The 57,671-nt window shown below is 50.0% G+C and carries 45 protein-coding genes and 1 rRNA gene (1 of these 46 running past the window's edge); 30 read left to right on the top strand and 16 right to left on the bottom strand.

All coding sequences use genetic code 11. From position 1 onward, the window contains the following. The 8 genes from AC3WRW_RS09600 to argH all read left to right on the top strand — a co-directional run. Positions 1-762 carry the 3' portion of a YitT family protein gene (locus tag AC3WRW_RS09600; RefSeq protein WP_492546110.1) on the top strand. It extends 132 nt beyond the left edge of the window, so only the last 762 of its 894 coding nucleotides appear in the window; its start codon lies beyond the left edge, outside the window; its stop codon occupies positions 760-762. A 619-nt stretch (positions 763-1,381) separates the two neighbouring features. Next, positions 1,382-2,431, top strand: a complete 1,050-nt coding sequence (gene argC / locus AC3WRW_RS09595; protein WP_492546109.1) for an N-acetyl-gamma-glutamyl-phosphate reductase — start codon at positions 1,382-1,384, stop codon at positions 2,429-2,431. A 26-nt stretch (positions 2,432-2,457) separates the two neighbouring features. Further along, complete coding sequence (gene argJ / locus AC3WRW_RS09590; protein WP_492546108.1) at positions 2,458-3,684, top strand: bifunctional glutamate N-acetyltransferase/amino-acid acetyltransferase ArgJ; 1,227 nt, start codon at positions 2,458-2,460, stop codon at positions 3,682-3,684. Between the two features lie 44 nt (positions 3,685-3,728). Next, positions 3,729-4,499, top strand: coding sequence for an acetylglutamate kinase (gene argB, locus AC3WRW_RS09585; RefSeq protein WP_492546194.1), 771 nt, complete (start codon positions 3,729-3,731; stop codon positions 4,497-4,499). Positions 4,500-4,520: 21 nt separating this feature from the next. Continuing rightward, the gene (gene argD, locus AC3WRW_RS09580) at positions 4,521-5,717 is read left to right on the top strand and encodes an acetylornithine transaminase (RefSeq protein WP_492546107.1); all 1,197 of its coding nucleotides are present in this window, start codon (positions 4,521-4,523) and stop codon (positions 5,715-5,717) included. A gap of 28 nt (positions 5,718-5,745) precedes the next feature. Further along, the gene (argF, locus tag AC3WRW_RS09575) at positions 5,746-6,705 is read left to right on the top strand and encodes an ornithine carbamoyltransferase (RefSeq protein WP_492546106.1); all 960 of its coding nucleotides are present in this window, start codon (positions 5,746-5,748) and stop codon (positions 6,703-6,705) included. Between the two features lie 34 nt (positions 6,706-6,739). Further along, a complete protein-coding gene (locus tag AC3WRW_RS09570; protein WP_492546105.1) occupies positions 6,740-7,978 on the top strand; it encodes an argininosuccinate synthase in 1,239 nt (412 codons plus the stop codon). 74 nt (positions 7,979-8,052) lie between these two features. Further along, on the top strand, positions 8,053-9,468 hold the full coding sequence (gene argH, locus AC3WRW_RS09565) for an argininosuccinate lyase (protein WP_492546104.1): 1,416 nt from the start codon (positions 8,053-8,055) through the stop codon (positions 9,466-9,468). 61 nt (positions 9,469-9,529) lie between these two features. Here the strand turns inward: argH and AC3WRW_RS09560 are convergent, their stop codons facing one another. From AC3WRW_RS09560 to AC3WRW_RS09530, 7 genes are all read right to left on the bottom strand, one after another. Further along, a complete protein-coding gene (locus tag AC3WRW_RS09560) occupies positions 9,530-10,417 on the bottom strand; it encodes a DUF4097 family beta strand repeat-containing protein (RefSeq protein WP_492546103.1) in 888 nt (295 codons plus the stop codon). Positions 10,418-10,420: 3 nt separating this feature from the next. Continuing rightward, positions 10,421-11,209 (bottom strand): HAAS signaling domain-containing protein, encoded by a 789-nt coding sequence (locus tag AC3WRW_RS09555; protein WP_492546102.1) that lies wholly within the window; start codon positions 11,207-11,209, stop codon positions 10,421-10,423. Between the two features lie 100 nt (positions 11,210-11,309). Further along, the gene (locus AC3WRW_RS09550) at positions 11,310-12,749 is read right to left on the bottom strand and encodes a VanW family protein (RefSeq protein WP_492546101.1); all 1,440 of its coding nucleotides are present in this window, start codon (positions 12,747-12,749) and stop codon (positions 11,310-11,312) included. Between the two features lie 136 nt (positions 12,750-12,885). Beyond that, positions 12,886-13,719, bottom strand: coding sequence for a carbohydrate ABC transporter permease (locus AC3WRW_RS09545; RefSeq protein WP_492546100.1), 834 nt, complete (start codon positions 13,717-13,719; stop codon positions 12,886-12,888). A 17-nt stretch (positions 13,720-13,736) separates the two neighbouring features. After that, entirely contained in the window at positions 13,737-14,636 is a 900-nt protein-coding gene (locus tag AC3WRW_RS09540) for a carbohydrate ABC transporter permease (protein WP_171683307.1), read from the bottom strand. Positions 14,637-14,713: 77 nt separating this feature from the next. Continuing rightward, on the bottom strand, positions 14,714-16,027 hold the full coding sequence (locus AC3WRW_RS09535; RefSeq protein WP_492546099.1) for an ABC transporter substrate-binding protein: 1,314 nt from the start codon (positions 16,025-16,027) through the stop codon (positions 14,714-14,716). A gap of 30 nt (positions 16,028-16,057) precedes the next feature. Next, positions 16,058-18,160 (bottom strand): amylo-alpha-1,6-glucosidase, encoded by a 2,103-nt coding sequence (locus AC3WRW_RS09530; RefSeq protein WP_492546098.1) that lies wholly within the window; start codon positions 18,158-18,160, stop codon positions 16,058-16,060. A gap of 363 nt (positions 18,161-18,523) precedes the next feature. On the opposite strand from AC3WRW_RS09530, the gene AC3WRW_RS09525 reads away from it, so the two are divergent. From AC3WRW_RS09525 to AC3WRW_RS09500, 6 genes are all read left to right on the top strand, one after another. Next, positions 18,524-19,561 carry a LacI family DNA-binding transcriptional regulator gene (locus AC3WRW_RS09525; RefSeq protein WP_492546097.1) on the top strand — a complete coding sequence of 346 codons (1,038 nt, stop codon included), beginning with the start codon at positions 18,524-18,526 and terminating at the stop codon, positions 19,559-19,561. 202 nt (positions 19,562-19,763) lie between these two features. Beyond that, positions 19,764-20,450: a cell division ATP-binding protein FtsE gene (gene ftsE / locus AC3WRW_RS09520; protein ID WP_492546096.1), complete on the top strand. Its 687-nt coding sequence runs from the start codon at positions 19,764-19,766 to the stop codon at positions 20,448-20,450. After that, positions 20,440-21,357, top strand: a complete 918-nt coding sequence (ftsX, locus tag AC3WRW_RS09515; protein WP_492546095.1) for a permease-like cell division protein FtsX — start codon at positions 20,440-20,442, stop codon at positions 21,355-21,357. The genes ftsE and ftsX overlap by 11 nt, the downstream gene beginning before the upstream one ends. A gap of 271 nt (positions 21,358-21,628) precedes the next feature. Further along, on the top strand, positions 21,629-22,819 hold the full coding sequence (locus AC3WRW_RS09510) for a murein hydrolase activator EnvC family protein (protein ID WP_492546094.1): 1,191 nt from the start codon (positions 21,629-21,631) through the stop codon (positions 22,817-22,819). Positions 22,820-22,894: 75 nt separating this feature from the next. Next, positions 22,895-24,358 (top strand): S41 family peptidase, encoded by a 1,464-nt coding sequence (locus AC3WRW_RS09505; protein ID WP_492546193.1) that lies wholly within the window; start codon positions 22,895-22,897, stop codon positions 24,356-24,358. Positions 24,359-24,486: 128 nt separating this feature from the next. Further along, on the top strand, positions 24,487-25,770 hold the full coding sequence (locus tag AC3WRW_RS09500) for a PDZ domain-containing protein (protein WP_492546093.1): 1,284 nt from the start codon (positions 24,487-24,489) through the stop codon (positions 25,768-25,770). 53 nt (positions 25,771-25,823) lie between these two features. On the opposite strand, the gene AC3WRW_RS09495 is transcribed toward AC3WRW_RS09500, so the two are convergent. Both AC3WRW_RS09495 and AC3WRW_RS09490 read right to left on the bottom strand, forming a co-directional pair. Further along, on the bottom strand, positions 25,824-26,645 hold the full coding sequence (locus AC3WRW_RS09495; RefSeq protein ID WP_492546092.1) for a flagellar motor protein MotB: 822 nt from the start codon (positions 26,643-26,645) through the stop codon (positions 25,824-25,826). After that, the gene (locus AC3WRW_RS09490) at positions 26,629-27,429 is read right to left on the bottom strand and encodes a flagellar motor protein (protein WP_492546091.1); all 801 of its coding nucleotides are present in this window, start codon (positions 27,427-27,429) and stop codon (positions 26,629-26,631) included. The genes AC3WRW_RS09495 and AC3WRW_RS09490 overlap by 17 nt, the downstream gene beginning before the upstream one ends. 292 nt (positions 27,430-27,721) lie before the next feature. Here AC3WRW_RS09490 and uvrB point away from each other — a divergent pair, with 292 nt between their 5' ends. The 4 genes from uvrB (at position 27,722) to AC3WRW_RS09470 (ending at position 33,863) form a co-directional block, all read left to right on the top strand. Then, positions 27,722-29,719, top strand: coding sequence for an excinuclease ABC subunit UvrB (gene uvrB / locus AC3WRW_RS09485; RefSeq protein ID WP_492546090.1), 1,998 nt, complete (start codon positions 27,722-27,724; stop codon positions 29,717-29,719). A gap of 35 nt (positions 29,720-29,754) precedes the next feature. Then, the gene (uvrA, locus tag AC3WRW_RS09480; protein ID WP_492546089.1) at positions 29,755-32,637 is read left to right on the top strand and encodes an excinuclease ABC subunit UvrA; all 2,883 of its coding nucleotides are present in this window, start codon (positions 29,755-29,757) and stop codon (positions 32,635-32,637) included. A gap of 566 nt (positions 32,638-33,203) precedes the next feature. Further along, positions 33,204-33,365 carry a hypothetical protein gene (locus tag AC3WRW_RS09475; protein WP_492546088.1) on the top strand — a complete coding sequence of 54 codons (162 nt, stop codon included), beginning with the start codon at positions 33,204-33,206 and terminating at the stop codon, positions 33,363-33,365. Positions 33,366-33,659: 294 nt separating this feature from the next. After that, positions 33,660-33,863 carry a hypothetical protein gene (locus AC3WRW_RS09470; protein WP_492546087.1) on the top strand — a complete coding sequence of 68 codons (204 nt, stop codon included), beginning with the start codon at positions 33,660-33,662 and terminating at the stop codon, positions 33,861-33,863. A 110-nt stretch (positions 33,864-33,973) separates the two neighbouring features. Here AC3WRW_RS09470 and AC3WRW_RS09465 read toward each other — a convergent pair whose 3' ends face one another. The 6 genes from AC3WRW_RS09465 to AC3WRW_RS09440 form a co-directional block, all read right to left on the bottom strand. Beyond that, the gene (locus AC3WRW_RS09465) at positions 33,974-34,942 is read right to left on the bottom strand and encodes a sugar phosphate isomerase/epimerase family protein (RefSeq protein WP_127453265.1); all 969 of its coding nucleotides are present in this window, start codon (positions 34,940-34,942) and stop codon (positions 33,974-33,976) included. 82 nt (positions 34,943-35,024) lie between these two features. Continuing rightward, positions 35,025-36,179: an MBOAT family O-acyltransferase gene (locus AC3WRW_RS09460; RefSeq protein ID WP_492546086.1), complete on the bottom strand. Its 1,155-nt coding sequence runs from the start codon at positions 36,177-36,179 to the stop codon at positions 35,025-35,027. A gap of 93 nt (positions 36,180-36,272) precedes the next feature. Then, a complete protein-coding gene (locus tag AC3WRW_RS09455; protein ID WP_492546085.1) occupies positions 36,273-37,187 on the bottom strand; it encodes a hypothetical protein in 915 nt (304 codons plus the stop codon). Between the two features lie 104 nt (positions 37,188-37,291). Further along, positions 37,292-38,491: a class-II aminoacyl-tRNA synthetase family protein gene (locus AC3WRW_RS09450; protein WP_492546084.1), complete on the bottom strand. Its 1,200-nt coding sequence runs from the start codon at positions 38,489-38,491 to the stop codon at positions 37,292-37,294. Positions 38,492-38,497: 6 nt separating this feature from the next. Beyond that, on the bottom strand, positions 38,498-38,755 hold the full coding sequence (locus tag AC3WRW_RS09445; RefSeq protein ID WP_145668275.1) for an acyl carrier protein: 258 nt from the start codon (positions 38,753-38,755) through the stop codon (positions 38,498-38,500). Between the two features lie 57 nt (positions 38,756-38,812). Beyond that, positions 38,813-42,043 (bottom strand): FG-GAP repeat domain-containing protein, encoded by a 3,231-nt coding sequence (locus tag AC3WRW_RS09440; protein ID WP_492546083.1) that lies wholly within the window; start codon positions 42,041-42,043, stop codon positions 38,813-38,815. A gap of 248 nt (positions 42,044-42,291) precedes the next feature. Between AC3WRW_RS09440 and AC3WRW_RS09435 the strand changes: the two genes are divergently transcribed. From AC3WRW_RS09435 to AC3WRW_RS09415, 5 genes are all read left to right on the top strand, one after another. Beyond that, entirely contained in the window at positions 42,292-44,835 is a 2,544-nt protein-coding gene (locus tag AC3WRW_RS09435) for a U32 family peptidase (protein ID WP_492546082.1), read from the top strand. Between the two features lie 659 nt (positions 44,836-45,494). Beyond that, positions 45,495-46,541 carry an ABC transporter ATP-binding protein gene (locus tag AC3WRW_RS09430; RefSeq protein WP_492546081.1) on the top strand — a complete coding sequence of 349 codons (1,047 nt, stop codon included), beginning with the start codon at positions 45,495-45,497 and terminating at the stop codon, positions 46,539-46,541. Continuing rightward, complete coding sequence (locus tag AC3WRW_RS09425; RefSeq protein WP_492546080.1) at positions 46,534-47,250, top strand: ABC transporter permease subunit; 717 nt, start codon at positions 46,534-46,536, stop codon at positions 47,248-47,250. The genes AC3WRW_RS09430 and AC3WRW_RS09425 overlap by 8 nt, the downstream gene beginning before the upstream one ends. Positions 47,251-47,255: 5 nt before the next feature. Further along, positions 47,256-48,644 (top strand): GldG family protein, encoded by a 1,389-nt coding sequence (locus tag AC3WRW_RS09420; protein ID WP_492546079.1) that lies wholly within the window; start codon positions 47,256-47,258, stop codon positions 48,642-48,644. Beyond that, on the top strand, positions 48,641-49,573 hold the full coding sequence (locus AC3WRW_RS09415; protein WP_492546078.1) for a DUF4340 domain-containing protein: 933 nt from the start codon (positions 48,641-48,643) through the stop codon (positions 49,571-49,573). The genes AC3WRW_RS09420 and AC3WRW_RS09415 overlap by 4 nt, the downstream gene beginning before the upstream one ends. Before the next feature lie 43 nt (positions 49,574-49,616). On the opposite strand, the gene AC3WRW_RS09410 is transcribed toward AC3WRW_RS09415, so the two are convergent. Next, positions 49,617-49,772 (bottom strand): hypothetical protein, encoded by a 156-nt coding sequence (locus AC3WRW_RS09410; RefSeq protein ID WP_492546077.1) that lies wholly within the window; start codon positions 49,770-49,772, stop codon positions 49,617-49,619. A 425-nt stretch (positions 49,773-50,197) separates the two neighbouring features. Here AC3WRW_RS09410 and AC3WRW_RS09405 point away from each other — a divergent pair, with 425 nt between their 5' ends. The 7 genes from AC3WRW_RS09405 to AC3WRW_RS09375 all read left to right on the top strand — a co-directional run. Further along, complete coding sequence (locus AC3WRW_RS09405; RefSeq protein ID WP_171683285.1) at positions 50,198-50,422, top strand: hypothetical protein; 225 nt, start codon at positions 50,198-50,200, stop codon at positions 50,420-50,422. Positions 50,423-50,448: 26 nt separating this feature from the next. Then, positions 50,449-51,240 carry a spore coat protein gene (locus AC3WRW_RS09400; RefSeq protein ID WP_492546076.1) on the top strand — a complete coding sequence of 264 codons (792 nt, stop codon included), beginning with the start codon at positions 50,449-50,451 and terminating at the stop codon, positions 51,238-51,240. A gap of 145 nt (positions 51,241-51,385) precedes the next feature. After that, positions 51,386-51,850, top strand: a complete 465-nt coding sequence (locus AC3WRW_RS09395) for a hypothetical protein (RefSeq protein WP_492546075.1) — start codon at positions 51,386-51,388, stop codon at positions 51,848-51,850. A 182-nt stretch (positions 51,851-52,032) separates the two neighbouring features. Beyond that, on the top strand, positions 52,033-52,734 hold the full coding sequence (gene pcrB / locus AC3WRW_RS09390) for a heptaprenylglyceryl phosphate synthase (protein WP_492546074.1): 702 nt from the start codon (positions 52,033-52,035) through the stop codon (positions 52,732-52,734). A gap of 4 nt (positions 52,735-52,738) precedes the next feature. After that, positions 52,739-55,093, top strand: a complete 2,355-nt coding sequence (gene pcrA, locus AC3WRW_RS09385) for a DNA helicase PcrA (RefSeq protein WP_492546073.1) — start codon at positions 52,739-52,741, stop codon at positions 55,091-55,093. Positions 55,094-55,146: 53 nt separating this feature from the next. Continuing rightward, a complete protein-coding gene (ligA, locus tag AC3WRW_RS09380) occupies positions 55,147-57,168 on the top strand; it encodes an NAD-dependent DNA ligase LigA (protein WP_492546072.1) in 2,022 nt (673 codons plus the stop codon). 426 nt (positions 57,169-57,594) lie between these two features. Continuing rightward, positions 57,595-57,671 (top strand): 16S ribosomal RNA (locus tag AC3WRW_RS09375); the annotation flags it as partial.

Here is a 57,671-nt window from a genome sequence, read left to right as displayed (position 1 = left end):
GCAACCGGTGGGGTTGCAGGGATTTCAACGGTAATTCAGCATGTAACCGGCTTAAATCCGGCGATCATCCAATGGTCGCTGAACATTCCGATTTTCCTCTTAGCCCTTTGGCTGCTGGGGGGACATTTTGGCGTGAAGGCGGCTGTGGGCTCGGTTGTGTTTCCGTTATGCGTCCTCGTAACCAGCCATCTGGGCGTGCCGACGCAGAATCCTTTGCTCGCTTCCGTCTATGGCGGGATTGGCGTTGGGCTTGGACTCGGCATTGTTTTTCGCGGACGAGGTTCTACAGGCGGGCTTGGGTTGGCCGCGCAAATTTTACATAAGTACACCGGTTTAAGCTTGGGTTTCTCTGTTGCCGTATTTGACGGGATCGTGATTATCTCCTCTGCGCTAGCGTTCACTCCGGAGAATGCCCTGTACGGGATGATCGGCTTATTCGTTACGACGAAAACGATCGATATTGTGCAGCTTGGTTTTAACTATGCCAAAGTGGCTTTCATCATTTCGGACCATACGGATGCGATTCGCAAAGCGATTCTGTACGATTTGGATCGCGGGCTAACGGAGCTTAACGGATCCGGCGGATTTACCGGGGAATCCCGGACTGTGATGATGGTCGTTGTGAAGCAGAACGAGGTCAGTCGTTTGAAAACGCTGGTTCAGTCGGTGGACCCGCAGGCGTTTGTTATTTTGAGTGAAACGAATGAGGTGCTCGGCGAAGGTTTTAAGCGGCATGCTCAGCCATCTGGAAAGCGGCAGTGAGTTTTTAATGAGACGTGCTTTGGCTCGTCTTTTTTTGTTGTGAGGGTTGAGGTTTATCTGCCGTCTACCGTCTGGGCTTTGTTGTATTTTGTGCAACATAGAAACGAATATCCGGCACATTCAGTCCTTATAGTGTATAAAATACAACCATTTCAGCTGAAAGGTAACAAAATCAGCCGTTTTAGCTGGAATGGTTGCACAAAGTACAACGAAGGAAGATGCTAGGGGCAAAATGCAGAGATAATGCTGCACAAAGTGCAACATAGGGGGATCGATCCATAGCCTCCAGCCTCCGACTGAGCATCATTGTGCCATGGCTCAAAATTTTCCGACACGGGTTTAACCTCACAAAAAAATGTTGCTTGTCTAACGTTTAATTTGGGATAATATAACTGTTCGTCATTCGAACGAAATGTCTATGCATATTATAAATTTTTTTCATCCGACAACAGGATTGAAAACCGCGGCAAGATTTTCCGCAAAAAAGCTGAAAAACCCTTGATTCGTCTCGCATCTAAATGTCTTTTAGCGGAGAAAAATGGAGAAAAAAATTCATTGAATTATCATGTATATGACTGTATAATCATACATATATTTTCGGAATAACGGGGGAATTCATATGAGTCATAACGTTAGAGCGGCTATTATTGGAGCTACAGGATACGGCGGCGCGGAGGTTATTCGGTTGCTGCAGGCGCATCCTCTAGTGAAAATCACATCGGTCATCTCGACCTCGAATGCGGGAGCGCCACTGGCGGATCATTTTCCACATTTGCAGGAAGTGGTCCTCGATATTCTGGATCAACTCGATGTTGATCTGATCGCAGGCAAAGCCGACGTCGTGTTCCTGGCGACACCTGCGGGCGTAAGTGCAGAGCTTTCACCAAAACTTTTGGCTGCCGGCCTGAAGGTTATTGATATTTCCGGGGATTTGCGTTTGAAATCAAGCAGCGACTACGAAAAATGGTACAAGAAGAAGCCGGCTTCCGAGGAAATCTTGGCGAAGTCGATCTATGCGTTGTCCGAAGTGTTCGGGGACGAAGTCAAAGGAAGCGATCTGATCGCGAATCCAGGCTGCTATCCGACAGCAACGCTGCTAGGTCTTATTCCTGCTGTCAAAGCGGGCTGGATCGATCCTTCGACGATTATTATCGATGCCAAATCAGGCGTATCCGGCGCAGGACGAGGCGTAAGTCTTGGCGTGCACTATGCGGAAGTCAATGAGAATTTGAACGTGTATAAAGTGAATAAACACCAGCATATTCCGGAAATTGAGCAGGCGCTCAGCCGTGTTGCGGGCAAGCCGGTGGTGACGACGTTCACGACACATCTTGTTCCGATGACGCGCGGAATTATGTCCACGATGTACGCCACTGTAAATGGTGAGCATACGGCTGCAGAATTTATTGAGCTTTACCGCCAATTCTATGAAGGCCGGAAGTTCGTACGGATTCGTCAAGAAGGCAAGTTTCCTTCGACGAAGGAAGTTTACGGCTCTAATTACTGTGATATCGGTTTTTCCGTGGATGAGCGGACAGGTCGCGTGACGATCGTTTCCGTTATTGATAATGTGGTGAAGGGCGCTGCGGGGCAGGCCATTCAGAACTTGAACTTGATGTACGGTTGGGAAGAAACGACCGGATTGCTGTTCGCGCCGGTATATCCATAAGAAGAGGAACATGTGAGGAGACGAGGATGTTGGATAAAGCTAGTTTCACGGTCGTGCCGGAGGGCACAGTAACGACGCCGAAAGGCTTTCGCGCAGGCGGTCTGCACTGCGGATTAAAGAAGACGGAGCGCTTTGACTTAGGTGCGATCGTATGTGATGTGCCGGCGGCAGCGGCGGGCGTGTACACGCTGAACGCGTTTCAAGCGGCACCACTGCGCGTGACGCAAGAAAGCATCGCCCAAGGCGGCAAGCTGCAGGCGATGATCGTGAACAGCGGCAACGCGAACGCGTGTACCGGCCAGCAGGGCGAGGACGACGCATACGCGATGCGCGCGGCCAGCGCGAAGGCGCTAGGCGTGGCAGAGCATCACGTTGGCGTGACGAGCACGGGCGTTATCGGCGAGCTTCTGCCGATGGGCAAAGTGCTGACAGGCATCGAGCAGCTGCCGCAGCGCATTAAGCTGGACGGAGGCGAAGACTTCTGCCAAGCGATCCTGACGACGGATCTTGTGCAGAAGATGACGTGTGTCCGTCTTGTCGTTGGCGGCAAGGAGGTTCACATTGCCGGGGCAGCGAAGGGTTCGGGGATGATTCACCCGAACATGGCAACGATGCTCGGTTTCATGACAACCGATGCGCCGATCGAGAGCGAACACCTGCAGCAGCTGCTTAGCAGGATCACGGACAACACCTTCAACATGATCACGGTTGATGGCGATACGTCCACCAACGACATGGTCGTGGTGATGGCTAGCGGGCTGGCCGGCGGCGAAACGCTGAATCCGGACCATCCGGATTGGGAAGCTTTCGCGGCAGGGTTCCAATACGTTGGCGAATACCTCGCCAAAGCGATTGCACGCGACGGCGAAGGCGCAACGAAGCTGATCGAGACGACGGTCATTGGCGCGGAGAGCGATGAGGCGGCGCGTAAGATCGTGAAGTCGATCATCGGATCGAGCCTCGTGAAGTCCGCCGTTTACGGCGCAGATGCGAACTGGGGCCGGATCATTGCGGCTGTCGGCTACTCGGGACAGCCCGTGAATGTGAACACGGTCGATATCCGCTTGGGCGATATCGCCGTACTGGAACAGTCGCGTCCCGTGAAATTCGACGAGGAAGCGGCGCTGGCGTATTTGAAAACGGACACGATTCAAATTCATGTGAATTTACATATGGGCACTGGCAAGGCAACGGGCTGGGGCTGCGATTTGACATATGATTATGTGCGAATCAATGCCGCTTACCGTACCTAAGGAAGCAAAGGGGAACGAACGCAGTGAAGAACAATTGCTTTGTGATGAAATGCGGAGGCAGCACGCTTGCGGCGCTGCCTGCCAGCTTTTTTGAAGATATGCGTCAGCTTCAAGAGGAAGGCATTGTAACGGTTATCGTACACGGCGGCGGCCCGGCGATTTCGGAAACGCTCGGCAAGCTGGGCATTGAATCCGGCTTCGTGAACGGCCTTCGGGTGACGAACGAAGCGGTGCTGGACGTTGTGGAGATGGTGCTTTCCGGTCAGATCAACAAGGAGATCGTACGCCGCATTCAATTGACAGGCGCAGCAGCGCTGGGATTGTCCGGTGTGGATGGACATTTAATTGAAGCGAAGCCGGTTGCGAACAGCGATGAGGTCGGCCTTGTCGGCGATGTGACGAAGGTGAATGCGGAGCTGATCCAGGGCATCGTGAACATGGGCTATATTCCGGTTATTGCGCCGGTCGGGCTTGGGGAAGATGGCGGACAGCGCTATAATATCAATGCGGATACGGCGGCTGGTGCAGTTGCTTCTCACCTGGGTGTGGAGCAGATGGTTGTCGTGACGGACGTTCCCGGCATCATGAAAACAGTTGACGGCGAGAAGCAAGTTCTGCCTGTGGTAAGCGTTGCGGAAATCGAAGAAATGATTGCAAATGGCGACATTTACGGCGGCATGATTCCGAAGGTTCGTGCAGCGATCGCATGCATTCAGGGCAAGGTGCAGGAAGTTGTGATTGTGAACGGATCTGAACCGAATGTGCTTAGCAAAGTGCTGAAGGGCACGGGAATCGGCACAAGAATTGTACGATAACACTATAAGGAGGGAATGTACATGAGTGAAACGGGTAAAAGCTCGCTCTTTCCAACGTACGCCAGATATCCAATTACGCTGGTGAAGGGGGAGGGCAGCCGACTGTGGGACGATACGGGCAAGGAGTACATCGACTTGATGAGCGGAATTGCGGTAGCGAACCTTGGACACGCGCCTAAAGAAGTGAAGGAGCAGCTTGTCCAGCAGCTGGATCAGCTGTGGCATGTTAGCAACCTTTTCCATATTCCGAACCAGGAGAAACTAGCTTCCTTACTGACGGATAATAGCTGTGCGGATGCTGTGTTCTTCTGTTCCACAGGAGCGGAAGCGAACGAGGCCGCAATCAAGCTGGCACGCCGTTATAATCAAAAGGTGCTGAACAACGGCCGGTACGAGATTATTACGTTCAACATGTCGTTCCATGGACGGACACTGGCGACGTTGACCGCTACAGGTCAAGACAAAGTGAAGGAAGGGTTCCATCCGCTTCCCGAAGGCTTCGTCTATGCACCTTATAACGATATCGAGGCTGTCCGCAGTCTTGTGAATGACAAAACATGCGCCATCATGCTGGAAATGGTACAGGGGGAAGGCGGCGTACTGCCGGCTGATCCGGAGTTCGTGAAACAACTGGCAGAGCTGTGCAAGCAGGAAAATCTGCTTTTGATTGCGGATGAAATCCAAACAGGCGTTGGGCGTACAGGCAAGCTTTTTGCCTATGAGCATTATGGGGTTGAACCGGATATTTTCACATTGGCCAAAGGCTTAGGCGGAGGGTTCCCGATTGGCGCTATGCTGGGGAAAGCTTTCCTTGCTGAAGCGTTTAGCGCCGGCAGTCACGGTTCGACATTCGGCGGTACGCCGATTGCGACGGCAGCAGGCTTTGCGGCGGTGGATACGATTATCTCGACTAAACTGCCTGAACGTGCGGCGGAAATAGGCGAGTATACGATTAAGAAGCTGGAAAGCAAGCTTGCCGGCAATCCTTTCATCGCGAAAGTTCGCGGTATTGGGCTTTTGATCGGGATTGAGTGCACGCAGCCGGCTGGTGAAATCATTAGCGAGGTTCACAAAAGAGGCGTACTTGTTATTCCTGCCGGGCCGAACGTCATTCGTTTAGTGCCGGCCTTAAATATACCGCAAACCGATTTGGATCAAGGGCTGGATGTGCTGTGCGCTGTCCTCGCAGAGAAGGCATCGACCATCAGCAGTGTCTAGTGAGTAACATGGAGAGAGGTTGAACAGAATGAACATTACGTTACAAGAAGAAATGGCCGCCCAGTTGAAAGGCAAGGATTTTCTTGCTCTGGCTGACTATACACCGGAAGAAATCGAATATTTAATTCACTACGGGATTGAACTTAAGCGCAAGCAAAAGGCTAGAGAGCCTCATGCTGTGCTGGCAGGCAAAACGCTCGGGATGATTTTTGAGAAATCTTCGACGCGCACGCGTGTTTCTTTTGAAGTCGGGATGTACCAGCTTGGAGGTCAGGCGCTTTTCTTAAGCAAAAACGACCTGCAGCTTGGACGCGGAGAAACCGTATGGGATACGGCTCAGACGCTGTCCCGTTACTTGGATGGCATTATGATCCGTACGTACGAACACCGCAAAGTCATTGACCTGGCTCGCGGAGCAACCGTTCCGGTTATTAACGGATTGACGGATTATGCGCATCCTTGCCAAGTGATGGCCGATTATCAGACTGTGCTTGAGAAAAAGGGCCGCCTGAAAGGCATTAAAGTCGCATACATCGGGGACGGCAACAACATGGTACACTCCTTGATGGTGGGCGCAAGCAAACTAGGAATGGACTTCGCCATTGCTTCTCCGGAAGGCTATGATCCTGACCAAGAAGTGATTCAGAATTCCAAAGAAAATGCCGCACAATACGGCGGCAGCGTGCTTCTGACGCGCGACCCGCGCGAAGCGATCGAGAATGCGGACATCGTTTACACGGATGTTTGGGCGAGCATGGGCTTTGAGGCCGAGCAGCAAGAGCGTGAAATTGCGTTCAAAAATTACCAAATCAACGAAGATCTTGTGAAGTATGCCAAATCGGATTACTTGTTCATGCACTGCTTGCCTGCACACCGCGGCGAAGAAGTGAGTGAGGGCGTCATTGACGGCGCGCATTCGATTATTTTTGACCAAGCAGAGAATCGTCTTCATGCGCAAAAGGCTATTATGGCCGCAACCATGATATAATAAATAGATAGAGGAAACGGAGAGATTAGTAGACATGGCTAAGGAAAAAATCGTACTCGCTTATTCCGGTGGATTGGATACATCGGTTATTTTGAAATGGCTCAAGGAGACTTACGACGCCGAAATTATTGCTTTTACTGCTGATATCGGGCAAAAAGACGAGTTGGACGGTCTAGAGGAAAAAGCGCTCAAAACAGGCGCATCCAAAATCTACATCGACGACCTGCGTGACGAGTTCGCAAAGGATTTCATCAACCCGATGTTCCAAGCAGCGGCTCTATATGAAGGGCAATACCTGCTCGGCACGAGCATTGCGCGTCCGCTGATCGCGAAGCGCATGGTTGAAATCGCGCGCGCAGAAGGCGCTACGGCGATTGCGCACGGCGCAACCGGCAAAGGAAACGACCAAGTGCGCTTCGAGCTGACAGCTGCGGCGCTTGCGCCTGAGATTTCGGTGATCGCGCCTTGGCGTTTGGAAGAATTCCGCGAGCAGTTCCCGGGCCGCGCAGAGATGATCGCGTATGCCGAGAAACACGGCATTCCGGTAACGGCATCCGCTGCGAAGCCGTATTCGACAGACCGCAACCTGCTGCACATCTCCTTCGAGAGCGGTATGCTGGAGGATCCTTGGTTTGACCCATCCGCTACATCCAACAAAGACATGTTCGTGCTGAGCGTTGACCCTGAGGATGCGCCAGACCAAGCCGAATACATTGAACTTGAGTTTGAAAAAGGCGACTGCGTTGCGATTAACGGCGCGAAGCTGACTCCGCTTCAAGTGATGGAAACTTTGAATGAAATCGGCGGCAAGCACGGTATCGGCCGTGTAGATATGGTTGAGAACCGTTTCGTGGGTATGAAGAGCCGCGGCGTGTACGAAACTCCGGGCGGTACGATCCTGTTCACGGCTCACCGCAAAATGGAATCTCTGACAATGGACCGCGATGTGATGCACCTTCGTGATTCCCTGATTTCCAAATACGCAAGCCTTGTATACAACGGCTTCTGGTTTGCACCTGAGCGTTTGGCGATTCAAGCGCTGGTTGCGGAAAGCCAAAAGAACGTATCCGGTACAGTTCGCTTGAAATTGTACAAAGGCAACGTAATCGGAGCTGGCGTGAAAAGTCCGGTATCCTTGTACAACCCGGATATTGCGACGATGGAAGCAGATCCGACGAAAGCTTACGACCAAGGCGATGCGACTGGCTTCATTCACTTGAATGCTCTTCGTTTGAAAGTATCTTCGGGCGTTGAGCAGAACGCTAAGAAGTAAGTTATCATAGGCTGTGAACCGGGCTTTCCCTCGTGGAAAGCCTTTGGGCTGTAAATCAGAGAGGAGTGGTGCACGTGTCAAAGCTTTGGGGTGGACGATTTACGAAGCAAACCGACCAATTGGTTGAAGAATATACAGCATCGATTATGTTTGATAAAGAGTTAGCCGAGGAAGATATTCAAGGCAGCTTGGCCCATGTTACGATGCTTGGGAAATGCGGCATTCTTCCTGCGGAAGATGTTGAGAAAATCAAGGATGGCCTCTACGAGGTGCAAGGCATGATTCGCCGCGGCGAGCTGGAATATACGATTCAGAACGAAGATATTCACATGAATATCGAGAAGACGCTGATCGATTTGATTGGACCTGTCGGCGGCAAGCTGCACACCGGCCGCAGCCGTAACGATCAGGTGGCGACGGATATGCATCTTTACCTGCGCAAGCGGGTGGTTGAGTTCGTCGGCCATCTCATCAAACTGCAGGAAGCTCTTCTTGATCAAGCTAAGAAAAACATCAATACGATTATCCCGGGGTATACGCATCTTCAGCGTGCGCAGCCGATCTTGTTTGCGCATCACATGATGGCCTACGTCAGCATGTTCCAGCGCGACCTTGAGCGCTTGCAGGACAGCTACAAGCGCGTAGACATTTTGCCGCTCGGCGCTGGCGCGCTCGCCGGCACGACGTTCCCGATCGACCGCCATTTCGTGGCGCAGCAGCTCGGGTTCGGACGCGTGTACGAGAACTCCCTGGATGCGGTCAGCGACCGCGATTTCATCCTGGAGTTCCTCTCGAACGCGTCCATGATCATGATGCACCTTTCTCGCTTCAGCGAGGAAATGGTGCTTTGGTCTTCCACCGAGTTCGCGTTCGTCGAACTGGATGATGCTTTCTGCACCGGCAGCTCGATCATGCCGCAGAAGAAAAACCCGGACGTGGCGGAGCTCGTCCGCGGCAAAACAGGCCGCGTCTACGGCAACTTGTTCGGTCTGATGACCGTACTGAAGTCGCTGCCGCTGGCGTACAACAAGGACATGCAGGAAGATAAAGAAGGCATGTTCGATACGGTTCGTACCCTGCAGGGGGCGCTGCAGCTGTTCGCTCCGATGGTCTCTACCATGAAAGTGAACACGGAACGCATGAGACAAGCCGTGAACCAAGATTTCTCGAATGCTACGGATATTGCCGATTATCTGGTTAACAAAGGGCTGCCATTCCGTCAAGCGCACGAAGTTATCGGCAAAACGGTGCTGTACTGCATTCAGAACAAAAAATACTTGCTCGATATGAGCATCGAGGAATTCAAAACGTTCTCCACGCTGTTTGAGTCCGACATTTACGAAGTGCTGCAGCCGGAGCAAGTTGTTAATGCGCGCAATGTTTACGGCGGAACGGCAAGCAATCAAGTGTCCGAAGCCATTGCCCGTGCAGAGCAGGTGCTAGCGCAGTCCAACGAATGGCTGCAAGCGTATATGGAGAAAAATAAATAAGCTGTTAATGCAAAAAGCCTTCAACCCATCCGATTGGATGAATTGAAGGCTTTTTGCCGTTTTATCGGCCTGTGACCGAGACGTATCCGGTATCCACGCTGACTTTCACTTTCTTGCTGCCATCTCCGAGGGTGCCTTTGGCGGAGTGATGCTCTTTGCGATCTACGGTTAGTCCAGGCACATCCACATTGATGCTGCCGGTATCTGTGCTCAAATCGAAGCTGACATTCTTAGGCGTCGGATCCAGCGTAAGACGGACACTGCCGGTATCGGATTCCAGGGAGACGGAATCGCCGATATCGCTTAATTTTGCCGTGATGCTGCCGGTGTCGGTTTTAATCTTCACATCTCCTTGGCCTTGCTGGATATTGATATTTCCAGTGTCCGCTTGAAAATTAATCAGTTTGCCTTCGTAACGGTCAAGGGAGATGTTGCCGGTATCCGTAGTGGCCGTCAGTTTTTCCGATTTTAGGTCCTTGAAATTAATATTCCCCATATTGGAAGAAACGGTGATGGATTTGTACATTTTATCCGGAAGAGAGACTTCGGTTTTGAGGCCGAAGCTGCGGCCGGCGATTAAATTTTTGAGTTCGGTGATATCAAAACCAAAGTTGAAATGATCTTTCTTCTTGGTACAAACATCGACTCGCCAAACGTTGCTTCCTTCTGTCGCTGCTTCCACCGTGCAGTTAGTCGCATTAGATTCTCGCATCGCACCGACCAGCCGCACCTTGATTTCATCGGAATTGGCAGGGACGAAAGTTATGCTCGAAATATCATTTTGAATAATAAGCGTGTCGATGTTTGCTGACGAAATTTTTTTCTCGACATCAATGTTGGCTATGCCTGCATCGAGGTCAAGCGTTTTGAAAGAAACGGCCGCACCGACAAGACCCACTGCCACGCAGGCAAAGCCGATCAGCAAGAAAAATTTATATCCACGTTTCATGGCTTAAGCCCCCTTGATTAATTTGGCATTGAATTGGATGTACGACCAGCTGAGTTTGAAAAATACTTTGAGCAGCCAGGTGCTGAGCGTTGTCAGGATAACGCCTAAGCCGAAGCAAGCCAGCATGGCGAACCCGATGAATTGCAAATCGCTGCCGACCGTGCCCGTGCCCAGGAAGCTGCCCGCCATCCCGGCGACGGGAGCGACGATGAGCGCAAAGCCCGATACAAATAGCGCAATTAACGTTGCGAGAATGCCGAACCATGGGCCTACAACAAACAAAAGGTTGAAAAAGCCAAGCGTAATGGAAATGATAATCGCCTTAATGCCAGACTCCTGTTTAACCGGATAAGGGTAAGGAGGTTGAGGCGTATAATATGGATTTTCTTGAGGCGGCGGCGTGTAGGGGGGGATGCCTCCTGTTTCAGGTGCCTGTTTAGGCGGTGCTGCCGGTTCAGGTTTTGTATATGTTTTTTCTAACGGTGGCGCTTGGAAGGCAGGGGGAGTCTGTGGGCGCTGTGGAACTTGCGGAACTTTAGGAGCTTCTGGAGCGGGCTCTTTGGCTGCGCTCTTCACAGGCTCCGAATGGGTCGAGGCAGGCGCGTCCTTCTGCGCATCCCAGTTGGGTACGCGTGGGTAGCCAAGCGATTGCGCCACGTCATCCTCGTGCTTGCCGTTCTCAATCGCCTTTTGAAACAATTCTTCGTAGACCGATAATATATTTTGGCGCTCCTTCTCCGGAAGTCCGCGCAGTCGATAGTTTAGTTCTTTGAAATAATCAATCTTGCTCATCGTTCATCCTCCTTATTCGTATTGCGTATTCTTATCATAATAAAAAAAAGTCATAGTGACCTAGTAACTACAGTCACATGACCTTTGCAAGTTTTACGCTTTATCGGAAGGAGGGCCCTTTTACGCCGTCCTCTAAGATGGGTTGAGGAGGCTCGGCAGCGCCGTCTTCCGGTTTAATGTCGCCCCGGTTAGAGGCCACCAGGGTCGGTACGGGAGAATATTGGTCTTTCGAGACGAGTTCTTTGCTGACGACGGCGCCATTTTCCCTTTTGATCCGATAGGTTTCTACCTTATAGCCAGGTTTGCCCGTGCTGATAGGCCTCGTCGCGCCTGGCGCCAGACTTGCATTGTGCAAATATTTGACGGGGGGCTGAATCGTTTCTACAACGTTGGATTCAATCTCATAGCTTACCGAAGGGGACATGTGCCCGTATAGCTTAACGGTAACATCTCGATCCGTTGTAACTGTACGTATTAATAGGTACGCGTCGGTATTGTTGCGGAATTTGAAATTGATATACCCGTTGGCAAAGGTCGCATCTTGCCCGAGTGTCACATAGCTGACAGGCAGGGAGTGGTTGCGTCTTTCTACAATGGCCAGTCCGCTTCGCAGAACAGCATTGTACAGTGTTGTCGAAACTTGGCATATGCCGCCGCCGATGCCTGGGACAAGCTTGCCGTTTAGAATAACCGGCGCTTCTTTGTAGCCGAACTGGGTTTCGGTTTGGGCGATGATTTTGCTGTAATCAAACGTTTCTCCCGGAGCCATGAGCAAATCTTGAATCGACGCGGCGGTGGAGCGGATATTGTGAATCCGCCCTTCGCCTGAAGCGGGAAAGGTGGTTGTGAATTCGGATATTTTGCGATCGATGCCTTGCTTCTTCAAGGTGTCCACAGTTACCGCAGGACTTTGCTCGTACAAAGGGAGTGTCAGCCGAATCGGTGCGGCGTTATGAATGTAGGAAATGGAGGGGGCGATTTCTTTCAAATGTTCCCCCAAATGTACGGTATCGACGCGTAGCACCCTGCGCTCCGCTTCGTAGTTGAGCGTGTCTTGGGCAGTGACGATGCGTTTGGCCGGAGCAGGCTGCTGACTGTAGAGATCCTTCCAAGCCTCTTTCACCGAAGCGCTCAGCTGCGTTTGATTAACCTCGATCTCAAGCGGAATATCCGTATGACGAAGCTGCCAGCGTGCCTTTATTCGCTCGAGGGGCGAAGCTTGAAACAGCTGTTCAAGAGACTGGGTCAATCTGTCGTTATGATATTCGACGCCTAGCTGTCCCAGGGTCAATTGTCGATTGGCAATGTCCGGATAGGAGGTTTGCAGTTGAACGGGAAAGGCTGAGAGCAGCTGCAGCCTCTCTTCGTATTGTGCTTGAAACTTATCGTAAGGCATGCCGCCAACCCGCCAGCCAGCCACAGTGAATTTAGGAGGCAATGTGCTCTGAGAGCCATAGATGTATAAAGAGATGCTTACAGCACTTAACAATCCGAGGGTGACCGATACATAGAAGATTGCTTTTCTGATGTAGAGTGGCATGTACAGCAGCTCCTTTACATACGAATGAGTGAAAAAGCCTGTACTACCATATGTATCGTGCGCAAAGAGATTTTAGTACTTGCTCAACTCCTCAAAAAAACCGCCGAAATGAAGCTTCGGCGGTTTCGTGTTTTGTTTATTTGGTTCCTGTAAAGGTGATGCCTTTGATGAAAAACTTATTGCCGAATACATACACTAGCAGGGCTGGCAATGTGAAAATCATGGATGCCGCCATGATATAGTTCCAATATGAAATGTATTGGCCTTTAAATGTATTCAACCCTAGCGGGAGGGTGAACATAGCGCGCTCTGACATGAAGAGCAATGGTTTCAAGAATTCATTCCACGAACCCATGAAGGTGAAAATCGCCATAGCAGCGAGCGGCGGTCCAGCCAGCGGCAGCGCTACCCGGAAGAACATGCCGATACGGCTCATCCCGTCCATTTCAGCTGCTTCCTCTAGTTCCTTAGGGAAACTAATGAAAAATTGGCGCATCATGAAAATATAAGTGGCTTGCACCGCGGCTGGAATAATCAAAGAGCGAAAGCTGTTCAGCCATCCGAGGTCTTTGATGATCAAATATTGCGGAATAAGCGTAACTTTATCCGGCACCATCAGAATCGTTAAAATAAAGAAGAAAATAAGTTTATTGCCGGGGAAGTCGAAACGGGCTAAGGAATACCCGGCCAGCGAATTCAGCAGCAAGTTGAGCAGGGTAACGGAGACGCCCACCAGGACACTGTTTAGGAACCAGCGCGGGAACATTTGCTCGCTTGTGAAGATATATTTGTAATTATCAAGTGTAAAATGCTTGGGAATAAACGATAATCCGGTTGTAGAGATTTCCGCTAGCGTCTTGAACGAAGCGGAGAGCGCCCACAAGAACGGAATGATCGTGATTACCGCATAGAAAGCCAGCATGAGGTAGGTCAACACGCGTGCAATGGAGCGGGTTTTGGTTGCTTCCATATCGGGTCTCTCCTCTCTTAGTTCAATTTCTCGTCGCCGCCGAACAGTTTGCGTTGGATCAACGTCACAACCATGATGGCGCAGGTTAGCATGAAGGCCAAAGCGGAAGCGTAGCCCATGTCTAAGTTTTTAAAGGCATATTGATAAATCAAAAGAACGAGGGTCAGCGTAGAATTATCAGGGCCACCAGAGCCGTTAGATAAGATATAGGCCTGGTCGAAGAGCTGGAATGTTCCAATCAATCCCATCGTAACGACAAAGAAGGTTACAGGTTTGAGCATCGGGACTGTAATGGAGATGAACCGGCGCCAAGTTCCTGCGCCATCCAGCTCGGCCGCTTCATATAGCGTATCGGGAATATCCTGCAGCGCAGCCAAGTAAATCACCATAAATTGAGGCGCTGTGGAAAATATATTCATGATCATAATACCTTTGAGGGCGACACTCGGGTCTCCCAACCAGTTGTAGCTGTCCATGCCTATTAAATTAAGCAAATCGTTTAATAATCCATCGGATTTATAAAGCCACATGAAAATGAGCGTTAATACTGCGGACGAAGTGATCGTCGGCATAAAATAAACAACTCTGAAAAAATTGCGGAACTTAATTTTGGAATTCAGCACCGAAGCCATCAGCATGGCGACGATGGTTTGTATCGGAACGACATATATCGCATATTCAACGGTATTGCGGAGTCCAATCCAGGCGCGGTCATCGTCGGCAATTCGAGCGAAGTTGCGAAGTCCGATGAATTTGTAACTTACGCCGCCGAGCAGTTCCACCTTATGTAGAGAGAGGAACACGGCGTACAGAATAGGCAGCAAGAAGAAGGCCCCAAGTATAAGCAGAGACGGAGAAACGAACAAATATCCAGAAATCACGTCCCGCCATTTGCGGCGGTTCCAGCGTCGTTTCATAATAAAGCTCCCCCTTTCCTGAAAAAATACGTAAAAGAGGAAGGTTCTCCTCTTTTACGTTGCTATGCTTTATTTAATTACTTCGCAGCGGCAATTTCTTTATTGGCAGTATCTTGCGCTTTTTTGAGCGCTTCTTCCAACGTTACTTTGCCCTGATAAGCGGAAATAAATTGGTTGTTGAAGTTGTTCATAATTGTCGGCAATGTTTCTTTGGCTTGCCAAGGAATGGAGTAGGAGTTGCCGGCTACCAATGCAGCGCGCAGCGGATCTTTGTCGAATCCAAGTTCTTTGGATACGGATTTACGAGCAGGAAGCGCTAAGCCTTTGCTGGTCCAAGTTTTCATGCCTTCTTTGCCAGTCAAGTAGGAAATAAGTTCCCATGCTTCTTGTTTGTGTTTCGAGTTTTTGTTCATTACATAAGCAACGGTGTAAGCCATTGTCGCTTTTTTGCCGAAAGTGGTAGGAACTTCAGCTGTGCCAAAGTCTAGATCTTTGAAAGTGCTTTGCAGGTAAGGGATTGCCCAGTTTCCTTCAATGACCATGGATGCTTTGTGTTGACCGAACATTTCGCCGCCCCAGCCAGCGCCAACATCTTTCGGCTCGCCTGCGGACTTATCTTTCAAATGCATATCGACAACAGGCTGCAAGCCTTTCAACGCTTCAGGAGAAGCATAAGCCGCATTGCCATTATCGTCGGATACTTTACCGCCAGCAGCTTGGATCATGAACATTTGACGGGCAAGTTCAGGTGCAGCGCCAAATCCGTAGCGGGATACTTTGCCGCCGTCAGCTTTTGTTAATTTTTTAGCGGCGTCTTGAAGCTCTTCCCAAGTTGTAGGAACCTTCGTGATACCTGCTTCTGCAAAATCTTTTTTATTGTAGAAAAGGGCTAGTGTGGAAGTATCTTTCGGGAAGCCATAGGATTTATTGTCTTTCCCTTTGAATGCATTCACAAGCGGCTCTTCGAAATCAGCAACGTCAAATTCAGGCTTTACATAGCTGTCTAGCGGTTCAAGCACGTTTTTGGCAATGAGGCCCGGAGCTTCAAATGCATCCAGGAAGAAGACATCAGCGCCTTCGCCACCGACAAGACGAGTTTTGATTACATCCATGTATTGATCGGCAATCACATCGAACTTAACCGTAATGTTCGGATGTTTAGCTTGGAAATCTTTTAAAACTTGTTGGAACAAAGCTGTTTCTTCCGGACTGGAGCCCCAGCCGTTCAAAGTGATGGTAACGGGTTCTGCCGATTTAGGCGTAGTTGTTGCAGCAGATGTTGCAGGCGCCGATGGAGACGGTGTTGCGTTGTTCGTTGAGCTGCCACAGCCGGAAATCACGATCATGGATGATACAGCGGCGAGTGAAATGCCAGTAAGCCATTTTTTCATTGTAAGTCCTCCCTTTTTATATAGAGCTTGTTAAGATTGGTGGATCACTTGAAGTCCTGTTGTATTGTGCAGTACTTGGACTACCGTTGTTTGTGTCTGCGGGTTGAGCTGTACAGACAGGCTTAGCTTGCCTTGAGCGACCGTCATATTGCGAACGGTAAGTTCCGTCATGCCGGATGGAAGCACAGGATTCAAACGAATGGTACCGCCCAGCGTATCGGGCTCAATACCAAGCATCGTCTGCAAGAAGACCAGCGGCGTACCGGCTGCCCAAGCTTGCGGAGAGCAAGCGACCGGATAAGGGACAGGCTCGCCGATCGATTCGTCATATCCGCAATATAGTTCAGGCAGTCTATGGTATTCAAAGCTTTCGGCTGCTTTCATTAGGCCTTCGATGACTTGCATCGTTTCGGCTTTGTAGCCGCAGCGGCTCATACCGAGCAGAACGAGCGAGTTGTCGTGCGGCCAAATGCTGCCGTCATGGTAGCTCATCGGGTTATAACCGGCAGATTCCGTACTCATCGTACGAATGCCGTAGCCGCTGAACATGTCGGGAGCTACCAGTCTGCGTACCACTGCTGCAGCGCGATCCGGTTGCAGCATGCCGGACATGAGGACATGACCCGGGTTGGTCGTCACGGATTGAACTTGCTTCTTGTCAGCGTCCAGCGCGATGGCGTAGAAGCCTTCTTCTTCCATCCAGAAGCTGTTTTCAAAGCGTTGGCGAAGGTCTTCCGCGGAGCTTTCGAGCTCTTGCGCCATCGATTCTTTGCCCAGCTGGCGAAGAATTGGAGCCAGTTTCACTTTGGCCTGGTACACGTAGCCTTGCACTTCAGCGAGTGCGATTGGCGCTTTGGCATAGTCGCCATTGCTGTGTACGACGGAGTCGCCGGAATCTTTCCAACCTTGGTTGGCGATACCTTTCGACGATTTCTGGTAGTATTCCACAAAACGGTCGCCGTCTGCATCGCCATGCACGTCGATCCAGTTCAAGGCCTGCTCGATGTTCGGCATCAACTGCTCGATCAGGGCCGTATCACCGGTCCATTGCACATATTCTGCTGCAAGGAGCAGGAATAGAGGCGTTGCATCGATCGTTCCGTAGTACGGCGTGAAAGGAACCTGATTCGTTAGGGCCAGCTCGCCGTAGCGGATTTCGTGCATGATTTTGCCGGGCTCTTCATCACGCCAAACGTCATGCTTGGTTCCTTGATAAGAGGCCATGGTGAGCAAAGTGCCTTTAGCCACATTCGGCTCGGCAGAAAGCATTTGCAGCGCAGCGATTAAGCTGTCCCGTCCAAAGGGAACGGCATACCAAGGCAGTCCGGCAACAGGGAATTGTCCATGCCCGAGGTCGGTAAGGAGCACGCGCAAATCCTGCAGTCCGCGATCGTACAAATGATTGAACAGCGGCAGATTGCTTTCTACGGAAGTGGTGTTCGTGTCCCATGCTTGATAGGAAGCTTTCAACTGTGTAATTGCCTGCTCGGCAGGTACTTGCTTAGGTCCTTGGCCATCGATATAAGGAGCGATGAAGAAGGTCACGGATTGACGTTCTTTAGGAGCCAGCTCAAAATTGAATGCTACCGTGCTGTCTTCTTGAACCTTTGTTTCCTTGCGATCCCAGCCAATATGGGTTTGACGCTCGATACCGTCTGTACCTTTGTAGCGCTTGATCAGCTTCTGATCTTCTTGAAGGTCTGGAAGCATGTCACCGAAAGTTCCGTTCTGGAAGCCCCGAACGACGAACATGTCGGCGAAGTCGCTCTCGAAACGTGCCGTAAAGTCGAAAGCGACCCCTTTAGGATAAAAATTCGTGAAGGCAATCGTTTCGTATAAAGCGCCTTCATATATAAAACGTTGTCTTTCCAGTTCGATCGATTCTCTCCAAAGAATCAACTGCCCATCCGATTCCATATGAGGATTAGTCATACGAATGGTGGCGATATAGTTCGTTCCTGCGGAAGAACTAAGCAGAATCGGCGTCATGCCGTTAATACGAATTTCCATCGCGCTTAAAAAGCGGGTATCTTTCGTATATAAACCGTGTCCTGCAGCATTCCCAGCCGGAATATCGCCGGTTTTATCGGTCATGAGGAAGAGATCGTTCTCCTTGATGACGCGGTAATCCATTCAGGCCACCCCTTTTCTCTGTTATTCTTGATGATTTTTCAAGTTTCATTCGTTCCGAAACGTTTCGGGTCCAAGCAAAAAGAAAAGAAAATTAAATTCAGCAAGGCATAAGCTTGATAAATTTTCTTTTCCATTTTTTGAAAATAGACCGATGAAGTGTTTCCGAAACGTTTTGGTAAAGTACATTTTTGATTATACATAACGATGTAACCATTTTCAATCCCTTTTATTTATTTTTTAAGCGTTTACATTTGTTAATATTTAAGATTGAAACTAAATGGGGAATATATTAATATAGAAATTATATAAAAATCCGTAAAATACACTCCAAAACGTTTTGGACGAGGAGCGAGCACGCTACGAATGATTACAATTAAAGATATTGCCAGAGAGGCAGGCGTGTCTGTCACGACGGTATCTCGAGCGCTTAACGGATACAATGATGTTAATGATGATACCCGGAAGAAGATTCAGCTCATTGCGAGTGAGCTTGGCTATAGTCCTAATATGGCGGCGCGAAGCCTGATTTCGAAGAAAACCCAGACGCTCGGACTTCTGCTGTCCGGTATTACCCGCAGCAGCTCCAAGGACAGCATAGCTTTTGAAATTCTTTGCGGCATGAACGACCGGGCAGGCGAGCTGAATTATGATCTTATCTTATTCAGTACGACTCCGCAGAAGCAAGCGGCAAAGTCATACAAAGCACTCTGTCAGGAACGCGGGGTAGACGGTGTCATTATAATGGGCATTCGGCTGGACGACCCTTATCTCAAAGAAATTGTCAGTTCCAGCCTGCCCTGCGTACTGATCGATATTCCTTTTAAGAACAGCAATGTCGGCTATGTGACCTCGGACAATATTCAAGGTGCGTCGCGCATGACACAGTACTTGATTGAACAAGGGCACACGAAGGTGGCGCTCGTCAATGGCCATGCGCAAGCCGATGTCAGCATAAAGCGTCTGGACGGCTACAAGCAGGCGCTGAAGCAAGCTGGCATCGCTTTTAATCCGGAACTGGTACTCGATGGAGGCTTCTCGGATGAGGGAGCGCGTGATGCCACCTACAGGCTGATGTCCCAGCATCCGGACGTAACCGCTATTTTTTGCGCCAGCGACATCATGGCTCTCGGGACGATGCAAGCGCTTCGCGGGCTTGGGCTTGATATTCCTGGCGACGTCTCTGTTGCCGGATTCGACAACATTAGCATCTCCGCGTATTGTTCCCCCGCTCTAACGACAGTTAGCCAAAATCCCTATGAAATCGGGTATCAATCTGCTCAGATGATTATTGATATGCTGGAAGGCCGTCAAGTTACCAAGCAATTGGTTCTTCCTACTGAGCTTCTAATCCGTGCAAGTGCAGCAGCACCCAAAAAGACAACTAAAATGACAACTAAATAAACATTAGGACCGTCCTATACAGGGCGGTTTTTGCGTATGTTCTTTAAATCTACAAGAAAGTGTTATAATGACGGTATTCCCCATAAAATTCAGAACGATTTTAGAAGGAATTTCCGCTTTTGTGTCGAACTCTTAAAAGCTGTCTGTGCAGCAGAGAGACTTTGGGCTCCGCTCAAAGATCCCTAGACTAGGATGTGATATTGTGATCGAAATGCAGGACGTATGGAAAACGTACTCCAACGGTACTCATGCATTGAGAGGAATTAATGTAAAAGTAGACCGCAACGAGTTTGTCTATGTCGTCGGACCATCCGGCGCCGGTAAATCGACATTTATGAAATTGATGTATAGAGAAGAAAGACCGACTAAGGGTCAGATTTTCGTGAACGGGTTCAATTTAGAAAAGCTGAAGCAGCGTAAAATACCATTTTTACGTCGAAATATCGGAGTTATTTTCCAGGACTATCGCCTGCTTCCGAAACTGTCTATTTTCGAGAATGTGGCTTTTGCCATGGAAGTTATTGAGGCACCGAAGAAACAGATCAAGAAACGCACCATGGAGGTGCTTGAGCTTGTCAAGTTGAAGGACAAAGCGAATTCGCTGCCTTCACAGCTATCCGGCGGCGAGCAGCAGCGCGTAGCCATTGCCCGGGCAATAATCAACAACCCATCCGTCATTATCGCCGATGAACCGACAGGAAATCTCGACCCTGAGACGTCATGGGGCATTATGAAGCTGATGGAGGAAATTAATTTCCGCGGTACGACAATCGTCATGGCTACACATAACAAAGAGATTGTTAATACGATGCGTAAACGCGTCATTGCCATCGAGAATGGCCTTATTGCTCGTGATCAGGTACGGGGGGAATACGGCTATGAAGATTAGTACATTCTCCCGGCATTTACGTGAGGGTACGCGGAATGTCGTCCGGAACGGTTGGATGACGTTTGCGTCGATCAGTTCGATTGCCATCTCTTTATTCATTCTAGGCATCTTCGTCCTGATTACATTGAATGTGAACGATATTGCCGGTCAAATTGAAGATCAAGTTGAGATTAACGTTTACCTGGAAGTGAACACGCCTCAAGATCAAATAACTGCGCTGGAGACCCAAATACAAGGAATTCATGAAGTCAAAACGGTGAAGTTCGTCTCGAAAGAAGAGGGGCTTGTCTATTTGCGGCAAAAGCTGGGGGAAAGCGGAAAAGCTTTGCTGGAGGGCTTTGAAGGCGAAAACAATCCGCTCAATGACGCGTTCACGGTTGAAGTGGACGATCCGAGAAATGTAGCGGCCGTTGCCGATCAAATTAGCGCGCTTAATACAGGCAAGGATCCAAAGCCTATCTATAAAGTGAACTATGGCAAAGGGACTGTTGAAGCGTTATTCAAGGTAACGCAAATTGTACGCTGGGTTGGTTTCGGTATCGTGATTTTGCTCTCGTTTACAGCGGTTTTCTTGATTGCGAATACGATTAAAATTACGATTTTGGCCCGCCGGAAAGAAATTTCAATTATGAAAATGGTAGGAGCGACGAATTCCTTTATTCGTTGGCCGTTTTTTATAGAAGGTGCATTGTTAGGATTCGTAGGTTCTCTGATTCCCGCGGCGATCATTCTGGGTGGATATTGGAAGCTGTTGAATTTGAGTTCATTAAACTTGAACTTGTTGATGATTAAACTGACACCGTTTGGGGAAATTGCTCCGACGATGATTGCTTTGTTGTTAGGTATTGGGATCGTAATCGGAGTCTGGGGTTCCCTCATCTCCGTACGCAAATTCCTTCGCGTCTAATTATGGTGGCTTTAAAAGCCGGCTTTGATAACGAAGTTTCTCTTAGCAGCTTATTCGGCGTCGAATCTTGAATGTAAATGGGGTAGTCCGGTACTCATGCAGCTTGCTGCACTCCGTTCCTCCTACTCCCATTTGCGTCCAACCTTCTCGGTTCTGAAAGCCGACTTTTAAAGCTTTTATTTTTGTTTTCAAACATACATAGGTTAAGAGATTGCAAGATTGAGAGATTCCAAATAAGCATCATGTTTTTGATGATGAGGAGGCTACGTGCTTGAAGAAGAAGATTCTACCCTTGGTGTTGACACTTGGGATTGCGGCTTCGTTAGCAGTTCCATATGCGGGTCATGCCGCATCCACAACGGATAAGATCGATCAGCAGTTGACTCAGCTTAAGAAGCAGAAGGCAGACGCGCAGCAGAAGGCGAATGACGCCCAGAATCAGATAGATAAAGTGCATTCCGAGAAAGACCAAGCTACGAAGGATATGAAAACGCTCGTTGAACAAGTCAATGAGGCTAGCAAGAAGCTTACGCAGCTAAATGAGCAAATTGATCAGGTTTCCAATAACTTAGAGGAAAACGCGAAGCAGTTGGATGAGGCGATAGGTCGGGTGGAAAGCCGCGATCAAATGCTGAAATCCCGCGTGCGCTTAATGTATATGAACGGTTTTGTTTCGTACATGGACGTGGTTCTTAGCGCGACCAGTTTTTCTGATTTCTTGAATCGGATAGAAGCTTTAAAATCTATTGTAAATCAAGATAAAGTCGTACTAGAGGCGAACAAAAAAGATAAAGAGGTTGTCGCTCAGAAGAAGGAAGAGACGGAGCAGCAGCTCGTGAAGGTCAAAAAGCTTTACACCGATGCAGATGCTCTAAGAAGCGACCTGCAGGCGAAGGAAAAGGCGAAAGAAGTGAAGATTGCTTCTCTTTCCAAACAAGAGAGAGTTCTTGAAGATATTTCCGAAGAAAACGATAAGTTAATTACCCAATTAGCCAAGCAAGAAGCTGATCTGCAGGCGAAGAAGCGCGCAGCGACCAAAGCTAAGTCGCCCTTCACGTATGCGGGAGGCAAGCTGGGTTATCCTTTGGCCGTGCAGGCGCCGCTTACGTCTGATTTCGTATCGCGGATCAATCCGGTTACGGGCAAAGCGGAGAATCATAAAGGCATTGATCTCGGCGCGCCGAAAGGGACGAACATCCTGGCTGCCGAGAACGGTTCTGTCATCTATGCATCGTGGATGAACGGATACGGTAACTGTGTAATCGTCGATCACGGCAATGGGCTATGGACGCTGTACGGTCACATTATGAACGATGGCATTTATGTGAAAGTCGGCGATGTTGTCAAACGCGGCGAGAAAATTGCCGGCGTTGGCTCGACGGGGCAATCGACAGGGAATCATTTGCATTTCGAGGTTAGGCTGAATGAGGTTCCAACCGATCCTAAACCGTTCTTGCGATAGGACAACTTGGTTATAAAACGGGAAGAGCTTGTCATATACTACAAGCAAGACGGGAAAAAGGTGGTGGATCACGCTTTGCAATTCAAGGGACGCACGGTCATTGTATTTGTTTTGTTAGCTATGTTTGCAAGCAGTATTGTCACATTGACGATTGTGGATTCATCCTTCTCATGGGGACGAAATGAAAAGCCGGCGGGCAGCGCATCCGCCTCTCTAGGATCATCGTCCGGACTTTCGAACAAGGATTTGAGCAAAATCGCAACAACCTTTCAGTTGATCGAAAGTAAATATTTGAAGCAGCCGGATCATGATAAGCTGGTTAACGGCGCGATCAACGGGATGCTGGAATCCTTGGAAGATCCGTTCACCGTATATATGGATCAAAAGGAAGCGAAGCAGTTCGATGAGAGTATTACATCCTCTTTTCAAGGCATAGGAGCCGAGGTATCGATTGAGGAAGGCAAGTTCGTCATCGTGTCTCCAATTAAGGGCTCTCCTGCGGAGAAGGCGGGCATTCAGGCCAAAGACGTCATCGTTTCGGTGAACGGCGAGAAGCTGGACGGCCTCACGCTGAACCAGGCGGTTATGAAGATCCGCGGTCCCAAAGGGACGCAAGCGAAGCTTGATTTGCTTCGTCAAGGCGCAGGCGATCCGGTTCAAGTGATCGTGGTGAGGGATAACATTGACGTTGAAACCGTGTATGGCGAAATGCTGCAGGATCAGATCGGGAAAATTGAAATTCGTCAATTCTCTTCCAATACGGCGGTGCGTTTTGCTGAAGAACTGAAAAATCTCGAAGCGAAAGGCATGAAAGGACTCGTTATCGATGTGCGTAACGATCCGGGCGGTCTTCTGAACGTTGTTGTCGACATTGTTAATCCCTTCGTGAAAAGCGGCAAGCCGATCGTTCAAGTCGAGAATCGCGACGGCAAGCGCGAGCCGACGCCGTCTACGGGGACAGGCAAGAATTATCCGGTTACCGTCCTGATTAATAAGGGCAGCGCGAGTGCTTCGGAAATCTTGGCAGGCGCGTTCCAGGAAGCGGTCGGAAGCAAAATTGTCGGGGAAACTTCCTACGGGAAAGGGACGGTTCAAGTCACTTTCGAGAAGGAGATGGGCGACGGCAGCAACATCAAGATGACCGTGTACAAATGGTTGACGCCGAACGGCAATTGGATTCATAAAACAGGCATCCAGCCGGACATCGCAATCGAACAGCCAGCTTATTTCAAAGCAGCTCCGCTTTCCAAGAAAAGCGTGCTGAAACAAGACATGACAAGCGAGGATGTGAAAAATCTACAGCTGATGCTTGCAGGTCTTGGCTTTAATCCTGAGCGTTCGGACGGTTACTTCAGCGATAAGACAGCGACAGCCGTGAAAGCTTTCCAACGGACGAACGGCTTGCCGATGACCGGCGAGGTAGATACGGAAACAGCGAATAAAATCGAGAAGCTGCTGCTGGTGCAGATTCGCGAGCCTAAGAACGATTTGCAGCTGAAAGCTGCGATCGGGCAAATTCAAAAGCAGCTCGGGAAGTAATTAATTACTGGTGAGATGCTGGAAATTGACGGTGCAAGGCAGGAAATGAGCCCTCGCAGTCGAAATATTATAGGAAGGGTGCTTCGGCATCCTTCCTATTTCTTTTTATCGAGGAGACCGGAATCGTTATGGATGTTCTGATTCAACTCTTGGACAGACTGCTTTACGCAGTGGGTCAGTTGTTTGCGAATCCTTTCTACTATATAGGCATTTTATTTATCGTGCTGCATTACCGTAAGCAAATTCAATTGGAGCGTAAGCTGTTTCATACACGGCTCCATTCCTTGTTGAATGAGACATGGCGAACCGTGCTTTGGGGATGGATTGGCGGGATAAGCGCCTCTGTGCTCCTGCTGTTCGTTGGGGTGAATATTCAAGCTGATGTAGTTATTCTATTATGGGCGATAACCGTCGTTTTGATCTTGCTTCGGGTGAGATTTTTGTGTTTGGCTTATGCGGTCGGAATTCTGGGAATCGTCCAAGCGATTGTATCTTGGATACCGGATACCGCAAGTTTGAAAGAAACTCTGCCCATGCTGGATATTGTCGAAAAAGCCGACATCCCTTCTTTGCTGGCGGTGGTCGCCATTCTTCATCTCCTGGAGGGGATGCTTACGCACTTCCAAGGAGCGCGTATGGCGACTCCGCTATTCCTAGAGGGGAAGCGGGGGCAAATCATCGGAGCCCAACAGCTGCAAGGCTTCTGGCCTGTGCCTTTATTCTTGCTCGTACCTATGGCAGATGGAAGCGGGTTAAGCCTTCCTTGGGGAACGCTGTTCGGTGCGAACCTTGCCTCGGGTTGGACGCTTCTTGCTTTTCCGGCCATGATCGGTTTTACGGAATTGACGATCTCGAAGCTGCCCCGCAAACAAGCGCGAGCTAGCGCAAACTTGCTCTACTTGTACGGCCTGATCCTATTGGCTGCTGCGGTTGCCGTTCACTTTTGGCCGCCGGCTATGCTGGTTGGCGCTTTGCTGAGCATTGCGCTGCACGAAGGATTGATCCGCTATAACCGATGGACGGAAGCGAAGCGGATTCCTTTCTATGTACACTCTTCGCGGGGGCTCATGGTACTGTCCGTGGTCCCGAACAGTCCGGCGCAGGAGCTGGGGATCCAAACCGGAGAAATCATTCATAAAGTAAATGGTCACAAGATTAAAACCAAGACCGATTTGCACTTGGCTATGGGACTTAATTCGGCTTTCTGCAGGCTGGAGGTGCTGAATGAGGAAGGCGAGGTCCGCTTTCTGCAGCGGGCGATTTTTAACGGGGATCATCATCAGCTGGGCATCATTTTAGCCCCGGATCAGGAGGCGCTTTACTTCACGGAGTATAGGCCCGTACACCTCTTTTCCTATTTGCGCGGCAAATTAACCGGTTTGTTATCCAATGATTCGACGAAATCGATGTAAGGATAGAAAGAAGAAGACCCTATCTCTCTTGAGTTGAGAGGCAGGGTCTTCGTTTATTTAGCTATATGGGTTGGAGTCAGCCCGTCACGCAGAACGACGATTTCGACGCGGCGGTTTTTGCTGCGGTTCTCATCGCTGTCGTTTGGAACTTTGGGCATCGTATCCGCATACGCTGTGGCAATGAATTTGCTGTCATCCAGCTTGGCGGTATCGCTGAAATAGCGCAGCACCGAAAGGGAACGAGCGAATGAGAGTCCCCAGTTATCTTTGTAAGGCGAGCCTGTCGCGAGCGGCAAATTGTCCGTATGCCCCTCGATGCTCACCTTGCTGTTCAGCGTTGGGAAGAGCGAAGCGAGCTTTTGCAAAACAGGTGCGGAAGCTGCTTTCAGATCTGCTTTTCCGAGATCGAACAGGAACAAATCATTCAGCGTAATAGCTACACCGCGGTCTGTATCGCTGGCAGACACCTGCGCCTCCAGGTTTTGGTCTTTGATATAAGCCTGTACTTGTTTCAAAAGATCTTGAAGTTCTTTCTCGCGTTTGTCTTTCTCGTTATTATCGGGCTTGGATTTATCTTTTTCTTCCTTCTGATCATTCAGATTCTGCTTGGTGTAGTCTTTGTCTTTGCTGTCGGAATCGCCCTGTTTCGGAGTCATTTGACCGCTGATGCCCTGCCCTTTATCCAGTACGGAATCGGCTTTCTGGAACTGCATGTTTAATACCTGCGCCAGAACGGCATACTTTTGAACATCGACCTTACTCATTGCATACATAATGATGAAGAAAACGAGCAGAAGGGTGATTAAGTCAGCATAGGTAATGAGCCATCGTTCATGATTGACATGCTCTTCCTGCTTTTTACCTCTCCGCGCCATAATCGGCTTCCTCCTCTGCAATCGGTGCTTTATTGGACGACTTATCGTGGAGGAAGGAAGTCAGTTTTTTCTTAATTAATTGCGGATTCTCGCCGGCTTGCAGAGCAAGAATGCCTTCAAGCATCAGTTCCATTTCGGCAACCATTTCTTTGCCGCGCACTTTTATTTTGGTTGCCAGCGGAAGATAGATTAAGTTGGCGCTCATAACGCCATATAGGGTCGCTGTGAAAGCGACTGCGATAGCAGGACCGAGACTCGACGGATCTTCGAGATTGCCTAGAACATGAATGAGTCCCATAACCGTTCCCACAATTCCCATCGTTGGCGCGTAGCCGCCTCCGGCTTCGAATACTTTGGCCATATTATCGACCTGATGCTCAATCGCATCCATTTCCAGTTCGAGAATTTGTCTGGTCAATTCGGGATCTGTTCCGTCTACGACCATGAGCAAACCGTCTTTAAGAAAAGGGTTCGTATGCTCCTGAGCGCGCTGTTCGAGAGCCAGTACGCCTTCTCTTCTGGCAACGGAAGCCATATCGACAAGCTCTTCAATCGTAGCTGAGGGGTCTCTCTTTACTTCTTTGAAGGCAATGCCCAGCGCTTTAGGAATTTTGGCTAAAATAGAAAAAGGGAAAGAGACCGCTACAGCTCCAAAAGTTCCTCCGAAAACAATTAACATCGCACTCGGGATAATCAATGAATTAATGTGGCCGCCATCCCACATGTAACCTCCGATTAATCCTACAAGACCTAAGATTAAGCCTAAAACCGTTGTCAAATCCATGACTGTACCACTCCTATTTGCATAAAAAGAATTGGGGGCCCTGCAGGAAGCCTGATGAAATCGTGTTGATACCTCATCTTGGTGTATTCAGGCGTAACAGATATTGCCGTTTGCATCAAAGATTTAAAAAGAGTATAATGGAAAAACCAGAACAAACATTCTTATGATGAATTCCAAGGATTGCCATCATATATGTACGACATGTTCCATAACCTTCTTTATCGGAAAGACAAAAACGAAAATGAATAGGCTAAAAGTCCGATATATTACCAATAAGTGTAGGTGATCAGTGATGAGTGAACTTGTTAAGAGCTCTAAGAAATTTGAGCTTGTTTCTGATTTTGCTCCGCAAGGGGATCAGCCCAAAGCAATTGAGGAAATTGTTCAGAGTATTCAAGCCGGCAACAGACATCAGACGCTCCTGGGAGCTACGGGGACAGGGAAAACGTTCACTGCGGCGCAAGTGATTGCCAAGTTGAACCGCCCTACCTTGATTATTGCGCACAATAAAACATTAGCCGCACAGCTGTGCAGCGAATTCAAAGAGTTTTTCCCCCATAATGCCGTCTCCTACTTTGTTAGTTATTATGATTACTACCAGCCTGAAGCCTACATTGCCTCCTCTGACACCTACATTGAGAAAGATTCCAGCATCAATGAAGAGATCGATAAGCTTCGCCACTCGGCGACGAGCTCCTTATTTGAGCGCCGTGACGTTATTATCGTTGCGAGTGTATCGTGTATTTATGGCTTGGGTTCTCCGATCGAATACGGAAACTTGCTGCTTTCTTTACGCGTAGGGATGGAGAAGTCGCGCAACGAGATTTTGCACCGGCTAGTCGACATTCAATATCAGCGGAATGATTTGAATTTCGTCCGCGGGACGTTTCGCGTGCGCGGCGATGTCGTTGAGATTTTCCCGGCATCGCATGGCGAACAGGCGGTAAGGGTCGAATTATTCGGAGATGAGATCGAGCGGATTACGGAGATCAACGTACTTACGGGCGAGATTGTCGGCGAACGGGAACATATCGCGATTTTCCCGGCGTCTCACTTTGTAACGCATGAGGATACGATGAAGCGCGCATTGGTGAACATTGAGCAGGAGCTGGAAGAGCGTCTTGCCGAGCTTAAGGAGCAAGGAAAGCTGCTTGAAGCGCAGCGACTGGAACAGCGGACGCGCTATGATATGGAAATGATGCAGGAGATGGGCTTTTGCTCAGGCATTGAGAATTATTCAGGGCCGCTGACCTTCCGTGAGCGCGGAGCTACGCCTTACACGCTTATAGATTATTTCCCGGACGATATGCTGTTCATGGTGGATGAGTCTCACGTGACGCTGCCGCAAATCCGTGCGATGTATAACGGGGACAGAGCCAGAAAAGAAGTGCTGGTCGAGCATGGCTTCCGATTGCCCTCTGCGCTGGATAACCGTCCACTGCGTTTTGAGGAATTCGAGGAGAAAGTCAACCAGATTTTATATATATCGGCAACGCCGGGGCCATACGAATTAGAGCATTGCCCGCATATGACGCAGCAAATTATTCGACCTACGGGCTTGTTGGATCCTATTATTGAAGTCAGACCGACTAAGGGTCAAATCGATGATCTGATTGCGGAAATTCAAGAGCGGATTCGGAAAGACGAGCGTGTGCTCGTTACGACGCTGACGAAGAAGATGTCGGAGGATTTAACCGACTACTTCAAGGAAATCGGCATTAAGGTCCGATATTTGCATTCGGATATTAAAACGTTTGAGAGGATGCAGATTTTACGCGATCTGCGCTTGGGAACCTTTCATGTGCTTGTTGGGATCAACCTGCTTAGGGAAGGTCTTGATTTGCCGGAGGTATCCCTTGTCGCCATTCTCGATGCGGATAAAGAAGGATTCCTGCGGTCTGAGCGTTCCATGATTCAAACCATTGGCCGTGCGGCTCGTAACGCAGATGGCCGGGTTATTATGTACGGCGATAAGATTACGGAATCCATGGACAAAGCGATCCGCGAGACGAGTCGCCGCCGCAGCATTCAGGAAGCCCATAACGAGAAGATGGGAATTACGCCGCAAACGATCGCGAAGAAAATTCGCGATGTGATTGAAGCTACGAAAGTGGCTGAACAGAAAGCTGACTATTTGACCGATGTAAAGGGTGCGAAGATGTCGAAGAAAGACCGTGCATCCTTGATCGAGCGCCTGGAAGGCGAAATGAAAGAAGCAGCGAAGAATCTGCAGTTCGAACGGGCGGCACAGCTGCGTGACGCTATTATGGAAATGAAAGCTGAGGCCTAAGGGCTTCAGCTTCACATAGGAGAGGAAGGTTACCCGTGTCTAGAGATCAAATCGTCATTAAAGGAGCTAGGGCTCATAATCTGAAAAATATTGATGTCACGATTCCGCGCGATAAGTTCGTTGTTTTAACGGGATTAAGCGGATCGGGCAAATCGTCGCTGGCCTTTGATACGATCTATGCCGAGGGGCAGCGCAGATACGTTGAATCGTTGTCTGCATATGCCAGACAATTTCTAGGCAATATGGATAAGCCGGACGTAGATTCTATTGATGGTCTATCCCCGGCAATTTCTATTGATCAGAAGACAACAAGCCGGAATCCGCGTTCCACCGTTGGGACTGTCACAGAAATTTATGATTACCTGCGTTTGCTATTCGCTCGTATTGGACGGCCTCATTGCCCGACGCATGGCATTGAGATTACATCGCAAACCGTGGAACAAATGGTAGACCGCATCATGGAGTACCCGGAGCGCACAAAGCTCCAAATTCTTGCTCCTCTCGTTTCAGGCCGCAAAGGCGAGCATGCGAAGCTTTTTACCGACGTTCAGAAACAGGGTTTCGTCCGGGTTCGCGTGAATGGCGAGACAATGGATCTCGGGGAAAAGATTGAACTCGACAAGAACAAAAAGCACACGATCGATGTTGTTGTTGACCGAATCGTAATTAAAGAGGATGTACAAACACGTCTGGCCGATTCGTTAGAAACGGCGCTTAAACTTGCGAACGGACGAGTTATTGTCGATGTGATCGACCAAGAAGAGCTGATGTTTAGCCAGAATCTAGCGTGTCCGGAATGCGGCTTTAGCGTGGAAGAACTGGCGCCGAGAATGTTTTCCTTTAACTCCCCTTTCGGGGCTTGTTCCGAATGTGACGGACTTGGCAGTCAGATGATTGTTGACCCTGAATTGCTCGTGCCGGATACGAAGCTAACGATTGAAGAGGGCGCGTTTGAAGCCTGGGCAGGCAGCACGTCCAACTATTATCCGCAGTTTCTTGCCGCAGTGTGTGAACACTACGCGATTCCGCGTACAGTGCCCGTAGCTGAGCTGTCGAGTGAACAAATGAAGGTCATTCTCTATGGCACCGGCGGGGAGAAGATACGCTTCCGCTATGAGAACGATATGGGAGCGACCAAAGAGGCGTTGGTTCCTTTCGAAGGTATCATTCGCAACTTGGAACGCAGATTCAAAGATACGTTCTCTGAGGGTATCAGAGAACATATTCAGACATATATGAGCACGAAGCCCTGTCCGAAGTGCAAGGGGCAGCGACTGAAACCCGAAACGCTTGCCGTGACGATCAATGGCAAGAATATCGCGCATGCCACCTCTCTCTCGATCGGAGAAGCGGAGGAATGGTTCAAAGGTTTGAACCTGAATGAGAAAGAGCAGACGATTGCCAACCTGATTCTTAAAGAAATCAGAGCGCGCCTAGGATTTCTTGTGAACGTAGGCCTTGATTACTTAACGATGCATCGTTCGGCGGGTACGCTGTCAGGCGGAGAAGCACAGCGGATTCGGCTCGCAACGCAGATCGGCTCCAGCTTAATGGGCGTTCTTTATATTTTGGATGAGCCCAGCATCGGGCTGCATCAGCGGGATAATACGCGTCTGATCCAGACGCTGGAACATATGCGCAACCTCGGCAATACGCTGATTGTCGTAGAGCATGATGAAGACACGATGATGGCTGCCGATTATATTATCGATATCGGACCGGGAGCAGGTATACACGGCGGGCAAGTCATTGCTCAAGGCACGCCGACGGAATTGATGGCGGACGACAACTCGCTTACAGGGCAGTATCTGAGCGGCAAGAAGTTCATTCCGATTCCCGCTGCGCGCAGGAAGCCGAACGGCAAGTGGATCGAGGTCAAAGGGGCCAAGGAAAACAATTTGCGCAACGTATCGGCTAAAGTGCCCCTGGGCGTGTTCACCTGCGTGACTGGCGTATCCGGCTCCGGGAAAAGTACGTTGATCAACGAAATTTTGTTTAAAACGCTGGCTCGCGATTTGAATGGAGCGAAGGTCCGCCCTGGCGAACATAAAGAGATCATCGGACTTGAGCATGTCGACAAGGTCATTGATATCGATCAATCGCCGATTGGCCGTACGCCTCGTTCGAATCCAGCGACGTATACAGGCGTCTTCGATGATATTCGCGACGTATATGCCAATACGAATGAAGCCAAGGTACGCGGCTACAAGAAAGGCCGCTTTAGCTTTAACGTGAAGGGCGGCCGCTGCGAGGCTTGTCGAGGCGATGGCATTATTAAGATTGAGATGCACTTCCTGCCAGACGTTTATGTGCCTTGTGAAGTGTGCAAGGGCAAGCGGTACAACCGTGAGACGTTGGAAGTGAAATATAAAGGAAAGAGCATCTCGGAAGTGCTCCAGATGACGATTGAAGACGGCTGCGAGTTCTTCAAGAACTTGCCGCGGATTCATCGGAAGCTGACGACGCTTCTGGATGTGGGGCTGGGCTACATGACGCTCGGCCAGCCGGCAACGACGCTGTCCGGGGGCGAAGCCCAGCGCGTGAAGCTCGCGGCGGAGCTGTACCGCCGCAGCACGGGCAAGACGATCTACATCCTGGATGAGCCCACAACGGGGCTCCACATCCATGATATCGATCGTCTGCTGAAGGTGCTTCACCGCCTCGTGGAGAGCGGTGAAACCGTGCTTGTCATCGAGCACAACCTCGATGTGATCAAGACGGCGGACCACCTCATCGATCTGGGCCCCGAAGGCGGCAGCCGAGGCGGCCTGATCGTGGCTTCCGGTACGCCGGAAGACGTGGTGAAAGTGGCCGGATCTTACACCGGCCAGTATTTGAAACCGATCCTCGAACGGGATCGGGAGCGCTCGGAGAACTATGCGAAGCGGTTAGAAGTGTTGGAAGAATCGGTCGGCTAAGCGGCCGATTTGCAGCGAGGTCCCACGGACGAGTGCCGTGGGGCCTTTTTCATTTGAGAGATGGAGCAGGAAGGTAGGTTCAGCGGAGTGTTTCAAAGGTTCTTTGGAATGAAGCAGCAACAGCGGTCCGTTATTTTTGGCCATATCGGTGTTTCTCATGAAGAAGGGAAACTATATTCCTCTATTTTTCCAAACGTATACTAAAAATAAATTTTTTTTGACTATTAAGACCCTCTAATTCCTTCTTGGGCTCGAAACAGGCTCATTTCGTTCAAATAGCACCCTGCAGTTCTCTTTCAAGGTCATTCAATTTCACAGTCATTAAACCTCTGAAAACTCACCAACTTGGAAGTCATTGTCTCTATTCGTCAAGATCTTATTAAATCCGACTAATTTGTCACTTGTTTTGTTAAGACTTAATTGGATTCGACAATTTAACCCTCTATCAAGAAATAAGTGAATAGACCTATAATTAAGATAGTGATTGCAACTAGATCATCCTAGCTAACTATTCAAGGTTGAGAGATATAAGCAGTATAAATCTATTTACTTTATGGAGGCTTGCTATGAAACCGACGTTAGAGTTACAAGAGATTGTTTCTGCTCTAGGAATCGACCCCTTCCGTTTTTTGGCCTGGCAGGAGAAAGAATTAGCGCAAAAAGATCCCTTACATACGCCGATCGAAGAGCAAAAAGGTGCAATGTCTGTATTCGGATTAGTGGTATAGGAAATGTTCCACACTATAGAAGAGAGATGATACCCGAGTATCCGTTATGGATGGTCGGGTTCTTTGATGTTTAGGCGGTCCATTTTTGAAGGCGTTTTATGAAAGATAAAAAGAAGGGGATTTTAACCTTAAAGGTGTAATATTTTCCGCAGAAGATGGTCAATCTAATCAAAAGGTGACAAACTTGTTACACATGCGCCTAATCACTTGCATCTAGTGTCCAATCAAGCTAACATAGAATTAAAATAGCAGGACGTGTGCCTTGCACCGAGTTATTAGAAGGAGGGTTTCACCATGTTATTCGCGGAAGAAGCAGCAGCATCAACAAGCACGTATACAAGCTTTGATATTTACGTTTTGATTTTCACAGTGATTATTGCCATTGCGTTCATCAGACAATTGATCTCTCCAAAAAGAAATTTGTTCGCTCTAGGATTCGCGGGAGTTTCCTTGCTCGTATTCGGCATTATGGATTATGTCATGATTACAGGCTGGTAATTCAGAGCTAACTAAGCTTCACAAGATAAAAGCCCACAGGACCAAGATCGGAAGATCAACGGTGCCTGCGGGCTTTTTTGATGGGTTGGGAGGGCTAAGCGGCTAAGCGCTTATACCCACCACATTTCACCAAGCGGTTCTTTGATGAGAACTTGTTGAAGATTTTGAACGGCTTTGGAGAAGCCTTCTTCGACGGACATCAATCCATCTTCGTGCTCAATGCTCACGACATAGTCGTAACCGACAAGACGCAGAGCGCTGATGATGTCAGCCCATACTTTCATGTCATGGCCGTAGCCAACGGAGCGGAACTGCCATGCACGGTCAAGCATGTTCGCATAAGACTGCATGTCCGTAACGCCGTAACGGTTTACATTGTTAACATCCATGGAAGTGTCTTTTGCATGGAAATGGTGAATGGCTCCTGCGCGGCCCAGAATTTGTACGGCTTGTACAGGATCAATACCTTGCCACCACATATGGCTCGGGTCAAGGTTGGCACCGATGGCGTCGCCTGCAGCTTCGCGCAAACGGAGAAGGGTAGCCGGTGTATGTACGGAGAATCCGCCGTGCAGCTCCAAGCCGATTTTCACATTGCGGTCAGAAGCGTACTTGCCTGTTTCCGTCCAGTAAGGAATGACTTTATTTCCCCACTGCCAGTCCAAAATTTCTTGGAAGTCATTCGGCCATGGAGCTACAGGCCAGTTCGGATATTTCGCATCCTCGTGGTCCCCAGGACAGCCAGAGAACGTATTAACGACAGGTACTTCAAGGCGTTCTGCAAGATCAATCGTTTGTATAATAGCATCATGAAATTCTTTAGCAATTTGTTTTTGCGGGTGCAGCGGGTTTCCGTGTACGCTCAGAGCACTAATCGTTAAACCGCGGGATTCCACCGCATGTTTAAAAGCTTTCAATTTTCCAGCATCGGCAAGCAGCTCGACAGGGTTGCAATGCGCATTACCAGGGTATCCCCCGGTACCGATTTCAACAGCTTCTAAGCCTTTAGAAGCGACATAATCAAGAGCTTCCTCCAAAGGTTTTCCACCGAACAGAACCATAAAAACGCCTAATTTCATTAGGTACACCTCCATAAGTGGTAAACAACCATAAGTGGTAAACAACCATAAGTGGTAAACAACCACACAAATTATACCACTATCATCCTGCAAAATGAAGCAAGCCTTTGTAAATCCGAAGAACCGTCTCATAATTGGAACTGTAAATAATAACCGAGAACGTCACCAAGGCTTGCGTCACAAAGCAGCGGAAGTAGAAGTAGGTTTTGGAAACTTTCTTTTTATTTACCGTCGTAATTTTAAATATGTTTTCAATGGCAAGAATAATCCCGTGATAGAGACCGTAGAAGAAATACAGCCAAGTGAAGCCATGCCAAAGACCAATCAAAACCATGATGAGCACGGATAAGCTGGAGGCAACCCAACGGGACGGAGCTGTACGTGAAAAGAACATAAAGATGTGATCACGGAAAAAATCGCCCAGCGTGGCGTGCCAATTGCGCCAAAACTGTGTCATCGAAGGCGAGAAGAGAGGACGCTTGAAGTTCTCAGGCATTGTATAGCCCATCAACCGCCCAAAGCCGATCGCCATATCCGAATAGCCGGAGAAATCGAAGTAGATGAGCGCATAGAACCAAATCAGCAGAAACAACGACTGATGCGTATGAAGGTCCTGTTTCAGCACTTGGTCGAAGACGCTGGTCATCCAGGTGACGACAACGATTTTCTTGAACAAGCCCATAATGATTCGTTTGACACTGTCTTCGAAGAGAGCGGCGTCTACGGTATATGGCTTTTTGCTATCGGCCATAAAATCGCGGAACTTCAGAATCGGGCCTGACGTAAAGGTCGGAACGAACAGCAGATAATTTGCATAATCAATGGCAGGCACTTGGCCTTCTTTGCCAAAGAAATAAGCGAAATAGTAGGCGTCTATGACTTTCAAAACATTATAAATAAGACCCAAATAAATGACGGCATCGAACAGCGGATTGTGGAAAATGCCCATGACGAACAGCCGGACACCAAGAAATACCCCGATGATGTTAGCGGCAATAGCGAATATAAAAGTCGCTTTCCTCCACACCGTTGTTCGGCATAAATACACAAAGCCAATGTAATTAATCACTGTAAAAGCACCATAGAAAACTAGCAGTTTCTGGCTGTACAGCAGTAAAAAGCAGAGGCTGAAAATAATCATCAGAATGCGTTTGTTGTCGGCCCACTTGCGGGTGAGCATCAGAACGGCAACCATGCCAAGCATAGCGATAATTGCGTTCATGTGCATATAAAACATAAGCTTTGAACTCCTCGCTTGGAAAGCTCGATTAGAATTTCTCGTAAATAAACAAGCCCTTGCCGGTAAAATAAATGAAAACCAAATAGAGCATTACGAGATAGATGAGGACTTCGACGGTTTTCCTAAGGATTTTAACCATGTGTCAACCTCCTTCGTAAATAGCGGAGCGCCCTCTTCGCGGTTCAAGTGAACAAGGTCATGAAAGTACTTCGGATCGTACGTATGCATTAAATCCAGCACCGGCACATCAGCCGTCTTCAGTTGGTTGTTCACGGCTTCCTTCAAGGAAGCCATATAAGGCGGATCCTCATATCCTTTGTTCCACGGCATCCAGATCACCCGCAGGGGCAGCTGATGCTCCTTGGCATAGCGAATAATCCACTGCAAAGCGTCCAGATTGTCTTGAAAATCCTTCAATGTCATAGCGCCGAAGCGCTTGTCATAGTCGTCCCATTTCGTCCGGAGGAAAGCATCGTCTTTACGGCCCGGATAGAGCTCTTTATCAATCCAGCGCGGCTCGTAGGCGAGGCTTCCTTTGCTCAGATTACGGGCGAACTCTTCGCCGGAATCGCGGAAATAGTCACGGTACGTGTACACATAAGGCTGGTACCATGGCTTGAACCATTGGTAGGTCGGGTCCGTTTCCAGCGGATCCAGCATGGTGTGCACATCGATGCCGATGACGAGCTCACTGTCGATCTGATACAGGTTGTGGGTAAGGATCCCTTTCAGATCCGTCAGCTTTCCGTAGGAAAGCCCCATTTCCACCAAATGGGTATCGGACTTCTCTTCGATGTAAGCGCCGGTTACGGCCGAATTACCGAAGAAAACCGGACCCGATTGGGACCAGCCGTGGTGGTAGAGTGTTTTGGTAAAGTCGTTTTTGTAGAATCGGCGCGAGCTAACCATCGGGTTCCACCAGGAGATGAGAAGGTCGGAAACGACGATCGCCAGCAGCAGGCCGAGAACGAAGCTATTCTTTTTAAGAAAAGTGGCTGCTTTCAACGGAATCACTCATTATCTTTGATTAGGATGGAGGCCCACAGCTGACTTCACTCGGGTTAAGGTCGGCATGTGGGCCCATAAGGGTACTTTGATAGAATAAAATGTTACAGAGCCTTTTCCTGCCAAGCGTGGTACTGCTCGCGGAAAGCGGCCGGCCATTGCTGCTCGTCCAAGCCATACTGCGCCAAGAATGCAAACGCCCAGCGCTCGATGCCGAAGCCGACACAGCCGGTAACGGCGTTGCGCTTGCCCATTTTAATATTAAATGCATTGCCGAACGTGTTGCTGTGGAAATTGACCGAGGAGCAGGCAATCGATTTCTTCACATGTGGAATCGTCAGGCGCAGCTCGTATTTCATTTCTTGATTGCGCTGGAAGGAGGCTTTTACTTGGAAATCGTTCGTGAAGAACGGATCGTTCGCAATCTCCAGCATGGAATCCACATTCCACTCTACAGCTAATTCTTTCAAATACTCGATCGACTTTAAGCGGTTTTCTTTGACGAAATCAGGCTTGCCCACGAAAATAATCTCGCGCATGGAGAAGTCGAGCAAGCGGCCGAAGTCGCTGTGATTTTTGGACTCGAAGCGGTGGCACTTGGCAATCGCTGTGACGACGATTCCTTCGCCTTCAAGCGTTTCATTTTCCAAGCCTTCATAGCAATGGTAGCAAGTAGAAGGATTCATCATGAAATTAGGCTTCACCAGATTGGAATCAAGCGCTAAAGGATCCTCCTGCTTCCAACCGCCGGCATTGCGAATGGATTGAGAGAACGATTCAATCACGTCCAAATCCTCGCGCAAATGCGTAACGAAGTGGATATGCTCCGGGAATGATGTAAAATGGTTCGTTTTATTCAACGTGTGGCTATGAATAACGGCCGGATACTGCTCTTCCTGCATGCCTTCGAAGCGCTTGGCAATCTTCGTAACGAAGGAGTAGTCCAGAAAACGCATTAAGCTGGAAAAAGGTTCGCGGAAAATAAACAAGCCCGGTTCCAAAATCTTAATCGCTTTGCGCTCCACCAATTTAGCGATAATATCGCCTTCATAAGGAGTTTCTACTTTATTTTCGAACAAAATATTTTCTTTAAAACCGAAATCGCCGTGGGAGAAACGCTCGATCAGACGGCTAACCCGTTCGGTAATGCCCTCGTTGCCATTTGGCGAGTTGTGCGTAATCACGATATGACCGTCGATCAGGGCGATATCGTGAATGTGCTCATCGGCGAAGGCGGACGCGTACTTAACTTGTCCGTGCTGGCTCTCGGCCAGGCCCGCGAGCGAAATTTTACATGTCATCATGAGTGGTTACCTCGCAGTCTTCTTGGAAATAAAATCGGCAATTTCGCTCACCGTATTCATGGAGTACAGCATGAGATCTTGGTTCGTTACTTGGATGTTATACGTCTTCTCAATGTGGGCGATGAGCGCCGTGGCGCCGATGGAATCGATAAACCCATAATCGAACAAATGAACGTCAACGCCGAAATCGTCATCGTCCTCGGCAATTTCATAACGCTCGCGAATATGCTGTTCAAGCTGCGCTAGCAAGTCTTCGTTAGACATGTGGGAAAGCCTCCTGGTTTTAATTGAAATATAATGCTGCCTAGTGAACAGAAAGTGTCACTGTGCTTTGTTGGTGAACGATATCGTTGTTGTATCCCCATACCGGGTAATGGTGTATAGATGGTTCACGGCATCATAATCGATCTTGGCATCGCCTGTGAATTCAAGCTCCGTAGGACTGTACAGCTTTACCTGCTGCAAGCCGGCTGCTTTCAGCACCAATTGGCGGGCAGATCCTTGCCCTGTCAATTCAAAAGGGACATTAGCGCGCACGATGTGCAGCCGCTCTTTGGCCGGTGCAATGCCGATGGCGGTGGGCTTAGCCAGTCCTACATAGAAGCGGTTGTCGATCGTTGTGTACGTATCTGAATCGCTTTGCAGGGAGTATAAGGCCAGCTTCTCGCCTTTCTCGACGACAACTCCGAGCGTTCCGGCATACTCATCGGCAAGTCCGGGGACTCCCGACGCATTCGGCGTCAAGGTTGCATGGAAGTGCGGGCTGCCGCCGGCTAAACGATCTTTGAGCCTGTCCCATAAATAGAAGGCCCATGACTGGCTGATCCGAACTTCGCTTTTCATTGCGTTCAGAAAGGATTTGGCCATTTGTTTCTCGGTCATGAAATTATAATCATGCTTCGTGCGAAGCTTGTCAAAATAGTCAGCGAACTGGGTTAAATCAGCCACTTTGGACGGTACGGGAAAATGGTACTCGATGTGCTCGAAATAATCAATCGGCATATCCAGCTTTACCATAGATTCAAAAACATCCGTCGTGGCGTAGTCGCCTGTTCGCAGCACCGGTGTCGGCGTATGAATCAGCATTGTGCGCTCCGTGCCGCCTTGCTTGTCCTGCAGCAGGAAAGGCAGCGACCATATCGACTCCGGACGGGAGATGACCGGCGATTCCGACGGCAGGAAGCCGAAGTTATACCACATTCCGCTCTGCTCTTCGCTTCGCAGCGTTTGCTGATGATCTTCGTTATTCACGCGCCATGTGTGCTGATTCGTGCCGGGATGGAGCCAAGGGATACCCAGCTTGGCGAAGGCTTGCTTATGCAAGGCAATCTCGGCTTGTTCTTGCCCGGCGTTCTTGAAATTATGCACGAACACGTGCGGATCTAAGTCCAAATGGTTATCGCGAGCATATTGGATGAACTCCTTCAGCTCGGCTTGATAAGGAAACTGCGGATCGTCAATGGCTACGGGGGACCCGAATTCGATGCCGCCGACGACGAGATCGTCTTTGCCGTCGTGATTGAGATCCAACCAAAGCGGAACGGAGTTATGTCCGGCCACCAATGCGTGATTGCCGACTTGGTTTAACGTTGAGCCTTCCAGGGGACCCGCATTCGTCCAAGTGCCATCGGCGCTTTGCAGATACACCTGCAGGTCCCCGTCGCTGCTGCCGACCACAAGATCGAGTCGGCCGTCGCCGTTCATGTCGCGTGCGGCGGGCGCAGCATACGCGGCGCTGCGCGGCAGCGTCAAGATCACGCTGCCTGCGTCTAAGTCAAGGGCCGCTGCGCTGCGGCCCTTGAAGAGCCACACTCGTCCGTCGGCTCCGCCCAGGACGAGGTCAAGCTTGCCGTCGCCGGTCATATCGGCGACGAGCGGCGCTGCAGGCCCTCCGGGCAGCTGCAGCGCTTTCCCGCCCACGTGAACCGCCGCGGGCTTCCCGAACCTGCCGCTTGCGAGCTGCGGCAGCACATACACGGCCCCGGACTCGTCTCCGACGATGAGGTCCGGGCGGCCGTCTCCGTTCACGTCTGCGGCGTGAACGGTACTGTAAGGGCCGAGCTGGAGCGGCACGCCGGACTCCAGCAGCAGCTTCTCAGGCGCGCCGAACGTGTCCGGCAGCGCCAAGCCCTCAGGCGGCGGCTCGCTTGCGTATGCCGCCGGATCGGCTCCTTGATTCGTGTAGACGTACACGAATCCGTCCGCGCTGCCGGCCAGCAAGTCGGTGCGGCCGTCGCCGTTTAAATCCGCGGCGGCCGGATACGCGCGGTAAGGAAGTTCAATCGCGCTCGACAGATCGCGATATTGCGGGAACAGCGCCTGCCGCAGCGGCTTGCCGGCAGACATCACGTGCAGCCCGCTCGCGTAGCCGGAGCCAGGCAGCTCCCCGACGAACTTCGGCTGCGCGTTCGTTCCGGTGTTGAGCTGCACCGTCAAGCTCTCGCGCCATTGCCCCCAATAGAAGGCATTGCGTACGAGGGTGAACGAGGGGATCTCGTTATACTTTTTGAGCTCCTCCGCCCAGGCAATGCCGTCTTTTTGCTGGATGGCCGGCATCGCCTCGAAGTGATTCTGAAAGGCCATGGCGGGTCTGCCGTAAGGGCCAAGGATTTTGCGCACGCTGTAACCCAGCGTTTCTTTCGCTACATAGGAGAGCAGCTCGCTGCGATACTGCATGTTGGCCGCTGCGAAATCAAAGTTAAAGTAAGGATGGAGCGGCAATGCTCTTTTATTGAAGTAAGTCGTCCCCGGCGTCGATTTGCCTGCGGCTTGATATTTGGCAGCCAGCTGAGCGAAGCCTAAGCCTGGGTCAGCGCCGCTCTGCATATCGTATCCGGTTGGAAAATAGCGGTTAGGCAAAAAATTGCTGGAAATCAGCACGCTGCCCTTCCCCACACGATTGTGCATAGCCAGCGAGACAGGCTTGCCGGATACGTTCATCGCCACAAGGGTCTGTCCGGTGGACGGGATAAAGCCATATCCCATATGAAAGCCTGGAAGGTCTTCCATCGTGTGATGCTTGAGATAACTTTCGGTAAACAATTGAAAGGTGGTCTGCAAGCCTTGCAGATTCATAGATACTTTGGGAAAGCTGAGGCTTTGCATATCCGCGGCCAATTGCGGTGCGCCAACACTTGTAAGCGGCACCTTCTGCAAGTCAACGAGCTCTGCAGCACCAAGGAAATCGAGCGGCAAGCGGGCAGCAAACCCATTTTCGGCCAGCAAATGTCCGCCTTGCTTCACATAGCTTGTGAGCTTCGCCGTTTGTTCCGTCCATGCGGCATCTTGAGCAAGAGCAGGATCCAAATAAATCGCATCGTAAGCGCTCAGCTTTCTAGCGGATAGAGCCGCCAGCTTTTGTTTATCGATGGAAATGCCTGCCTGCAAGGTTTGCTCAAAGTTTCCATAAGCCGCCGTGTCGTAAGAATCTCCGCTTGTTGCGTAGAGGAGCTTGGTTTCCTCTGTTTTTGGTAAAAATAGAAGCAGGCCCACGACCAACAGGAAACCGAGGCCTAATCCGATAACCATTTTTAAAATGCGTATTTTCGACAAAATCAAAAGGATCCCTCAATTGCTAAAAAGGTCACTATCCTTGACATTATAGCATTCATGGGTAAGTTTGTTAACTTTTAAAGGGCCGGGAGGCGGCTAGGTAAGGTTTTCCAATCGCGCAGAGGTTGTCGGATATTGGCTGGGTTTGGAATTGCTCACGCCCTAGCTTCCTACCTATCGTTTCTGTTACACTAAAGAGAAGACTTTGAGGGTTACCCGAGGATCTATTATTGAAAGGATTTGCTGCCATGCGTACGATACGCAGAGAAGATATAGAATTGTTGGCCCCTGCGGGGGATTGGGATTGTTTGAGAGCGGCTGTTGCCAATGGGGCGGATGCCGTATTTTTTGGTGTGGAGAAATTTAATGCCAGAGCGCGCGCGCACAATTTCACGATGGCTGAGCTGCCGGATATTATGTCGTTCCTTCATCTATATGGGGTTAAGGGCTTTCTGACCTTTAATATTCTAGTATTTGAAGAAGAGTTGAGCGAAGCCAAGCAGCTTATTGAGGCTTGTGTGGATGCGGGTGTTGACGCGGTGATCGTACAAGATCTTGGTCTTGTGAAAATGATTCGTGAAATCTCTCCCGATTTCCCGATTCACGGTTCTACGCAGATGACGATTACATCGCCTGAGGCGGTTGAATTTACGAAGCCCTTCGATATCGAACGGGTCGTATTGGGACGCGAAAATAATTTAAAACAAATTAAACAAATCGGAGACCAAGCCAAGCTTCCGATGGAAGTGTTCGTACACGGCGCGCTTTGCGTGTCCTACTCGGGCCAATGTTTGACATCCGAAATGTGGGGCGGCCGCTCCGCCAATCGCGGGGAATGTGCGCAGGCCTGCCGCTTGCCGTATGATTTGATGATCGATGGCGTGCAAAAGCCGATGGGCGACGTGGCGTATTTATTGTCGCCGAAAGATTTGGCAGCCATTGAAATCGTGCCTGAATTGATCGAAGCAGGCGTGTGCTCTTTTAAAATTGAAGGGCGTCTGAAAACCCCTGAATACGTGGCTAACGTCGTGAGCAAGTACCGCAGCGCGATTGACCGATATTTCGATGGCGTGGACGCTCGTCCGTCGAAAGAGGAAGTTCGCGAGCTGCAGCAAAGCTTCTCGCGCGGCTTCACGGTTGGTTTCTTGAACGGAACCAACAATAAACAGCTCGTCGACGGTACGTTTCCGAAGAGCCGCGGGGTATTTGTGGGCCGCGTGAAGCAGATTCTGCGCGACGGTGTCGTTTGTGAGCTTGAGGCGCCGATTAAGCGCGGGGACGGGATCGTTTTCGATGCCGGAGATCCGACGAAGAAGGAAGAAGGCGGCCGTATCTACGATTTGCGCCGCAAAGGCGAGAAAATCGAAGGCGAAGCCGAGGGCGGCATCATCGAAATCATTGCGGGACGCAACGATGTGGACCTTAGCCGCCTGCACGTTGGAGACCGGATCTGGAAAACGAACGATCCGCACTTGGACAAACGTCTGCGCCAGACGTTCGAGACGGATAAGCCTTACCGGACATTCCCGGTCAGCATCAAGATTACCGGCACAGAAGGCGAGCCGCTGAAAAGCTGGTGGACCGATGTGCAGGGCGGTCACACCGTTTTCGTCCAATCCGAGCTTCCGCTTGTGCGCGCGGAGAAAAGACCGATGGACGAGCAGCTCTTCACGGAGCAGTTCGGTCGCCTTGGCGGCACGATTTATGCGCTTAGCGAGCTCGATGTGCAGTTGAACGGCGAGCTGATCGTGCCGATGCGCGAGCTTAACGCTATGCGCCGCAGCGCGGTAGAGCTCATGGAAGACGAGCGGCAGAAGCCGCGTGCGTACATGAAGCGCGAGATAGGCGTCTATGACGATGTGCCGCAGCCTGTTGCTGAGCGTCAAGCTGCTGGGCAAGCGCCTGCGCTGTCTTTGGCGGATCGCAGCGGCGTGCACCTTACGGCGCTTTGCCGCAACCTGGATCAGGTGAAGGCTGTGCTCGAAACGGACGACGTTCAGTTGATTTACGCAGACTTCGAATTTATTAAGCAGTTCCCGGCGGCTGTTGAAGCGGTGCATGCGGCAGGGCGCAAAATTGCCTTGGCGACGCCGAGAATTCATATGCCGGGGGAAACGGGCTATTTTAACAATATTCTAAAGCTTAACCCCGATGCCGTGCTCATTCGGAATACAGGCGCAGCCTACTTCTTCCTGAAGCATCAGCTGGAGCATCCGAATGGGCCTAGGCCGCAGCTTATCGGCGATTTTTCCTTGAATGTAGCCAATCACAAAACAGCCTCCTTGTTCTTGGAAGCAGGTTTGTCGAAGGTTACGCCTTCTTACGATTTGAACATTCAACAGATGGTCGATCTGCTTCGCCGCGCTGAAACTTCCAAGCTGGAAGTTGTCATTCATCAGCATATGCCGATGTTCCACACGGAGCACTGCGTATACTGTACGTTCTTGAGCGAAGGCACGGACTTTACGAACTGCGGCCGTCCTTGCGAAGACCATCACGTGTCTTTGCAGGATCGCGTCGGCATGTCGCATCCCGTGCGCGTGGATGAAGGCTGCCGCAATACGGTTTACAATGCCGTCGATCAATCGGGTGCGGAATATTTGAACCATTTCATGGATCTGGGCATTCGTTCCTTCCGCGTGGAGTTCCTGGAAGAATCCCCTGACAAGGTGCATGAGATTCTGGGCTTGTACCGCCGTGCGATTAACGGAGAAATCAGCGGTACGCAAGTGTGGCGTTCCCTGAAAGCTACGAATCAGTTGGGCGTTACCCGCGGTCAATTGGTGAAATAAATTGTCGAATCATAGATCATAGACGCTTGCCGTTTATGGTCTGTTTTTTTTATTCAACCCGCCTGCCTCCCGCGTTGTGTTAGGGGAACTATAGGACGCTATTTCTGCGAAAATCGTCCTGTTGTGGTAGGAGGGGGAACTATGATCCGTTATTTCCCCCTTCTGGGCCAAAGTTCCGCCCAATTCGGAGAAATAAAGCCCTGTAGTTCCCCATAAACTGCGCAAGCCCCGCTTACCGCAAGAATAGCGGACCGTAGTTCCTCAGAGTCGGCCAGGCGGCAGACTTAAGCTTAAGCCTCGCTGCGCTGGCCAACCCACTCCATGCCGCTCCGTCCTAACGCGCCCGCCCGTCGCCAAGCCGCTCCGCCCTAACGCGCTCGCCCGCCGCCAAGCCGTTCCGTCCTAATGCGCTCACCCAACCCACCCCGCTATGTCGCTCCGCTCTAACGTGCTCGCCCGCCGCAGAAGTATTTCATTCTCCGTGTTTAACTTAACTTTTGCTGGTTTAGACTAAAATAAGGGTCTAAACAACCTATTACGTTCACAACTTGGACACAATTTTTTAATGTATTTTTCAGATTTGCTTAAGGTTGGTTTATTGTTCCACGGGTATAGTGATGATGATTAGTATGAACGAAAGAATGAATGGGGGATCTTGGATGCTTGAGGTCAAACAGGTCAGCAAGCTGTACGAAAATGATCGCGGCGTACATAACATCGACTTCTCGATGCAGCGTGGCGAAATCGTCGGCTTCTTGGGGCCTAACGGTGCTGGCAAAACAACGACAATGCGCATGATCACGGGTTACTTGAATCCGACGCACGGCCAAATCTTGGTGGATGGCCACTCCATGGCGGACAACCCGAAGAAAGCGCGCCGCAAAATCGGCTACTTGCCGGAAACACCGCCGCTCTATCCGGAGATGACGGTGCAATCGTACCTGCGCTTTATCGCGAACCTTCGCGATGTGCCGGCACGGGAGCAAAAGCTGCGCGTTGGCGAAGCGATCGACAAGCTCGGTTTGCAAGGCCGCGAGAAGCAAATCATACGCTCGCTTTCCAAGGGCTACAAGCAGCGCTTAGGCCTCGCGCAGGCGATTCTGCACCAACCGGATCTGCTCATTCTGGACGAGCCTACGTCAGGCCTCGATCCGAAGCAGATCATTGAAATCCGCCAGCTGATTCATGAGCTTGGCGAAAATCACACAGTGCTGCTTAGCACGCACATTTTGCCTGAAATTAACGCGATTTGTAACCGCGTTCTCATTATTAACCAAGGCCGCGTCGTGCTCGACGAGCGTCCTGAAAATCTCGGCCGCACGATGGGCGAGACGTTTGAGGTGTCGCTCGAGGTCAAGGGACCTCGCGAGCGGATCTTGACCGAGCTGCGCAGCCTCGGAACGGTTGCGTCGGTCAAGGAGCTGGATGCTTCGGCTGGAGCTCCGGCATTGGAAGCGGCCGCTGAGGCGGAAGCGGATACGGCGGTGGAATTGCCTAAAGCGGAGTCTGTGAAGCTGCTGGTTACGTCCACGGATCGTTCCGATATCCGGGAGGATCTGTTCTTCCGTCTGGCTGGCGCAGGCTATCCGATTCTGGAAATGAAGCGGGAAAGCCTCAGCTTAGAGGATATTTTCCTCAAGCTGACGACGGACGAGCCTGCGGAAGAGAGCGGCAAAGCGGAAGAGGAGGTAGACACCGATGCGTAAAATCTGGGCGATCTGTTCGAAAGAGCTGCAGATGTATTTCTTTTCGCCGGTTGCTTATGTAGCCTTCGCTTTCTATGTGCTGCTGTCGAGCTTCTTCTTTTACATCAACTTTGTCGCCGGTCAGCCGCCGATTATTGATGCGCGTTCCGTTGTGGGCAATACCTCGTTTGTCTATCTGTTCATTATCCCATTATTGACGATGCGTCTGATCGCCGATGAGTTCCGTCAAGGCACGGATGAGCTTCTGCTCACGTCGCCTGCAGGCATTGGAGAAATCGTGATGGGCAAATACTTGTCCGCTTTTATCGTGCAGGTAGGGCTTGTGGCGATTTCCCTGATTTATCCGCTCATTATGTCCACCTTCGGTGAGATGGATAAACCAGTGCTATGGCTGTCTTATCTGAGCATGTTCTTATTAGGCTGTGCGATGATGGCCATCGGCTTATTCGCGTCAAGCCTTTCCAACAACCAGATGGTTGCGGGCATTACCGGTTTTGTCATTTTGCTGCTGCTGTGGCTGCTTGATTGGGTCAGCTCCAGCATGACGGGCAAATTGAAGGATTACGTCGGTCAGTTCTCTTTGACGAGCCATTTGTCGAACCTGCAAAAAGGCGTTCTGCATGGCGGCGACATCCTTTTCTATGTCACAATTACAGCTGTGTTTCTCGTTCTAAGCATACAAGTCCTTGAAAGAAAGCGTTGGAGGTGAGCGGGATGAACAAGTGGATACGGGGAACGAATGCGACAGTTTTATCCATCGCGGTGATCGGTATTTTCATCATTCTGACCATTTTCCTTCACTCGCTGAAAGGCTTTCAGGTCGATTTGACGAAAAACAAAAACTTCACGCTATCGGAACAGACAATAACAACGCTCAAAAACTTGAATCAAGACATACATGTCATTGCCTTCACCAACAGTGGGGACAACAATGAATTTGTGACACGCCAAGTCACGGATATGGTTCAGGAATACAAGAAGCAAACCGGCAAAATTACGTATGACGAATACGATATGCTGAAACAGCCGTCTATGGCTAAGCAATATGGCGTTGATCAAGGCGGTACGCTCGTTTTTGAAATGGGCAGCAAGAAACAGAACGTGAATTTTTACGAGCTGTTCGTCGGTCAACAGGACGGATCCTATACCTTTTCAGGGGAAGAGAAGTTCACCCAAGCAATTACCAGTTTAACGTCCACGGAGAAGCATACGGTCTATCTGCTTTCCGGTCATCAGGAGTATCCGCTTAATGCGATGACGATTCTCAAAAGCAGCCTGGAGGCCGCAAACTACACGGTGAAGGATCTCAATCTGTACGTTGAAGGCAAAATACCGGACGATGCGCAGATGCTCATGATGCTTGGGCCGCAAAATGACCTGAACGACAAAGAAGCAGAGCTGATTCAGGCTTATTTGAAGGATAAAGGCAAAATCTATCTGGCGCTGGGCTTTAATAAGGAAATGGCGACCAAGTGGAAAAATATCGATGCGATCATGAAAACTTACGGTATTCAGGACCAGCATGCGATTGCGATCGAACCGAAACAAACTTCGCTGTATGATCCGTTAACGATCATTCCGGACTATGGTCCTCATGACATTACGAACAAGCTTTCCAGCAATAATCTCGTTACGATGCTTTCGCTGGCGGTTAGCTTGAATGCCGATCAGAGTGCGCCGGATTACACGCAATCCCTGCTCTTGAAGACGACGGATAAAGCTTATGGCGAAACGGATATCAACTTGCTGGCGCAGTCCAAAACGAAACAGGATGCAACGGATGTCAAAGGCCCGCTGAATTTGGGATATGCGATTTCGAACAAAGATAACAAGCCTAAGGCCGTTATTCTGGGCGGTTCGACATTCGTATTGGATCAAGATATTCAGAACCAAGGCAACAAAGATTTTGCCATGAACAGTATTGGCTGGCTGCAGGAGCAGAAGGATCAAATTACGATCCGCCCTCGTCAAGGGGACGCGTTCCAGCAAGCGATGATTACGCCTAGCCAGGCGAATACGATTTTCTTCGTCACGATCGTGTTCTTACCTCTCTTGTTCTTAATCATCGGCGGCTTAATCTGGTGGAGGAGGAGAAGAGGATGAAACGGTTTATTCCTACGATTCTGTTAGTGGTTATTTGTATCGGCGGTTTCTGGTACGCTTCGAGCAAAGACTTCTTTCAAGAGAAAAAAGAAGAACCGAAAACCCTTCTCACGCTCAAACAGGAAGACGTACAGTCTCTTTCGTTGAAAACCGAAGAGCAGCAAATTGATCTAAGCCGCACAGACAGTGGCTGGGAAATGAAAAAACCGGCTGCAGCGCCGCTGAATTCGAATCAAGTGGATTCGTGGTTGGATGCGATGGGTTTGGTTACTTTCACCAAGGTGGTGGAGGAGAAAACGGACAATTTGGCCAATTACGGCTTGGATAAGCCTGTTGGCACCTATGAAGTTACGCTGAAGGACGGCTCCAAAAAGGGTATTCAGGTTGGAACGGCCCTTCCGATTGAAGGTTTCTCCTACGTTCAGGTGGAAGGAGCTCCGGCTGTGTATCAAGTCAGCGATCAGACGTTGTCTTCGCTGAACAAGACTCCGGTCGATTTTGCCCAAACGAGCCCGTTCAAAATCGAGAACGATAAGGTTCAGACCGTGAATGTCACGTGGAAAGGCCAGACCTGGACGCTTGCCAAAACCGACAAGGACAAAGTTGCAGCTGAAGCTGCCTGGAAGCTTGGCGATAAGGAGCTGAAAGGCGCGGATGCGAGTCCTCTGCTGGATGAGCTGGTCTTCCTTCACAGCACGGAGCTGCCGCAGCCGCTGGCTCAGAAGCCAACGTCAGGCGGCGAGTTCAAAGTCGAGCTTGGGTTGTCCGTGGATGGCAAAGACGTTACCGAGGTCTACGAGGGCAAGATTAGCCAAGACCAAGTGTGGCTGGCTAAGCAGGGCGGGGAGTGGTCCTACCAGCTTCCGGTTGCAGATATTCAGAAATTAGCGGATGCATATGCCGGCAAACCGGCGCAGCCCGCCTCATAGATGATAAGGCCCCTCTGCAGTTATGTGCTGTGGCGGGGCCTTTTTATGTATGTTTGGAGTTCATCCAATGAAACACGGAATTTAAGCCTTGCGAGGGTGTTTTCGTTGGATCTCGTCCAACGGGGCCTCTTAACGCAGCGATAGCACCAGTTCGCCCAGCCAGAAGCGCCGTAGGCAGCAGCTCTTTTCCTGTCAGCAACTACCGATAGCCTCTTCCCTTGCAGCCAGTAGCTCCACCACCGGCAGACACCTACTCCACCTACGCTAACTGCTCTACCTGCTCCACCTGCTCTACCTACCTATATCCCCGCATTCTCCACACAGCAGTTACGTTGTATTATGTGCAATGAAATCATCGCATTTTACCACAGTGCCCTCCGCTCGTTGTATGAAATACAACGTATTGGACGGTATTGCCTCAGTTAAGAGAGAAACCTTCTTAAATGGTTGTAATAAATGCAATGAGGGAAGCAGTTTGCTCCCATTTGCAGTGATATTGTTGTATAAAGTGCAACCTGGGACGTGCGACACCGCCGACTAAAAGGTTTTTTTTACCAGTCTCACATAAAGCGGAATATTTTGGGAAACCTACAAGCAAGGAATGGAAAGGAGGGTAACATTCACATGTACAACAATCAAGGGAACCACACCATCACAGGTAAAGAACTCTCGTACCTAGCGGATGCGCTGAAAAACGAGGATTTATTAGCAAAGCTTTGCGTACAAGGAGCGGTTAACTGTGAAAGTCCATCGCTTGCACAAACGTTGTCTCAGCTTTCTCAGGAGCGTCTCCATAGTGCCAGTATCCTCATTAACACGCTTCAGCAGCAATCAGGCATGACCCACTAAAACGTATATAAAGGAGGTGCAAGAGCATGTATCAACAAAATCAACAAAATTCATACCAACAACAAGGCCAGCAGCAACAAGGCCAACAACAAGGCCAACAACAACAGCATCAACAACAAGTTCACATGCAAGAGCAGGATTTCGCGAACTTCGTTCTTTCCGAACTCAAGCGCAGTGCGGGCGAATACACGACAGCGGTAACCGAAGCGGTCAATCCGCAGATCAGACAGACTTTCCAAACGTTGCTCCAAAAGACACTTCAAGACCAGGCGGCTGTATTTCATGAAATTCAAAAGCTCGGTTATTATGAAGTTCAGGCTGCGCCCCAGCAGCAGGTTCAACAGGAGCTGCAGAAGATGAGCCAGTCAGCCGCCCAACTGCAGTCATTTGTTCAGCACAATAGGACCATGTCCCCTTCTGCGAGCTATCAGCAGGAGACGATTTCCCAGCAAACGCAGCAGCAGACCCATCAACCCCAGCCCCAACAGCAAAGTCAGCAGCAGAACATGATTGCGGCCTTACACCAGGCGCCTGTCCAACCGATGATTACAATGTCGCAATATCCGAATGCCATCTATAATAATCAGGGGCAGGGATACGCAGCAGCCAATCAACACCAAGCCTTCAACAGTATGCAAGGGCAGCAGCAAGACCATCAAGGCTACGGACAAACCGGCCATGGCTACTCGCAAGGCTATACGGCATCAACCGGTTATGGCACCTCTGACAATGCCGGCATCGCGGGCAAATCGGCCAATTCAAACATCGCTTCCCGCCAATCCTCCAATATGACAGAGGGCAGCAAGTACAGCTTCTAGTACTTTCCCTCATAAAGACGTCCGCAGCGCTGAGCTTCGGGCGTTTTTGTCCAACTTTTCTCATAATCATGGTATGGAACCGGCTTGTCACACATATATAAGGAACAAGGATGTCCAAACTTATGGGAAAAGGGTGCAAACGCGGATGAAAAAAACGTGGATTTACGGCGCAGCTGCTTTAATATTACTTGGGGCAGTGACCACAGCCTGCGGTTCTAAAGATGAAGTCATTAGTACTACCGGAGCAGGTCCCCAAGTAGCGACGACAGTGGCAGGCGGGAAGGCGGAAAGCGGTGTGAAAACAGTGGCTTCAGGCGCTAAACCGGCCATTGACGCACAAGTTTCTAAAGTAGACGGCAGAAACGTCACGATTACGTACCAGACAACGAATTTCCAATTATCCGACGAGAGTATGGATAAGGCGAATGTGCAGGGCCAAGGACATCTGCATCTGTACGTGGATGGCAAGCAGAAGGCTATGATCGGCAAAACAGGGCCGTTAACGCTAAACAACTTGGCTGCCGGCAAGCATGAGATTCGTCTTGAGCTTCAGCAAAATGACCACAAAAACCTCAATGTCGAGAAAATTCTTAATATTGAAGTGAAATAACAAGAACATTTGTGCGTATTCGGGCGGAAAACAAGCTCGGGTGAAGATCAGCACACGCTGCACGCATATTCTTTGAAAAGACGGGCAAATTGCCCGTCTTTTGTCATTTGACACACCCGAACGCGTAGCATAGACTGTTGATAGTATGGCAGTATTGCCGCCTAATCGGAGGGAAACAACAATTGATCGTCGATATACGGAAGTGGAAACATGTTTTTAAGCTGGACCCGGATCGGGACATATCCGATGAGGCGTTGGACCTTATTTGCCAATCGGGAACGGATGCGATTATGGTCGGAGGTTCAACAGGCGTAACATTCGATAACACCGTGGATCTTATGGCCCGGATTCGTCAGTATGAATTGCCTTGTGTACTGGAAATTTCCAATCAAGAGGCTATCGTGCCTGGATTCGATCTCTTTTTCATACCGGTGGTGTTGAATGCGGAAGATCCGAATTGGATTGTCGGACATCATCATGAAGCGTTGAAGGAGTATGGCTCGCTGCTGAACTGGGATGAAATTGTAGCCGAAGGCTACGTGATTCTTAATGGCGAGGCTGCGGCTGCCAAACTGACGCAAGCTCGAACGAACTTGGAGGCCAAAGATGTTGCGGCTTATGCGCGCATGGCGGACAAGTTATTTCATATGCCGATTGTATATTTGGAATACAGCGGGGTCTTCGGGGATATGGAGCTGGTCCGGCGGACGCGGCAAGTGCTGGAGAATGCCCGTTTATTTTATGGGGGCGGCATCGACAGTTTGGCCAAAGCGCAGCAAGCGGCGGAAGTCGCAGATACCATCGTCGTGGGCAACATTATCTATAGTGATTTGAAACAGGCGCTTCAGACAGTGAACGTGAATTTTGATAGAACAGGAAGGTAACTTAATGAACGAGACAGTCAATATCTTAGATGCGATTAAAAGGTTGAATCCCCAGCAGCGCAAAGCGGTTGAAGCGGTTGACGGTCCACTTTTGATTATGGCTGGAGCGGGAAGCGGGAAGACGCGCGTGCTCACGCATCGGATTGCTTACTTGATCGGCACCCGCAAAGCGGCGCCATGGAGCATTCTGGCGTTAACCTTTACGAATAAAGCAGCACGTGAGATGCAGGAGCGTGTAGGCAAACTGGTTGGCGGGAGCGGGAATGATATCTGGGTTTCCACGTTTCACTCGATGTGTGTGCGTATGCTGCGCAGAGATATTTCGCGAATCGGTTTCACCTCGAATTTTACGATTCTGGATTCAGGCGACCAGCTCTCCGTGATCAAAACCTGCTGCAAGGAACTCAACATCGATACGAAGAAGTACGAACCTAAGACGTTTCAAGCGGCAATCTCTACAGCCAAAAACGAACTTATTTCTCCTAAACAATTTGAAGATAAAATCGGCGACTACTTCGACGGACTGACCTCGAAAGTTTATACGCTCTACCAAAAAAAGCTGAGAAGCAACAACTCCTTGGATTTCGATGACCTGATTATGGCTACCATACATTTGTTTAAAGAAGTACCAGAAGTTCTGGATTACTACCAAAACAAATTTCAATATATTCATGTCGATGAGTATCAAGATACGAATAGGGCGCAGTATATGCTGTGTCAAATGATTGCTGCCAAACATAAGCGCATCTGCGTCGTAGGGGACAGCGATCAGTCCATCTACCGCTGGCGCGGTGCGGACATTACGAATATCCTTAATTTTGAAAAAGATTATCCGGACGCCACTTCTATTCTCTTGGAGCAAAATTATCGCTCCACCTCGAATATTTTGAACGCGGCTAATAAAGTCATCGCCAACAATACGGGCCGTAAGCCCAAAAATTTGTGGACCGACAAAGAGGGCGGCGCAGGCATTAAGTTGTTTCAAGCGGACTCCGAGCACGAAGAAGGTTACTTCATTACAGGCGAAATCAACAAAAACAAGTCCAAAGGCAAGAAGTTCGCCGATCATGCCATTCTCTACCGGACGAATGCGCAATCACGGGTAATAGAGGAGATTCTTATTAAGTCCGATATTCCGTATACGATTGTTGGCGGCGTGAAGTTCTATGATCGTAAAGAGATCAAAGATATTTTGGCTTACTTGCGTCTCATCTCCAATCCGAACGATGATATCAGCTTGAATCGGATCGTTAACGTACCGAAGCGGGGCATCGGCGATACTACGATGGATAAAGTCGCGGATATGGCGGGACGCCGCGGTATTTCGTTATTTGCCATGTTGGAGGAAATTGACGTTCTGGAGATTAATGCAAAAGCTAAGCACGCATTAGCGGATTTCCGTGAAATGATCGATAATCTGAACCGGATGGTCGAATACTTATCTGTAACAGAGCTTACCGAGAAGGTGCTGGAATTATCTCAATACCGTGTGGAGATGCAGCGGGAGAATACGATTGAATCCAAAGCTCGTCTCGAAAATATTGAAGAGTTCCTGTCCGTGACCATGGACTTTGAGAAACGCAACGAGGACAAATCCCTGATCTCGTTCTTGACCGATTTGGCGCTGATTGCCGATATCGATTCTTTGGATAAAGACAAACCAGAGGAAGAACAAGACGCTGTCGTTCTAATGACGATGCACAGCGCCAAAGGTTTGGAGTTCCCGGTTGTGTTCATCATCGGGATGGAGGAAGGCGTCTTCCCGCACAGCAGGGCTTTTGCGGATAACGAAGAGCTCGAAGAGGAGCGCCGTTTGGCCTATGTCGGCATCACGCGCGCCGAGGAAGAGCTGTTCCTCACGTGCGCGCGCATGCGCACGCTCTTCGGCCGCACCGCCGCTAACGCGCCATCGCGATTCCTGCAGGAGATTCCGCCGGAACTCCTGGAGAAGGTCTCGATGGGAGGCTCCATCGGCGGAGGCTTCTCCCGAGCTGGCCGCACCAGCTCGTGGGGAAGCAGCGGAGGCGGCAGCGCCGCCGCCTCCTCGGCGAGCCGTGGTTCCACCGGCTCGTCAGCTTGGGGCACGCCGTCCTCCTTCGGACGGCCAAGTGCTGGCGCGGCAGCGCCGGGCCCTGCAGCGGCTGCGAAGCCGCTTGCGTTCCGGGCTCCGCAGCCTGCCGCAGGCGGCGCGGTGGCGGACTACAAAGCCGGCGACAAGGTGTCGCATGGCAAGTGGGGCGTCGGCACCGTCGTGTCCGTGAAAGGCTCGGGCGACGACACCGAGCTGCAGATTGCTTTTCCGGCGCCTAATGGACTTAAGCGCCTGCTCGCTAAGTTCGCCCCGATTACCAAAGTATAAGGGCACGCTCATCTTTGGATTACCTATTACCCATTAGAGAGGAAGAGTCCGTAATGACAGATGCCATCGCGGCAATGAAAACCCTCATCCAAGAAATTAACAAGCACAACCACAATTATTATACGCTCGATCAGCCAACAATTTCGGATGCCGAGTGGGATGCTTTATATGATAGATTAGCAGCGCTGGAGAAGGAGACAGGGACGATCCTGCCTTCTTCCCCGACCCAGCGTGTCGGCGGCGAGATCCTGAAGGGCTTCGACCCGCACCGTCATCTAGCCCGTCTGTGGAGCTTGGACAAAGCGCAAAATGCCGAAGATCTGCAAACCTGGCACACGCGCGTACTTAAGCTGATTGCAGACTACAACGGCAAAAACCCGGAAACTCCTCTGCCAGACCCTACCTATGTCGTGGAATTAAAGTTTGACGGACTTACTCTCAACCTTACCTATGAAAGCGGACAGCTTACGCAAGCCTCCACACGCGGTAACGGTACGGTGGGAGAGGGTATTTTAGCGCAGATTAAGACGATTAAATCCATTCCGCTTGAAATCCCGTACGATCAAGGGACGATTGAAGTGCAGGGTGAAGGCATGATGTTCCTGTCTGTCCTTGAAGCGTACAACCAGACGGCCGTAGAACCGCTCAAGAACGCTCGAAATGCGGCAGCGGGAGCTCTGCGCAACCTGAATCCCAAAATAACCGCAGAGCGCAAGCTGAACGCTTTCTTCTATAACATAGGCTATTCTGACCATATACAATTCGACAACCATGCGGATATGGTTCAGTTTCTGCGGGACAACCATTTCAAAATCAGCAACCGTACACGGTATTTCAATACGATCGAAGAAGTCAGCTCAGAGCTGGAGCGGATCGCGGAAGAGCGGTCAAGTTTCGATTTCCTCATTGACGGAAGTGTCGTGAAGATTACGGACATGCGGACGCGCGAAGTCCTTGGCTATACCGAGAAATTCCCGCGCTGGGCGATTGCGTATAAGTTTGAGGCTGAAGAAGCGACTACGATTCTGCAAAGCGTATCCTGGGAAGTGGGACGCACCGGCAAGATAACGCCGCTAGCCCGCGTAGAAGCCGTGGATCTCGCTGGCGTCACCGTACAGAACTGTACGCTGAACAATATCGGCGACATCGAACGCAAAAACCTCAAGCACGCCTTGGGCAGCCTCGTCTACATCCGGCGCTCCAATGACGTCATTCCTGAAATTCTCGGTAAAGTAACCGAGGAGAATGACGGCGGGGAAATTGTCGCGCCTACGCAATGCCCTTCCTGCGGTAGCGAGCTAGAGATGCGCGGTGCGCATCTGTTCTGTTTGAACCGCCTCGCCTGCTCGCCGCAGCTCGTTGGGCGCATGTCTCATTTTGCTTCGCGCGATGCGATGGACATTGAATTTTTCAGCGAAATGACGGCCTCGCAGCTGCATCAAGAGCTTGGCGTCAAGGATCCTGCGGATCTTTATACGCTGCAATTCGACGATCTCGTGAAGCTTGACCGCTTCGGGGAGAAGAAAGCCCGCAACTTGTTGGGCGCTCTGGAGAAAAGCAAGACCCGCGATCTCGCGTCGTTCCTGTATGCGCTTGGGATTCCCAACTCCGGCAAGACGACGACCAAAGTGTTGGCCGACCATTACCGCAGCCTAGCCAAAATTATGGCGGCAACGCCGGAGGAGCTTATCACGCTCCCGGATGTAGGCGGCATTGTTGCGGATAGCATCTATACGTTCTTCCGTGACCCTGTGATGGTGTCCAGCATTGAACGCATGTTGGCTGCCGGCGTCAACCCGATCGCTGAGGAGCCTGCGGCTGTTCTGGCCAGTCCGGACAGTCCGTTTTTTGGCAAAACCGTCGTGCTGACGGGGACGCTGTCTACGATGGGGCGGGACGAGTGCGCCAAGAAGCTTGAAGCGCTAGGGGCGAAAATAACCGGCAGTGTTTCCAAGAAAACGGACATCGTCATTGCAGGGGAAAGCGCAGGCAGCAAGCTGACCAAAGCGCAAGAGCTTGGCATTCGGATTATTGAAGATGAACAGGAGCTTTTGCAGCTGCTTGGCGAAGGTTAATTTGGAAAAGAAGAATGCGCCATGCCAGTAATTATACCGGTGTGGCTTATATGAAGGACCTATTGGCGTTTCAAATGTCCAATAGTGTCCTTTTTTCTAACTCACGGCTGTATAAAATGGCTTTGAGTAAGATTAGCCGATGTGGGTAAACTAAAGAAATATTGGCCCGAAATGCCGTAAATACGGGGCTTCTCAAGCTGTAAGAAAGTTTTTTTGAAAAGATGCTTGCAATTCATTTTAAAACCTGATAGTATATGTTCTTGTCACCGCAAGAGCGATGCATTAACGCTTTAAACGGTAACGCAATAAAGCTCTTTGAAAACTGAACAAATGGATGAAGTACATCAGCAAAATCAGTCGCGTAAGCGACTTTAAATGAGATTGCAAAATCTCGCTAGCAAGTCAAATGAGCAAGTCAGATTTTCTTTTATGGAGAGTTTGATCCTGGCTCAGGACGAACGCTGGCGGCGTGCCTAATACATGCAAGTCGAGCGGATTCATCC

It is taken from the genome of Paenibacillus sp. FW126-R14, from assembly GCF_058789495.1.
The sequence above is the reverse complement of the archived record's forward strand: the minus strand, read 5'-3'. Positions and strand labels throughout refer to the sequence as shown.

Coding starts and splice junctions, on each gene's coding strand:
- argC (WP_492546109.1), top strand. CDS start 1,382: ATGAGTCATAACGTTAGAGCGGCTATTATTGGAGCTACAGGATACGGC.
- argJ (WP_492546108.1), top strand. CDS start 2,458: ATGTTGGATAAAGCTAGTTTCACGGTCGTGCCGGAGGGCACAGTAACG.
- argB (WP_492546194.1), top strand. CDS start 3,729: ATGAAATGCGGAGGCAGCACGCTTGCGGCGCTGCCTGCCAGCTTTTTT.
- argD (WP_492546107.1), top strand. CDS start 4,521: ATGAGTGAAACGGGTAAAAGCTCGCTCTTTCCAACGTACGCCAGATAT.
- argF (WP_492546106.1), top strand. CDS start 5,746: ATGAACATTACGTTACAAGAAGAAATGGCCGCCCAGTTGAAAGGCAAG.
- AC3WRW_RS09570 (WP_492546105.1), top strand. CDS start 6,740: ATGGCTAAGGAAAAAATCGTACTCGCTTATTCCGGTGGATTGGATACA.
- AC3WRW_RS09560 (WP_492546103.1), bottom strand. CDS start 10,417: ATGAAACGTGGATATAAATTTTTCTTGCTGATCGGCTTTGCCTGCGTG.
- AC3WRW_RS09555 (WP_492546102.1), bottom strand. CDS start 11,209: ATGAGCAAGATTGATTATTTCAAAGAACTAAACTATCGACTGCGCGGA.
- AC3WRW_RS09550 (WP_492546101.1), bottom strand. CDS start 12,749: ATGCCACTCTACATCAGAAAAGCAATCTTCTATGTATCGGTCACCCTC.
- AC3WRW_RS09545 (WP_492546100.1), bottom strand. CDS start 13,719: ATGGAAGCAACCAAAACCCGCTCCATTGCACGCGTGTTGACCTACCTC.
- AC3WRW_RS09540 (WP_171683307.1), bottom strand. CDS start 14,636: ATGAAACGACGCTGGAACCGCCGCAAATGGCGGGACGTGATTTCTGGA.
- AC3WRW_RS09535 (WP_492546099.1), bottom strand. CDS start 16,027: ATGAAAAAATGGCTTACTGGCATTTCACTCGCCGCTGTATCATCCATG.
- AC3WRW_RS09530 (WP_492546098.1), bottom strand. CDS start 18,160: ATGGATTACCGCGTCATCAAGGAGAACGATCTCTTCCTCATGACCGAT.
- AC3WRW_RS09525 (WP_492546097.1), top strand. CDS start 18,524: ATGATTACAATTAAAGATATTGCCAGAGAGGCAGGCGTGTCTGTCACG.
- ftsX (WP_492546095.1), top strand. CDS start 20,440: ATGAAGATTAGTACATTCTCCCGGCATTTACGTGAGGGTACGCGGAAT.
- AC3WRW_RS09500 (WP_492546093.1), top strand. CDS start 24,487: ATGGATGTTCTGATTCAACTCTTGGACAGACTGCTTTACGCAGTGGGT.
- AC3WRW_RS09495 (WP_492546092.1), bottom strand. CDS start 26,645: ATGGCGCGGAGAGGTAAAAAGCAGGAAGAGCATGTCAATCATGAACGA.
- AC3WRW_RS09490 (WP_492546091.1), bottom strand. CDS start 27,429: ATGGATTTGACAACGGTTTTAGGCTTAATCTTAGGTCTTGTAGGATTA.
- uvrB (WP_492546090.1), top strand. CDS start 27,722: ATGAGTGAACTTGTTAAGAGCTCTAAGAAATTTGAGCTTGTTTCTGAT.
- AC3WRW_RS09475 (WP_492546088.1), top strand. CDS start 33,204: ATGAAACCGACGTTAGAGTTACAAGAGATTGTTTCTGCTCTAGGAATC.
- AC3WRW_RS09470 (WP_492546087.1), top strand. CDS start 33,660: ATGTTATTCGCGGAAGAAGCAGCAGCATCAACAAGCACGTATACAAGC.
- AC3WRW_RS09465 (WP_127453265.1), bottom strand. CDS start 34,942: ATGAAATTAGGCGTTTTTATGGTTCTGTTCGGTGGAAAACCTTTGGAG.
- AC3WRW_RS09460 (WP_492546086.1), bottom strand. CDS start 36,179: ATGTTTTATATGCACATGAACGCAATTATCGCTATGCTTGGCATGGTT.
- AC3WRW_RS09450 (WP_492546084.1), bottom strand. CDS start 38,491: ATGATGACATGTAAAATTTCGCTCGCGGGCCTGGCCGAGAGCCAGCAC.
- AC3WRW_RS09445 (WP_145668275.1), bottom strand. CDS start 38,755: ATGTCTAACGAAGACTTGCTAGCGCAGCTTGAACAGCATATTCGCGAG.
- AC3WRW_RS09435 (WP_492546082.1), top strand. CDS start 42,292: ATGCGTACGATACGCAGAGAAGATATAGAATTGTTGGCCCCTGCGGGG.
- AC3WRW_RS09430 (WP_492546081.1), top strand. CDS start 45,495: ATGCTTGAGGTCAAACAGGTCAGCAAGCTGTACGAAAATGATCGCGGC.
- AC3WRW_RS09425 (WP_492546080.1), top strand. CDS start 46,534: ATGCGTAAAATCTGGGCGATCTGTTCGAAAGAGCTGCAGATGTATTTC.
- AC3WRW_RS09420 (WP_492546079.1), top strand. CDS start 47,256: ATGAACAAGTGGATACGGGGAACGAATGCGACAGTTTTATCCATCGCG.
- AC3WRW_RS09415 (WP_492546078.1), top strand. CDS start 48,641: ATGAAACGGTTTATTCCTACGATTCTGTTAGTGGTTATTTGTATCGGC.
- AC3WRW_RS09405 (WP_171683285.1), top strand. CDS start 50,198: ATGTACAACAATCAAGGGAACCACACCATCACAGGTAAAGAACTCTCG.
- AC3WRW_RS09400 (WP_492546076.1), top strand. CDS start 50,449: ATGTATCAACAAAATCAACAAAATTCATACCAACAACAAGGCCAGCAG.
- AC3WRW_RS09395 (WP_492546075.1), top strand. CDS start 51,386: ATGAAAAAAACGTGGATTTACGGCGCAGCTGCTTTAATATTACTTGGG.
- pcrA (WP_492546073.1), top strand. CDS start 52,739: ATGAACGAGACAGTCAATATCTTAGATGCGATTAAAAGGTTGAATCCC.
- ligA (WP_492546072.1), top strand. CDS start 55,147: ATGACAGATGCCATCGCGGCAATGAAAACCCTCATCCAAGAAATTAAC.